Raw genomic sequence first — 57,671 nt, 5'->3', positions numbered from 1 at the left:
ACCAACAAAAATACCGTGAAGTTCGTATCCGCTTAAAAATAAATATTCAGCTACAATAATTATAGCAATGCATAAAACTAGCATTAAGAGATTTGGAATTCCTAACTTTTTTAAAAAATTCATTGAGGGTTGATTTGTTTATTCAACAATTTACTAAAATTAGATGAATATAAAATCGAATCCTTTATCTATTATTTTTTATAGTGAATCCTATACTTCCTATAAGCAAAGAATGCTATAATAGCAATTGCTCCTAACGTTATAGCTATAAATTGAAAACTCAATATCTGATCTCCACTGGCGTAAGAGTGTAATCCTGATAAGTAAAAATTTACACCAAAATACGTCATTAAAATACTTGCAAATGCTAATACGGACATCAAATTATATAGCCACTTTCCTCTAAGTCCTGGTACCAAACGCATGTGGATAACAAAAGCATAAATCATAATACTAATTAGTGCCCAAGTTTCTTTTGGATCCCAACCCCAATAACGTCCCCAACTTTCATTGGCCCACATACCACCAAGGAAGTTTCCTATGGTAAGCATAACAAGACCTACTGTCAATGCCATCTCGTTTACGATAGTTAGCTCCTTAATACTAATATCCATTAATGCTTTATTCTTTTCTGTAGTAAAAATCATGAGCAATAAACTCACTAAACCTAATATCATTCCCAATGTAAAAGGTCCATAACTAGCTACAATTACAGAAACATGTATCATTAACCAGTAGCCTTGTAATACAGGTTGAAGGTTTGCGATAGCAGGATCCATCCAGTTCCAATGTGCTACCATAAGAATCATTGAGGTTACAAAAGCTCCTGCTGCCACAGTTAAACTAGATATACTGCCTTTATTAGAAATAATTGATAAGATTATTCCTGAATAATCTTTTTTATGAATTTTGTTGTCTTTTGTAGTTATGCTAGTTATAAAACTAAACAACATTGTTGACCATGCTACATAAATCATAGACTCATAAGCATCGCTCCAAGGTGCATGTCCAGATAAATACCATCTCCATATCAAACCTAGAGTATGTAACACAAATAAAAGAGCAACAACACCAATAAGAGTGTTTATGGCATATTTAAGAGGTTTGCTTTTATATTTAAATATCTGTGCGATTACTAAAATAAACAGCACTGTTGAAGCATACATATACCAACTAAACAGTTTTTTAAAGATATCGTACTTATTATAAAGAATTTCTGATTTTATCTTATCCTCAGAAAGCATAACATCACCACCTAACTGTTGCTGAGTTTTTTTAATGCCTTGAAGTAATTCTTCAGCCTTTGAATAATCACCTACTTGTTTTGCATTATTTAAGGTTACCAAATAAGCATTGAATCCATTATTTATGAAGTTACCATAAAGACTATCTTTGATTTTATCCTTATAACCTTCTTCTCTATATTCTTTAGGTGAAATCCACTTATTATTTTCATCATTAGGAACAGGAAATATTTTAATAGATAAACCTTCAATATCGTTGTATAATAAATTAACTCTAGAATCAGCTTCCTTAACTTCCTTTTGAAAACCATTTGGTACCTGAGCTTTGTAAGCCTCTTCAAGATAAGGTGCTAATTTATAACGACCTTGTGGCGTGAAGAAATCAACCAAACTTGCATATTTTTCCTCATAACCTAAACCGATAATATTTCGGATGGAATCTGCTTTTCTAGGTTTTAAATAAATTACAGGAACATTATACCACAACAACGGACTTTCTTGAATAGAAAGAAAAACTTGAGTAGCATTAAAACCCTCATAGGTATCTTGTTTACTCAATTTTCGAAGCGTTTCAGAAGCGTAAGTATGCATTGGCATCATACGTCCACTATAATCCTGAATCACCATCTCAGCAAACTTTTCGGCATGCGCTTTTGGGGTTATGTTCGCTCTTAAAATAGAGTCTATTTGCGCTTTTGATGTCTTCTTTATATGATCGTGACCATCGTTATCTGAATGTTGCTGTGCAAAACCAGATAAACTTAATAGCAGCACTATAACGGTCATCATTTTAGCTTTTTTCTCTTTTAGCTTAGATAAACGTTTTCTTATATCATCAAAACGCGTATTCTTCGCAAACAAAATCGCCATTAAACCTAGGTAAAGCATAAAGTAACCGAAATAGGTAATGTAGGTTCCCCAACGATCGTGATTTACCGAAAGTACCGTTCCTTTTTCATCCGGATCGAAACTTGCTTGGAAAAATCTATAACCTTTATGATCCAAAATATGGTTCATGTAAATGTGATAATCAAAATCACCTTGTTCCTCATCTATGATTGTCACTTTACTTTCGTAAGAAGAGTAAGCATTCTCAGTTCCTGGATATTTTTCAGCAATAAAATCATTCAGTTTTACCTTAAATGGCAATTGCTCCATTCGAGATCCAAAACGTAAAGCCACATCAAGTCCACCTACTTTAATTTCTTCCATAGGTGCATAAGTACCTGGTCCGCCTAAAAGATTGATACTTTTTGTTTCTCCATTTGCTGTAACATCTAGAACAACTCCACTTTCGTCATTCTTTAGAATTCTTGGTTTCTGAACAATATCAAAAACACCTTTAACTACAGGCTTAGGAAATACCAATTGCATATTTCCAATCACATATCTAGAACGTAAGATTAATGGCTGAAGACTATCTTTTTCTAACTTACCAGTGGCCATAGTTGCCATGGTCATGTACTCACCTTCGTAAGGCGATTTTATAAATAAACCTTCATCTGTATCAAAGATTTGTATAGCTCCTTCCTGTTCCTTATTCAAGGAAATAAGTACATTGTGCATATTGGCAACCTCACCTACTTTAAGATAGTGATTATGAGGCATACCATCCGCAGCTTCAACTATTTTTAGGTAAGATTCACCATTCTCATCCGGAACAACATCCTTCTCTGCACCTTTTATAAATTTCTTTAGCTTAAATGTAATTTCCTTATCGCCATAATCGTAGGTTCTTTCAAAATCGTTGTCTAGTCTTGGTGAGAAGTCTACTTCTTCCATCACATTACGCTGTTGTAGCTGACCGTTGATTTCGTATTGTCCAAGGATTCGTCCACTGATATAGGTTTTTTGAGAACGGAACTGACTTTCAGTAGCTCCTTCTCTAATAGACATCATGCCTTCATAACCAATATAACGCGTTACAAATGCACCTACTAGAATGAAAATAAAAGCTAAGTGCAAAATTAAAGTTGCCCACTTTTCCTTTTTATGAAGTTTGTATCTAACAATATTCCCAACAAAGTTGATGACAAAAAATACCATTATGGTCTCAAACCACCACGCATTATAAATTAATATTCTTGTGTAAGGTGTTGGTGACGTATCCATGTTTCGGTCTAGAATAGTACCAGTTGCCATGGCTGCCGCAAAAACGATAAATAATACAGCAGTAAGTTTTGTTGAGAAAAAGAAACTAGCGATTTTTTTTTGCATAAGAAGTGCTCATTTTAAGCTCGCGCAAAGATAAGGCTTTTTGTGTACTTAGATAAGTGTTTTCACCTTTCAAAAGATGTTAAAGTTTATTGAAAACTATCTATTTAGATCCATTAGATTTTAGTAGTTTATTTTGCTCTTCCATTAGCTCTTTTAAATGTGTCAACAACTCAATATCCTTAGGAGTTGTGACGGTTGCATCTTTCGGATCTTGTGCTTTATTACGCAGTCTGTTCATAAACTTTACAACAATAAACACGGTAAAACCAATAATTAGGAAATCTAAAAACACTTCAAAAAGTTCTCCGTAAGCTATAGCAACTTCACTAATAGTAACTTCACCTGAAACATTAGTTACCTCATCTCTAAGTATTATTTTTTTATCACTAAATCCAACACCATCAGTCATTAAAGATAATGGCGGCAACAATACTTGTTTTGCCAGTACATCTATAACTTTATTGAATGCCGCACCAATGATAATACCAATAGCCATATCCATCATATTCCCCTTAACAGCAAACTCTTTGAATTCGTTTAATAACTTCATAAACTTATGTAATTTAGATTTAAGCCTACAAAGTTAATGAGAAGTAAGATTTTAATTACGACCTTCTGGCTTCAAAAATTTTGAGATATAGAAAAGTGCCCATTTTCCTTGCGCGTCGCTTGGCATTATTGGCATATTCACCTTCAAAAAGTTCATCTATGGTTTGGTGCCAAAGATTTAACCAGAGTCCAAAATGTAATTCGGTTATAGTATTATTATTGGCTTTATCTACGTTTACGTGAACTTCCAACGGATTACCATAATAGCGCGTTTTTAGAAATAAACTAGATTCCCAAAAGGTTGTAAGGTGTTGTAGATGGGCATCCCAGTCTTTAATGCTATTGTTAAAGAAGGGACCCAAAACGGTATCTTTCCTAACTTTTTCATAAAACTTAGAAACCAATAGGAATATATCTTCTCGAGATGTAATGTCTTTTTTATGCATTGCAATCAAAGTTATGATTTTAATTGGTGACAGATTATAACAAGCGAGCAAAACTTACTATTTTTACGGCATGAAATCCGTAATTTTACTTGGTGCTGGTAATGTAGCCACACATTTATATAAAGCATTTTCAAAAGCTGAAAATGTATTAGTGAAACAATGGTACAACAGAACGCGTTCGTCCATTTCGTCGTATGCCAACGAAGTTGAAATCATTGATGACCTAAATCAACTAAAGGAGGCTGACCTCTACATTTTAGCTGTTAGCGATGACAGCATTGCAGAATTATCTAAAGCTTTACCTTTTGAAAACCGATTGGTTGCTCATACCTCTGGCAGTGTTTCTATTCATGATCTGGACAAAAAAAATGAGCGTGCTGTATTTTACCCTTTACAAACATTTTCTAAGAATGCTGAACTAGATTTTAGTGAAATTCCTATTTGTATAGAAGTCACCGAAAAGCACAATTTTCAGTTTCTGAAAGACTTAGCAGAAGACCTTGGTTGTATTAGCTATAAGATTAGTACAGAGCAACGACAGACGTTACATTTATCTGCTGTTTTTGTGAATAATTTCACCAATCAACTCTACAGAATTGCACACGAAATCAGTGATGCAAAAAGTATTAATTTTGATATTCTGAAACCGTTGATAATGGAAACTACCAGAAAAGTCCAAGATATGTCACCTTACATGGCTCAAACCGGACCAGCAAAACGAAACGATAAGAAGACCATAAAACGTCAGTTAAAACAATTAGAAAACGAAGACCATAAAGCTATTTATGAGCTTTTAACAGCTTCAATTAAAAAAACGCATGGACAACGATAAAAGTTACAAAGAATACTTAGCAGATATCACCACTTTTATATTTGATGTTGATGGTGTACTTACCGATGGCACCATAACAGTTACAACTGATGGCGAAATGCTTAGAACAATGAATATTAAAGATGGATTTGCCTTAAAAACAGCTGTTATGGCAGGTTTTAATGTATGTATTATTTCAGGTGGTACTAATGAAGGTGTTCGTAAGCGTTTAGAAGGTTTAGGCATTAAAGACATTTATCTTGGCGCACATAATAAAATAGAGCAACTTAACGATTATCTTAACAAGCATAACATTACTAAATCACAAACGTTGTATATGGGAGATGATATCCCAGATTTTCCAGTTATGAAACTCGTTGGATTACCTTGTTGCCCACAAGATGCTGTTGCTGAAATTAAAGGTATTTCAAAGTATGTATCCCATAAAAATGGTGGAAAAGGTGCTGTAAGAGATGTGATTGAGCAAGTCCTGAAAGTACAGCAAAAATGGAACGGTAATTTTGATGCTAAATACGATTAAAATAAATTAAAATGTCACGTAAAGGCAGACGACATAGTACAGGTTTTGGATATATTGGTTTTGGTAACAATCAGTCTACGTTTAACCAAAAAACGAGCACACCATTTTCTGTTTACAAAGAAAAACTAGATTTAGAAGCGCATTTGCATTATGAAATGCATTTTTTGCATAAAGATCTCAGCAAATCCGATAAGCAAAAAATAAAGGATAAAATCAGGGAACAAGAGCGAAAAGACTTTATAAAAACCGCTATTGTCAGTATTGTAATATTTCTTGGTGTAGCTTACTTGGCTTACTATTTAATCAATCAAATTCTTTCGCATTAATATTTTAAAATGACGGACTTTTTTAAACTCATACGTTGGAAAAATCTTTTAATGATTGCCTTGGTGCAATATTTAATTAAGTATGCCCTACTCAATCCTTTTACAGTATCTCATGGAGTTGCAACAACACTAGATCATTTTCATTTCGCACTGTTAGTGTTAGCTACACTTTGTATTGCTGCTGGTGGTTATATTATCAATGACATCTATGATGTAGAAACTGATAAAGTTAATAAACCCGATAACGTAATTATAGACAAAACTATTTCCGAAAAAAATGGCTATACCTATTTTATGGCTTTGAATATTGCTGGTGTAGGTCTTGGGTTTTACTTATCAAACCATGTAGGTGTTTCTGCTCTATTTGTAGCGTTTTTTGTTAGCTCAGCTTTACTTTACATCTATTCTTCAGCTTTAAAACAAATGTTTCTCATAGGAAATATTATAGTTTCACTAGTGGTGGCCTTAAGTATTTTAATCATTGGTGCGTTTGAATTATTACCATCAATGACCTCAAATAATAGTGTGGCTCAAATGACTTTTTTAGACATTATAAAAGACTATGCCATCTTCGCTTTTATGATTAATTTGGTTAGAGAAATTGTAAAAGATATAGAAGATATTGATGGAGATTATAAAGTAGGAATGCGTACAATGCCTATTGTTTTAGGAAGAACCAGAGCAAACAACATCGCTTTTGCTTTGTCTTTAATTCCTGTATTTGCTGTAATATATTACGTCATCACTTTTTTATTTAAACAGGAATTGGTTGTCGGCTACTTTTTAATTTTTGTTATCGCACCTTTAATTTACATTAGCATCAAACTATTTAGTGCAAAACAAAAATCGCATTATAAACGCATTAGTTTAATATTGAAACTAACGATGTTTACAGGTATGCTATCCTTGGTGCTTTATAATTTCATATTAAAGTAAAATGCTAAACGAAAAGCTAAAAGACTTCAATATTATTCTGGCTTCTGGCTCACCAAGAAGGCATCAGTTTTTAAAAGATTTAAATATTGATTTTGAGGTAAAACTAAAGCCTGTTGAAGAAATCTATCCAGAGCATTTAAAACGAGAAGAAATCACAGATTACTTAGCTAAATTAAAGGCTGAGGCTTTTCAAAACGATTTAAAACCTAATGATATTCTTATCACTAGCGACACTATTGTTTGGCTACATGAAAACGCTATTGGTAAACCCAAAGATGAGGATGATGCTTTTGAAATGATTTCCTCTTTAAGTAATCAAACCCATGATGTAATCACTTCTATTTGCTTCACTCAGCAACAGCAACAAAAAGTTGTGAATACTATTACTTCTGTTACGTTTAAAGCACTTACAGAAGAAGAAATCAGATATTACATTAATACCTACAAACCCTTTGATAAAGCTGGTGCTTACGGTATTCAAGAATGGATTGGTGCCATTGGTATTACCAAAATTGAAGGTTCTTACAATAATGTCGTTGGGCTACCAACACATTTGCTTTACGAAACGTTAAATAGTATTGCTGAAGGTTAATCGAATCGTAATTTTGTAAGAAACTGTGTCTTATGAAAGCTTTTATTTACGTCGTTATATCCTCTTTTTTAGTCACAACTTTTTCTTCATGTAAAGAAAACAATTCCAACACAACAAGCGATTCAAAAACCGTAATAACAACTACCAAGAAAACCGAACCAGAGCAACCGAAAGCCAAACTTTCTGAAGAATTTAAAGCATTTTGGTATAAAGGCGAAGCAGAAATTACGTCTTACAAACTAGAACAAGCACGTTATGGAGAAATGCGAGAAGGCAATGCGGTTTTGGTTTTTGTTACAGAAGATTTTCTACCGGACGAGCAGGTAAAAGCAGATATGTATGACACATCTAATATTCCAGTTTTAAAGTTGAATGCTACAAAGACATTCAACACGGGAATTTATCCATATTCCATAATGCAAAGCACTTTCTACCCTGTAGCTAACAATAAGCATGCTATAAAAATATCGGCTTCTGTACAAGAATGGTGTGGCCATGTGTATACCCAACTTAATAATCGGGATGATTTTGAAATCACCTCACACTCCTACTTTCAAAATGAAGCTGATCAAAAATTTAATTTAGAAAAAACATGGACTGAAAACGAGTTGTGGACAAAGCTTCGAATAGATCCTAATTCACTACCTATAGGTGATATAAGCATAATTCCATCTTTAGAATTCATTCGTTTAAAACACGTTGAACTTAAAGCTTACGAAGCAAGAGCCACTTTAGATGATGATAATTACACACTTACCTACTCTGAATTGAATAGAGTTTTAAAAATTAATTTTAATCCTAATTTTCCTTACGACATCAATGGTTGGGAAGAAACTATAGATAGTGGTTTTGGTGAAGATTCAAAAACATTAACCACAAAAGCCACAAAATTAGAAACTATAAAATCTGACTACTGGAACAAAAATCATAATTCGGATTTAGAACTAAGGGAAACCTTAAAACTTCAATAATTATAAATTATTCTAAACTATATTTGTTTTAGACAACTAACTCATCATGCTTAATTTTTACAATACATTCCGTTCAGAAATTATATACTCTATTATACTTTTAGTAGTACTCTTTATTATAAGAGCCATAATTGTGGTCACAGTAAAAAAAATAGGAAAGCAAAGTGGTACTACAGAGGCACGTGCTAATTTAATTGGTCGTTACGTTACCGTTACCTTGGTACTGGTAGCTATTTTAATAGAGGCTTTCATACTTGGTGCACAGACTAGAGATGTTACCCTTGTGTTCTCATCTGTATTTGCCGTCATTGGTATTGGGCTTTTTGCCATTTGGTCTATATTGAGCAATATCACCTCTGGTGTAATCATGTTCTTTTCATTTCCTTATAAAGTCGGGGACAAAATAAAAATACACGATAAGGACTATCCTGTAGAAGCTATTATTGAGGATATCAGAGCATTTCAATTGATTTTAAGGGAAGATAACGGAGATTTAGTAACTTACCCTAACAATTTAATTCTTCAAAAAGCTGTAACTTTAATGGAGAAGGATGCCTTAGACGATAGTAGTATTTTATGATGATAAAGTTTAGAAAAAAGAAAAAAAGACGTACCCAAAATTACAAAAAGCATATTGGGCAAGTTCCTGGAACCTTAGTTTATACGGGTGAAAAGTCTGGCAAACTCATCATAGAATCTTTTGATTACAACAAAGATAATGTTGAAGAAACAGTACTCCTAAATATTCAAGATGCAGTACCTTTTAAAGATACCGACTCGGTAACCTGGATTAACATTAACGGACTTCATTATGTAGAGGATATTCAAAGTATTGGTGAGCAATACGACCTTCATCCTTTAGTCCTTGAAGATATTGTAAACACAAGTCAACGACCAAAAATAGACGAATACGAAGATTATATTTTTGCTGTTTTAAAAATGCTTTACTATGATGACAATGAAAATTTAGTCATAGAGCAAGTGAGTTTTGTTCTGGGTAAAAATTACGTATTGACATTCCAAGAATCTGAAGGTGACGTTTTTGATACTATTCGGGATCGTTTAAGACACAGTAAAGGCCGTATTAGAACTTTAAAATCTGATTACTTACTTTATGCTCTAATCGATGCTGTTGTCGATAATTATTTCAGCATTATAGAAACCTTAGGCAATAAAGTTGAAGATTTAGAAACTGAATTGTTTGGTGGTCAAGCTGAAGAAAGTATCAGTTCAGAGATTCAGCAACTAAAACGTGAAATTCTAAAAGTGCGTCGCGCCATTTTTCCACTTCGTGAAGTGATTAATCGCATCGAAAAAATCGAGCATCCATTGATATACAAACGTACCATTACCTACTTTAGGGATGTTTACGACCACATCATACAAGTATCAGAAAATATAGACATATACCGCGAAATGATTTGGAGTTTGATGGACATGTACATGACCACCATTAGCAATAAAATGAACGAGGTTATGAAAGTGCTTACCATTATTGCTACCATCTTTATTCCGCTGACTTTTATAGCAGGAATTTATGGCATGAATTTCGACTACATCCCAGAACTGCATTACAAATACAGCTATTTTATACTTTGGGGTATAATGATTCTGCTATTTATTGCCATGATTATCTATTTTAAACGAAAAAAGTGGTTGTAATATAACTTAATGGAGTTAGCAGATAAACTTTTTGAAATCCCAATATTCATAAGTAGATATATCATTTCCTATATTTATCTACCTGTATTACTTCTTATCATCCTAAAATTATCTATTAATACAAATAGTATAGCTATACCTTTAAAATTTATTAAGTGGGTAATGATAAGCTATTGTATAATAACCATATTATGCTGGCTACTCATACTTATCATACCTAACTCTGGCAATTATGAATTTAAAAGAAGAGCTACAGGGTCATATGCTTGGGCTTATTGGCTGATGTTGTTTTTCAATTGCCTTCTTCCGTTAGTTCTGTTATTCAAAAAATTTGGAAAGAATGTTTATATCGTATTTACCATTTCATTTTTAATGAACATTGGTTCCTTGTTTGAAAAATTTGTTATTATAATTACAAGTTTTCACAGAGATTATTTACCATGATAGTCCGCTAAAAACCATACACCAAACACTAATTACTTTTTGTAACAGTTAAACAAAACCAAAAAACATAGAAAAAGTTAGCATCTTTTTTATATTTGAAAGCAACTAACTAATAACCTCATGTTCCAGATTAGAATCTGTACCCTACTATTTTTAAGCAGTTTACTTGTATTACCTGCTCAACAACCCAAAAAACTTAATTCCTCAGAAATCTACGAAGCCGTTCAAAAACTGAATGTTTTAGCTTCTGTATTATATATCGCAGCGCATCCTGACGACGAAAACACACGCTTAATTTCGTACATGTCTAACGAAGTTAAAGCGCGTACTGCTTACCTTTCTCTAACGCGCGGAGATGGTGGACAAAACCTTATTGGTCCTGAAATCAGAGAACTTTTAGGTGTCATTAGAACTCAAGAATTATTGGCTGCCAGACGTGTTGATGGTGGCAAACAACGCTTCTCTAGAGCCAATGATTTTGGTTACTCTAAACATCCTGACGAAACTTTAGAAATTTGGAATAAAAACAAAGTCCTCTCAGACATAGTTTGGACCATTAGAAATTTTAAGCCAGACATTATCATTAACCGATTCGATCATAGATCTCCAGGTACAACACATGGTCATCATACCAGTTCTGCCATGCTAAGCGTAGAAGCTTTTGATCTGGCTAATGATGCTTCAAAATATAATACGCAATTACAATTAACCGAAACTTGGCAACCAAAACGCTTATTTTTTAATACCAGTTGGTGGTTTTACGGTAGTGAAGAAAATTTTGAAAAAGCAGATAAAAGCAACATGCTAAATTTTGATATTGGTGTATACTACCCAACTAAAGGCCTTTCTAATAATGAAGTAGCTGCTTTAGCAAGTAGTCAACACTTATGTCAAGGATTTGGACGTTTATCTCAACGTGGCACACAGCAAGAATATATAGAGTTTCTCAAAGGCGACCCTTTAGATAATAACAATAATATTTTTGCTGGTATTGACACCTCTTGGAATCGCATTAAAGGCGGAAAAGCCATAGGTGATATTCTGAACAAAGTTGAGTCAGAGTTTAATTTTGTTAATCCTGCGTCCCATTTACCGCAACTTCTCAAAGCTTATAAGCTTATTCAAACTGTAGAAAACAAACATTGGAAAGCTGTAAAAACCAAAGAACTAAAAGCTATTATTGAAGCTTGTGCTGGTCTGTATTTAGAGGCTTCATCAAACACGCCAAATGCTACACCTAATTCTAATATTACGCTCAATTTAGAAGTATTAAACCGTAGTAGTGCTAATATTAGTCTAGCTTCTTACAAACTTTCCACACTTTCTAACGGTATTTCTAAAAACATGGAAATGTCAGAGAATCAAAAGTTGAATTTTGAAGAAGGCATTGCGATTCCAGCAAATACAAACTACACTACTCCATATTGGTTAAATAAAAAGAGTACACTCGGTATGTACCATGTGGAAGAGCAGGAATTAATAGGTCTTCCTGAAACTCCAAGAGCTATTTTTGTAGATTTCAATTTAAATATTGAAGGGACACCAATTACAATTAGCAAGCCTGTTGTGTACCGTTATTCGCAACCAGATAAAGGAGAACTTTACAGACCTTTTGAAATCATTCCGGAAGTTTCCGCTAGTATTGCTGATAAGGTTTTCATTTTTGAAAACGATCAGCAAAAAGAAATAGAAGTAACGGTAAAAGCTGGTAGAGATGCTATTGAAGGTTTTGTACAAATGGCATATCCTAACGATTGGAATGTTTACCCTTCAAAACAAAAAGTAGAAATTGCGAATAAAGGTGATATTCAAAAAGTAGTTTTTACCGTTATTCCACCAAAAAATCAAAGCGAAGGACTTATTACTCCGATGGTAAATATCAATGGTGAATTTTACACGGATGAATTAATTGAAATCGACTACGTACATATTCCATATCAAACTGTTTTGATGCCAAGTGAAAGTAAAGTGGTGCGCTTAAATATTGAAAAAAGAGGTAATAACATTGGCTACATTGAAGGTGCTGGAGATGTTGTCCCTGAAAGTTTAAGACAAATTGGCTACAATGTTACTATCATAAAACCTGAACAAATTTCACCTGAAAACCTAACAAATTTTGATGCCATTGTTGTTGGAATCAGAGCTTATAATGTTGTTGAGGAATTAAAATTCAAGCAAAGATATTTATTAGATTATGTTGAAAATGGAGGTAACCTCGTAGTACAATATAACACCAATAGAGGTTTAAAGGTAGATGATTTAGCTCCTTACGATTTAAAATTATCTAGAGATCGTGTTACTGACGAAAATGCTTTAGTAAGAATTTTAGAACCTAACCATCCTATTCTTAATTTCCCAAACAAAATAACGATTAGAGATTTTGAAGGTTGGGTACAAGAACGAGGACTGTATTTCCCTAATGAATGGTCTCAAGAATTCACACCATTATTGGCTTCTAATGATAAAGGTGAGTCTTCTAAAGAAGGTAGTTTACTTGTCGCTAAATACGGAAAAGGAAACTATATTTATACAGGGTTAAGTTTTTTTAGAGAATTTCCTGCAGGTGTTTCTGGAGCTTACAGGTTATTTGCTAACTTGCTCTCAGCAGGTAAGGAAGATAATTCAAACCTAAAAGACTAACAACTAACAACTAAACTAATGGAAAACCAACCACAACCAAAAAACAAATGGGACAAAATGTACACTATTGTGCTTATTGCTAACGCCTTATACATTGTTCTATTCTATTTTATAACAGCTTCATTCGCATAAAACTAGTATGCCACAAACATTAGATTGGATAGACTGGATTGTACTAATTGCAACATTAGCCATTATTGTTGGTTATGGCACTTGGAAAACCAGAGGAAGTAAAAATGTTCAGGATTATGTAAGAGGTGGCAACACATCCAAGTGGTGGACTATAGGCTTGTCTGTTATGGCAACGCAAGCCAGTGCCATTACGTTTCTATCTACAACAGGTCAGGCATTTTCTGACGGTATGGGATTCGTTCAATTTTATTTTGGACTACCAATCGCCATGGTTATTATCTGTCTGGTATTTATTCCGATTTATCATCGGCTTAAAGTCTATACTGCCTACGAGTTTTTAGAAAATCGATTTGATTTAAAAACTAGAAGTCTAACAGCCATTCTATTCCTCATCCAGCGTGGTTTAGCAGCTGGAATAACCATTTTTGCTCCAGCCATTATCCTCTCTGTTGTTCTTGGTTGGAATATTATAACGCTCAACATCATTATAGGTGTTTTAGTAATTATCTACACTGTTTCTGGTGGTACAAAAGCAGTAACCGTAACTCAAAAACAACAAATGTTTGTGATTTTTGCAGGTATGGTAACAGCATTAATCATCATAGTCAACTTAATTCCTAATGAAGTTTCGTTTGTAGATGCTATTGATATTGCTGGTGCTACTGGCAAAATGCAAGTTCTGGATTTTTCATTCGATTTGGAAAATAGATACACCGTTTGGACAGGACTTCTTGGTGGTACTTTCTTAATGTTGTCTTACTTCGGAACAGACCAAAGTCAGGTACAGCGCTACCTATCTGGTAAAAGCATGAAAGAAATGCAAATGGGTTTATTATTCAACGGTTTACTTAAAGTACCAATGCAATTCTTTATTCTTTTGGTCGGAGTCATGGTATTTGTGTTTTATCAATTCAATCCTTCACCGTTGAATTTTATAGATCGATCAACCGAAACCGTGTTAGCTTCAGAATATGGTGATGATTACAGAGCACTTCAGGCAAAACAAGATTCTATATTTCAAATAAAAAAAACAGTAGCACTTCAGGTTTCTAGCAATTCAGATAATCAATTGAATAAACAATTGTTTATGCTAGATAGTCTTGAAAAAAATCTTAGAACTAAATCAAAGTTTTTAATAAAAAAAGCAGTTGACAAAGACTATGCTACCCAATATGAAAACCTTGAAAGTGAAATTAAATCACTAAACTCAGAAGATGAAACGTATGCCGATAAAACGCAAGCTTTAGAGGCTATGTATGAAACTGCTGGAAAAGACACCAAAACTAATGACAGGGATTACATGTTCATTAGTTTTATCCTAAACAATCTACCAAAAGGTTTAATCGGTTTGCTATTGGCTGTCATACTTTCTGCCGCGATGTCTTCTACAGCATCAGAAATAAATGCGCTTGCTACCATTACGTCCATCGACTTATACGGAAGAAATTTAAGCGAAGATAAAGGTGATGATCATATGGTAAAAATGACCAAATGGTTCACACTAGGTTGGGGAGTTATTGCCATACTTATTGCTTGTTTTGCCAATTTAGCCGAGAATTTAATTCAGTTGGTAAATATCATTGGATCCATCTTCTATGGGAATGTTTTAGGAATATTCTTGTTAGCGTTTTTCTTTAAGCATATTAAAGGGAATGCTGTTTTTTCAGCGGCTTTAATCACGCAAGTCATTGTAATAATTGGTTGGTGGTTTGAGTGGATGCCTTATTTATGGTTAAATTTATTCGGTTGTATATTGGTGATTTTCATAGCACATTTGCTTCAACCAATATTTAAAATGTCTACTCATGGAAACTAAAGCAATACGTTGGGGAATTATTGGAGCAGGAAAAATTGCTACAAAATTTGCTAAAGATTTAAGCACTGTTCCTAATACTAAACTATACGCTATTGCATCAAGAAATCTTGAAAAAGCTAAAGTTTTTGGACAAGAATTTGAAGCTGACGTTGCTTATGGTAATTATAAAGAACTGACTTTAGATCCTAATGTTGATGCTGTTTATATCGCAACACCTCATAGCTTTCACAAAGAACATACGATACTTTGTCTGAATCAGAATATTCCTGTTTTGTGTGAAAAGCCTTTTGCGATGAATTTGCAAGAAGTTAAAGACATGATTCAGCTATCGAAAGAAAAGAACACCCTTCTTATGGAAGCCTTATGGACAATTTTTCTTCCGCATTTTCAATACGTTATTGAACTATTGAATAAAAAACATTTTGGTACTGTTGTAAAACTTGAAGCTGATTTTGGATTTAAACCAGAATATGATGAAACGTCTAGGGTGTTTGATAAATCGGTTGGTGGTGGAAGCCTTTTAGATATTGGCATCTATCCTATTTTTGCAGCGCTTTCTACACTAGGAAATCCAAATAAAATTGATGCCAAGGCTAACTTTTTTGAAAGCGGAGCAGATGCGGAATGCAAAATGATATTCAGTTATAATGAAGCCGAAGCTCATTTAAAAAGTACTCTAACCGAAAATACTCCCACAGAAGCTATTTTCACATGCTCAGAAGGTACCATAAAGATTAACACCAAATTTCATCAACCTTCTACAGTTACTCTAATAGATAAGTTTAATAATTTTGAACTTGTAACATTCAATTATAACACCATTGGTTATAGTTACGAAATAGAACATTTTAATCAACTAATAAGAGATGGTAAAACCGAAAGCGATATAATGACTTTTGAAAAAAGCATCGCATTGATTTCTACACTAGATAAGGTAAGAAATAGTATTGGGCTGCAATACCAATAAAAAACGCAACTCATTATGAGTTGCGTTTTTTTAAATTATATACGATAATAGCTTAATATCTAACTATTATTTTGCTCCCCATTCTTTTAATGAATCTTCATTCATTTTTACATAATCATCATTTCCAGCCTTTTTAGCAGCCTCTAAAGATTTTTTCGCAGCAGCTATAGCACCTTTCTTATCACCATTAGCAGCATGGATTAAAGATTGTTGTCTAAAATACCAGAAGCGAGGCTCGTCTTTAGACATTTCAACCGCTTTGTCAATCCATTCCATAGCTTGTTCTAAATCTTCTTTTTCAGATAATTTGTACACAGCAGCCGAATAATAATCGTTTGCAGATGGACCAGACATCGCCTTTTCAATTGAAGCAGCTACTTTAGTTTGTGTTGGAACTTCAAATTTTACCGCTACATAAGCTTTCTCCCACATGATACCAAGGTTTGCAGAATTATTTGTTAAGTCATCAAATGTAATGGTGTATGTTTCTATATCTACAGGTAATTCATAAACTTGTGCTGTAGCTTTTACCGCTACTTTAGAATCATCCCATTCTTGTGGATTTCCCCAGTTATTTGTATCTGTATAAAAGATAACTTCCCAGGATTTCTCAGAAGGAATAATATAAATAGCATAAGAACCTGCCTTTAACGTAGTACCATCAATAGTTACATCATCACTAAAAGTGATAACAGTATTCCTATTTGCTCCTGCTCTCCAAACTTTTCCGTAAGGCACAAGGTCGCCAAAAATAACTCTACCTCTCATGTTTGGTCTAGAGTATTCTAATGTGACATCTGTAAGTCCAACTTTCTGTTCTACAGTACTAAAAGGACTCGGTTGTGGTGTTTCAATTTGTGCATTTACAGACACTGTGAGCGCTAGTGCAAATACAAAAAGTATTAGTTTTTTCATCTTTGTTTGTGTTGATTATTAATAACTCAAAATTACAATATAAGCTTCCCTGAGAATGTTAACGAATACTTAAAATGAAATTTAACACAAAAAATAACACGAAAATAACATTGAATAGCTTATTTAATCGTAATATTGCAATATAATAATTAAGTGAATTTATGGGACTAACGAAATCTGAGATTTTTACAGAAGAACAAAACCAAATTGCTACCATAGCTAAGGCTTTTGCGCATCCAGCAAGAGTGGCTATACTGCAATATATTTTCAATTCTAGCACTTGTATTTGTGGTGATTTGGTGGACGAAATTGGCTTGGCACAAGCTACAATATCCCAACACCTTCGAGAACTAAAAAACATAGGTTTAATTAAGGGAAATATAGAAGGTACAAGCGTTTGCTATTGTATAGATGAAGATAATTGGGCTAATGCAAAAGATCTTATTTCTCAATTTTTAGATTATGAATCTAAAAAAACTAATTGTTGTTAAATCATATTGATTTTATATCAATACAAAACATATAATTATGAAAACTGAACAAGAACTTAAAGACATCGTAAAAGAACGATACGCAAAAATTGCAGAACAAGGCAAAGCAGAAAATGCTTCATCTTGTTGTGGTGCTACTACTCCATCCAACAAAGTTTATAACATTATGATGGATGATTACTCAGAAACTGACGGCTATGTTAGTGATGCCGATTTAGGCTTAGGCTGTGGATTGCCAACACAATTCGCTTTAATCCAAAAAGGAGATACTGTTATAGATTTAGGCTCTGGTGCTGGTAACGATTGTTTTGTGGCGAGACATGAAACAGGTAGCAGAGGTAAAGTTATTGGTATTGACTTTACACCTATTATGATACAAAAAGCACGTATCAATGCTGAAAAACTAGGCTACAACAATGTTGAGTTTAGAGAAGGTGATATAGACAATATGCCTGTTTCAGATAATATTGCCGATGTCATTGTGAGTAATTGTGTACTTAATTTAGTGCCTAACAAACAAAAAGTTATCAGTGAAATTTTTAGGGTTTTGAAACCTGGTGGTCATTTTAGTATTTCAGATATCGTCTTAGTTGGTGACCTACCTAAAGCTTTAAAAGAAGATGCCGAGATGTATGCTGGTTGTGTGGCTGGTGCTATTCAAAAAGAGAATTATTTAAAACACATTTCTGATCAAGGCTTTATAAACATCAATATTCAAAAAGAAAAGCCTATTACTATTCCTGATGATATCTTAAGCAAGTATTTAGATGAAGAGTTGATTAAACAGTTTAACTCTGATAATGTAGGTATTTTCAGTATTACAGTTTATGCTGAAAAACCAGGAAAAAAGGAAACTAAACCAAAACTTCAATTAGCAGACATTACAAATGATGAGCCTTGTTGCTCACCTGATGGTAATTGTTGTTAAATCATATAAAATCACCAACCAAGTATGTTATTTTCAAAATTATCAGAAAAAATAGATAGTCTTAACACATCTATAATTTCAGAAGAAAGAAAAGCTGTTTTACAACCTTTAATTGACTTCGTTCAGTCTAAAGTTGATGTAAAACAAATTATCAATCTCAATTTTATTTGTACACACAATTCCAGAAGAAGTCATCTATCCCAAGCTTGGGCTCAAGTGACAGGCTCTTATTTTGGGATAGAAAACTTGTTTTGTTATTCTGCAGGTACCGAAGCTACAGCTTTGTTTCCTGTAGCTGCAAAAACCTTAGAAAATTCAGGATTTAAAGTAGAAACACTATCTCAAGGAGAAAATCCTATTTACAGTATAAAATACAGCGAGAACCAACATCCTATTATTGGATTTTCAAAAACCATAGCTTCAGATTTTAATCCAGAAAGTGGTTTTGCTGCTATTATGACCTGCTCTTCTGCTGATCAAGGCTGTCCGTTTATTGTAGGTGCAGAAAAACGTATTCCTATTACATATGAAGATCCAAAAGTCTCAGATGGCAAACCGCAACAAGCTGAAAAATATGAAGAACGTAGCATTCAAATCGCTACTGAAATGAAGTTTATTTTCTCACAAATAAAGCTATAACAAATGAAAAAGAAACTTAGCTTTTTAGATAGTTACCTAACACTTTGGATATTTTTAGCAATGATTATTGGTGTTGGAATTGGTTATTTTGCTCCTTCTTTTCCTGAGTTAATCAATAGCTACAGTAGTGGTTCTACAAACATTCCCATAGCAATCGGACTGATTTTAATGATGTATCCTCCATTAGCAAAAGTGAATTATGCCTTATTACCAAAAGTGTTTAAGGATGTAAAAATACTTTCAATTTCATTGATTCTCAATTGGATTATTGGCCCAATTTTAATGTTTGTTTTAGCTATTATCTTTTTACAAGATTATCCAGAATATATGGTTGGACTCATTCTTATTGGCTTGGCACGTTGTATTGCGATGGTTTTAGTTTGGAATGATTTAGCAGAAGGTAGTAGTGAGTATGGAGCTGGCTTAGTGGCGTTGAATAGTATTTTTCAAGTTTTTGGCTATAGCTTTTATGCCTATTTATTTATTACAGTATTGCCTCCATATTTTGGCTTTGAAGGTGCCATTGTAGATATTTCAATTGCAACTATCGCTGAAAGTGTTGCCATATACTTAGGCATTCCTTTTCTACTAGGCATTTTATCACGACTTATGCTTGTAAAACTGAAAGGAGAAGAATGGTACACTAAGAAGTTTATCCCAACTATCTCTCCATTGACTTTAATAGCATTGCTTTTCACCATCGTGGTAATGTTTTCTCTTAAAGGTGAGCTTATTGTAGAGATTCCAATGGATGTGCTAATAATAGCTATACCATTGCTAATATATTTTGCCCTTATGTTTATTATAGGCTTCTTTACTAGTAAAGCCATGGGTGCCGATTATGATAAAAATGCAGCCATTGCCTTTACAGCAGCTGGTAATAATTTTGAATTGGCTATTGCTGTAGCTATTGCTGTATTTGGATTAAATTCAGGACAAGCATTTGCAGGAGTTGTTGGCCCTTTAGTAGAAGTTCCTGCTTTAATTTTATTAGTTAGAGTGGCTTTTTGGTTACGAAAAAAATACTATTTGCCTCAAAAAGCCTAATTTTTAAATCTGCTTGTTTTATAGTTTAGTTAAATTTTGTTTAACTTTTAAAATAAATAGTTAAACATTTAATATCTTTACGTTGTAAATCAATTACCATGGCAAAGAAAAAAAACATAAAACAAGCAGATTTGATGTCGCTATATATGGATTATGTATTAACGCATAACCAACAACCTAAATCTGTATACTCCTTTTCAAAAGACAACAATTTTGAAGAACAAAAATTCTACGAACATTTCAATTCTTTTGATGCTTTAGAAAAAAGTATTTTCAAAGCGTTTTTTGATAATACTCATGACGTTTTACAAAAAAGTGAAGACTATCAATCTTTTGATGCTCGCAATAAACTTTTAAGTTTTTACTATACATTTTTTGAAGTGCTTACGGCCAATAGAAGTTATGTCATTTATGCACTAGAAAATGAAAAAAACAAGTTAAAAACACTTAAGACACTTTCAAGCTTGAAATCTAGCTTCACCAAATATGTTTCTACTTTAGATATTAAGACGCTAGACTTAAAAGAAGAAAAGTTAGAGAAACTTCAAAAAAGAAGTATAGAAGAATCTGCTTGGATTCAATTATTGATGACCATAAAGTTTTGGATAGATGATACTTCTAAAGCATTTGAAAAAACAGATGTGTTTATTGAAAAATCAGTCAATACTAGTTTTGATCTCATCGATACAACTCCATTAAAAAGTCTTATCGACTTCGGAAAGTTTATTTACAAAGAAAAATTTAAAATGAACGCATGAAGACGATAGACAAAATACCTGTTTCTAAAATATCAAGAGCTACCAAATTAGTCTCTACTGGAGCAAAGGTTGGCGTAAACTACTTAAAATATTACGGAGATAAAATCACCAAAACAGAAGATGAGGCTAAGTCTAGATTAGACAAAAATAATGCTGAAGATATATATGATAGCCTAAAGCAACTTAAAGGTAGCGCACTAAAAGTCGCGCAAATGCTAAGTATGGAAAAAAGCATTTTGCCACAGGCTTATGTAGAAAAATTTTCGTTATCTCAATTTTCTGTACCTCCATTGTCTGCGCCTTTGGTAATCAAGACTTTTAAAAAATATTTTGGGAAACACCCAGAAGAATTATTCGATACTTTCAATGCAACTTCAGTAAATGCTGCAAGCATTGGCCAAGTTCACTTGGCCGAAAAGGATGGGAAAAAATTTGCTGTGAAAATCCAATACCCTGGAGTTGCAGAGAGTATTGCTTCAGATTTAGCTTTGGTAAAACCCATTGCTATTAAGATGTTCAATATTAAAGGGAAAGATTCGGATAAATACTTCAAAGAAGTTGAAAATAAACTTATTGAAGAAACCAATTACATTCTAGAGTTACAACAAAGCAAAGCAGTTGTAGAAGCTTGTAATCATATTCCAAATCTTAAATTCCCGAACTATTATGAAGAATTTTCGTCGGAACGCATTATCACCATGGATTACATGAAAGGCGAGCACCTTTCTGAATTCGTGCAACACAATACAGATCAGGAATTATCCAATCAATTGGGACAAGCACTATGGGACTTTTATATGTTTCAAATACATAAGTTGAAAAAAGTTCATGCCGATCCACATCCTGGTAATTTTTTGATTTCTGAAGACGGAAATTTAATCGCGTTAGATTTTGGCTGTATGAAAAGCATTCCAGAGCAATTCTATACACCATATTTTGAGTTAGCCGACAAAAAAGTGATTAGTAATCCTGAAGAATTTAAAGCCAAACTTTACGAATTAGAAATCTTAAGAAAAGATGATTCTGAAGAAGAAATTATCTTTTTCACCGATATGTTTCATGAATTGCTGAGCTTATTTACCCAGCCTTTTCATGCAGAAAATTTCGATTTTTCGGATGCTCAATTTTTCGGAAAAATTACTGAAATGGGACAGAAATATTCTAAGAGTACAGAATTGAGAAACATGAACGGTAATCGTGGTTCTAAACATTTTATTTATATCAACAGAACCTTCTTTGGACTTTACAATCTAATGTTCGACCTTAAAGCAAAAGACATCAAAATCAACAACTTTAATACACTATAAATGATAGAATTTGATAACGATGATATTAACCAAATGCATCATTTATACCGAATAAACCTTATAAACAGTTGTTCTGGCTACAAATCTGCAAACCTTATTAGCACAAAAAGTAAGGATGGTATAAGCAACGTAGCTGTGTTTAGTTCTGTGACGCATTTAGGATCTGATCCTGCATTGCTCGGCTTTTTCCTCAGACCGACTACAGTTATCAGAAATACGTATGATAATATAAAAGAAACTGGTTTTTTCACATTAAATCATATTCATCAAAATATTCTTGAAGATGCACATCACACCTCCGCAAAATACGATGCTTCTATTTCTGAGTTCGATGTTACTAGTCTCGATGAAGAATATAAGGATAATTTTTCAGCACCATTTGTAAAAAACTGTCCATTGCAATTGGCTTTGGAATATGTTGAAGAGTATCCAATTAAAGCTAATAATACCATTCTATTGATTGGAAAAATCAAGAAACTGTATGTGAAAGATGGCTTATTAGAAAAAGACGGTTTCATCAATTTATCAAAAGGAAAAGTTGCCGCAATTAATGGTTTAGATGCTTATGCTGTCCCAAATTCCAACACACGTCTAGAATACCAAAGACCTAAACCTGAATTTGAAAACATAAATGATTAATGCGAATTCTACTCACAGGTACAACGGGCTATATTGCCAAAAGATTAGCACTTCAGCTTTTAGAAGATGAGCATGAGCTAGTTTGTTGTGTCCGTGATTTAAACCGTATTCCTGATGAAATTGAAAATCATCCCTCTTGCTCTTTTATTAAGCTAGATTTTTTAGATCCAGAGCCAAATAAGATTCCTGAAGATATAGATGCAGCTTATTATCTGATACATTCTATGTCCACAAGCTCTAACGACTTTGCGGATTTAGAGCGTCAATGCGCTCAGAATTTTAAGAATTTAGTAAATGCTACACGTTGCAAACAAGTGATTTATCTCAGTGGTATTGTTAATGATAATTCACTTTCAAAACATTTAAAATCACGCTTACAAGTTGAAAACACATTAAAATCAGACCACTATGCACTTACTACATTTAGAGCCGGAATTATAGTCGGTAGTGGAAGTGCTTCTTTTGAAATTATAAGAGATATTGTAGAAAAATTACCGTTTATGATTACTCCGAGATGGCTAAAAACAAAAACGCAACCTATTGCCATTCGTGATGTATTAGGTTTTCTGTCTGGCGGATTGGGCAAAGAAGAATTGTACAATAAATCCTTCGATATTTTCGGTCCAGAAGTGCTCACCTATAAAGAAATGTTATTACAATTTGCTGACGTCCGTAACCTCAAACGCCATATTGTCACACTTCCTGTTTTAACACCAAAATTATCATCTTACTGGCTGTATTTTGTAACCTCAACGTCGTTTAAATTGGCTGCTGCTTTGGTGGATAGCATGAAAGTTGAAGTGATTGGAAAACCTAGTGACATCAATGAAATTATTGGTATAGAACCTGTAGATTACAAAACAGCTGTAAATCTTGCTTTTCAAAAAATTGAACAAAATGCTGTAGTCTCTAGTTGGAAAGATGCCATTAGCAGTGGCAGATTTAACGTGCAGCTCTCTAAATATATTGAGTTACCACATTTTGGTTGTTATAAAGATATACGACATAGAACGGTAAAAGATGAAACGTTTACCCTTAATAAAATCTGGAGTATTGGAGGCCGAAATGGTTGGTACAGTTTTAACTGGCTTTGGAAAATTAGAGGCTATGTTGATAAACTTTTTGGTGGTGTTGGATTACGTCGTGGAAGAACGCATGACACCTATTTAGAACCAGGTGATGCGCTCGATTTTTGGCGTGTACTATTTGCCGATAAAGACGAAAAACGTTTACTACTATTTGCTGAAATGCGTCTACCAGGTGAAGCTTGGTTGGAATTCAAAATTGTAAAAGATCAGCTCTACCAACGTGCAGTTTTTAGACCAAGAGGTATTTGGGGACGATTATATTGGTACGCGGTCCTACCCTTTCACGCTTTTGTTTTTAATGGAATGATTAACGCCTTGATTAACAAAAAATGAAAGGTGTAAAAAAACAACATTTGCCCTCAAAAACATGTCTTGTTTGTGAACGACCATTTACATGGCGCAAAAAATGGGCAGAAGACTGGGACAACGTTAAATATTGTAGCGAAAAATGCAGAAGGACAAAATAGACAACTTAGTTTGGTTCAGAAATTATCTTAGAACCATAGATAATGCAGTATTAAGTGAAGCTACAAAAAATGGTAGTAAAGTTTTTGGTGTGTATTGTTTTGATCCAAAACAGTTTGAAGTCGATGCTTTTGGTTTTAAAAAAACTGAAAAATTCAGAGCTAAGTTTTTAATTGAAACTGTAGAAAATCTAAAAGCGCAACTCAGTAGCCTTAATATAGATCTCTTAGTTTACCAAAAACATCCTGAAGAAATCATTCCTTCAATTTGTGAGACTTACGATGTTAGTAATATTTATCTTCAAACGGAATGGACACAGGAAGAAGTTGATGTTGAAAACGCCGTAAAAGAAAAGATAAACAACGTGTCTTGGCATCATATTTACAATCAGTTTCTATATCATCCTGAAGATATCAATTTTGAGATTCACCAAACACCTCCAATATTTACAGTATTCCGAAAAAAACTTGAAAAGTACATCGCTATTCGACATGAGTCGATAATCAAAAAACAACCTGAAAGTAATAGAATTGAAAACGAAACTAAGATTCCAACATTAAAAGATTTAGGTTTTGAAGATTTTGAAACGCATACCAATTCCGCGTTTCCATTTAAAGGAGGTGAAACCAAAGCTTTACAACGACTGGAAGACTATTTCTTCAACACTAAGAAACTTGGTTTTTATAAGAAAACCAGAAATGGTTTAATTGGTAAGAACTACAGCTCAAAATTTTCACCTTGGTTGGCTAACGGAAGTATTTCCGCTAGAACGATTTATTGGAACGTCAAGCAATTTGAAAATGAACACTACAATAATGAGTCTACCTATTGGCTCATTTTTGAATTGATTTGGCGAGACTATTTCAAATACATTTCCCTGAAGCATGGTAATTCAATTTTTAAGTTAGATGGTATTCTAAATAAAATTTATGAGTGGAAAACAGACCAAAAATTAATTGACAATTGGATTAATGGCGAAACAGCGTCTGATTTTGTAAATGCCAACATGATAGAACTCAAAGAAACAGGCTGGATGAGCAATAGAGGTCGCCAAAATATTGCATCCTATTTTGCAAAAGAGTTACAACTAGATTGGCGTATTGGTGCTGCTTATTTTGAGTCGCTCCTACTCGACTACGATGTTCACAGCAACTATGGCAATTGGATGTATGTAGCAGGAGTTGGTAACGATCCAAGAGATAGAAAATTTAATGTACAGCTTCAAGCTGAACGCTACGACAGTAAAGGAAGTTACAGAAATTTATGGTTACAACCGAGTTTGTTTTAAAATGAAAAAGAAAGAACACATATTACTCTTCCCTCATCAATTATTTCAGAATTCTCCAATTCTAAATATTAATGCAGAAATCTATATTATTGAAGAGTATTTATTTTTTAAACAATATAAATTTCATAAACAAAAAATAGCGTTTCACCGAGCTTCTATGAAGGCTTATGCCGATTTTTTAAAGTCTAAAGGTAAAACTGTTCATTATATTGAAGCAACTTCAGACGATAGTGACATCAGAACATTGATACCCAAACTGATTGACAATGGTGCAGAAACGCTTCATATTATTGACCCAACAGACAATTGGTTAGAAAAACGTATTAAATCAAATGCAAAAGACTTAACAATTGAATGGTATAAAAGTCCACTGTTTATCAATACAAAAAAAGATCTCAGCTCATTTTTTAAACCTTCAAAAAAGAAATTTTTTCAAACTTCATTTTATAAAGAACAACGAAAAAAACGAGATGTTTTAATGGTTTCCAAAGAACCAGAAGGTGGCAAATGGACTTACGATTCTGAAAACCGAAAGAAATACCCAAAAGATAAAACACCTCCAAATATTCAATTTCCTGATAAATCAAAATATCACAAAGAAGCCGAAAACTATGTAGAGGAACACTTTGGTAATCATTACGGAGAACTGAATGACTTCTTGACTTACCCAATCGATTTTGAATCTGCAGAGCAATGGCTACAACAATTTTTCGACTATCGCTTTCATGAATTTGGAGTTTATGAAGATGCCATTGTAAAAGAAGAACATTTTTTAAATCATAGTTTGTTGTCACCATTAATTAATATTGGTTTGCTGAAGCCTTCCGAGGTGATTGAAAATGCCATAGATTATGCTAAATCTAATGATGTGCCAATAAATTCTACAGAAGGATTCGTACGACAAATTTTGGGTTGGCGAGAATTTATCAGAGGTGTTTATGAAGCAAAAGGCACCGAAGAGCGTACCAAGAACTTCTGGAATTTTAAACGAAAAATACCAAAATCATTTTATGATGGTTCCACTGGCATAAAACCTGTTGATGATGTAATTAAGAAAGTTAACAAAACTGCTTATGCACATCATATAGAACGTCTGATGATTCTGGGAAATTTTATGGTGCTTTGCGAATTTGATCCAGATGATGTTTATCAATGGTTTATGGAATTATTCATTGATGCCTATGATTGGGTTATGGTACCCAATGTATATGGCATGAGTCTGTTTGCCGATGGTGGTTTAATGTCTACCAAACCTTACATAAGTAGTAGCAACTACATCATGAAAATGAGTAATTATTCCAAAGGTGATTGGCAAGACGTATGGGATGGATTATTCTGGACATTTATGGATAAACATAGAAACTTTTTTGAAAGCAATCCTAGATTAGGTATGCTCTTAGGTAATCTCGATCGCATGAAAAAAGAGACTTTAGAAAACCATTTTAATAACGCTGAAAAATTCCTCAAGACTCTAAAGTGACACCTAAACCACATATCAACGTCGTCTGGTTAAAACGAGACTTAAGGCTTCAGGATAATGAAGCTATTAGTAATGCACTTAATACTGATAAACCTACCCTACTGCTCTATGTGTTTGAACATATTTTACTCAACGATAACCATTACAGCGAACGTCATTTTAATTTTATTAAAGAATCCATTAGAGATCTCAATGAGCAATTAAAACCTTTTGACTCTAAAGTTCTTGCGGTAACAAGTGATGTTCAAACTGTATTTAATATAATTCAAGAATTCTATAAAATTGACGCCATTTACTCTCATGTAGAAACTGGCATTTTGGTGACATACAACAGAGATAAAGAATTTACACGTTACTGTAGAAACAATTTTATTCAATGGAATGAAAGTAAAAACAATGGCGTAGAACGTGGACTCATAAACAGAGATAACTGGTTAGAAAAGTGGGAGGACTATATGAGTCAACCTCTCGACGTATTTCAACCTACACAAAATCAACTAATAGATATAAACACCATATCAAAATTAGAAAATGTTCTAACTGTTGCAGATTTAGACACACCTAAAGATTCGTTATTTCAAAAAGGAGGAAGTACTACTGCTTGGAAATATGCTTATTCATTTTTTGAAAATCGTCATAAAGACTATATGTTCAACATATCAAAACCTGAAGCATCACGCACAAGTTGTAGTAGACTTTCACCTTATATTGCTTGGGGCAATATATCTATAAGGCAGATTTTCAAAAAAGCACAAAAAGTCAAGGAACAAAGTAAAGATAAAAGACATATTGGTGGCTTTTTATCGCGCTTACGTTGGCAAGCACATTTTATTCAAAAGTTTGAAATGGAACATACCATGGAAAACGAAAGCGTTAACAAAGGGTATCACAAATTAAAAAAGAGCATCTCTCTAAAATACCAACAAGCTTGGCAAGAAGGTCAAACAGGTTTTCCGCTTGTAGATGCAAGTATGCGTTGTTTAATAGAAACAGGTTATGTAAACTTTAGAATGCGGGCGATGCTAGTTTCGTTCTTTACTCACATTTTATGGCAACCTTGGCAAAATGCTTCTGAACATTTATCGCAACAGTTTTTAGATTTTGAACCTGGTATTCATTTTCCGCAATTGCAAATGCAAGCTGGTGAAACAGGAATAAATAACTTAAGAATTTACAATCCAACCTTAAATGGACTTAAACACGATCCTGATGCTGAATTTATAAAAAAATGGGTACCAGAACTTGCTCACCTAGATATTCCTTTTATTCACGAACCTTATTTAATGACCGAATTAGAGCAAGGCTTGTACGAATTTAAACTTGGCAAAGACTATCCAGAACCCATCGTAGACATTAAAGAAAACAGAAAGCGTGCTAGCGATATACTTTGGAATATGAAAAAAAATCCAGAGGTTGTAAAAGAAAGTTTTCGCATTTTAAAACGACACACTTTACAAGACAGAAATAGCCTTTTGAGAAACAACTAAGCTGTTTTGCTTTACTATAAAAATATTACCATCATAATTCTCTGTTAATTTTGTTTAACTTTTTAAAATAAAAGTTAAACATTTAGTATATTTGAATATGCTAATAGATACTACACATCATAATTCTGAACACAAACAAATCATTTCTGATTTAGTTGGTAAACCATATAGTTTGGTACAGAAATTGAAACTAAGAGGTGTAGGCTCTAAGCGCATGATTATTGACGAAGTTAGCCCTAATTTACAACAAGTTTTAAATACAGTATCGGACATAAATTACGGTAATATTGAATTGCGACCAAAAGGCATTTTGGTTCATATTACAAAAGGCTTAAAAAACTTTACTTGGATTATACCTTATTACCATTTGGTTATTTATAAAATCAATGGTTCTAGCATACATGCACAAGGAAAATTTGTGCACTTTAGAGCTAACAAAACTTTTAGAGAAAATAAGAAATTTTTCGACAAGTTAGTCGACCAAAAAACAAAGCATGATATGCTTTACAAGATACCTCAGTCTTTATGGATTTAACCCAAAGACATATAGATCGAGTTATTGAAATGGCTTGGGAAGATCGAACACCTTTTGAAGCTATAAAATTTCAATTCGATTTAAAAGAACAAGAGGTTATCACTTTAATGCGCAAGGAATTAAAGCCTAGTAGCTTTAGATTATGGCGAAAACGCGTTCAAGGAAGAGCTACTAAACACATAAAAAAAAGAACGTTCGACAAAGGCAGATTTAAATGCTCACGTCAAAAAACAATAACGCACAACTCTATTTCAAAACGCTAACACGTGCTTTGATTTAAGCTTGGAGTACTTAAAGACAGCACATTAAAAAGATGCTATGAATACAAAAGCAATTTCCAAAAAAAATGGTCACAACCTCAACGGTTTTAGTACAGAAGCTATTGGTGACGACCATCTATTTACAAGCTTAGAAACACCAATGAAAGCAAACGCTTTCGACATGTCTAATGAAGAAAAGAAAAACAGAATTTCCATTTTATTTTCTGAAATTATGGACGTTTTAGGTTTAGATCTTACAGACGATTCACTTAGTGGCACACCAGACCGCGTTGCCAAAATGTATGTTGAAGAAATATTTTCGGGTTTAGACCCTCAAAATAAACCTAAGGTTGCATTGTTTGATAATAAATATCAATACAACCAAATGTTGGTAGAAAAGAATATTACGTTTTATTCCAATTGTGAACATCACTTTGTTCCAATTATAGGAAAAGCACATATTGCTTACAAATCCTCAGGTAAAGTTATTGGGCTTTCAAAACTTAACAGAATCGTTCAATATTACGCTAAAAGACCTCAGGTACAAGAACGTTTAACTCAACAAATCGCCAACGAGCTAAAAACGATTTTAGACACTGAGGATATTGCTGTAATTATTGATGCTAAGCACCTTTGTGTATCTTCAAGAGGAGTTCAAGATGATACCTCTACTACAGTTACGACCTACTATGGTGGCATTTTTAATACGCCAGAAAAAATCAATGAAATTCAGAATTACATAAATAATTAAGTCATGGATATAATAGATCAAGCCAAAGAATTCGAAAACAGAAAGTTTTCATTCAAAACAACAAGCGACAGAATTTTAGCTGCTAGAGAAGCAAAAGACATCATTCTTGGTGTTAATGAGATCTATAAAAAGAAGAAAGATCAAAAACTCATGGACCTTATGAAGCGCCTTACAGTTATAAAACAAAAGATTGAAAAGCGTCTAAAAGGTAAGCCATTAACTGCAGCATAATGAAGAGTATAATTGTTATAGGAGGAAGCAAAGGCATTGGTAAAGCCTTAATTTCGTCTTTGCTTTCTTCTTACGATAACATTATTAATATCAGTAGAACTGAACCAGAAATTTCTAGCGGTAACGTAACGCATTATGCATGTGATATTCTCACAGATGATTTACCTGATATTGAAAGTGTAGACGGACTAGTTTATTGTCCTGGAAGTATTAATCTTAAACCTATTAATCGTTTAAGCATTGAAGATTTTAAAGATGATTTTAATATCAATGTTATTGGAGCGGTAAAGGCCGTTCAAAAATATTTACCAGCATTGAAAAAAGGAAATAATCCATCAATTGTAATGTTTAGTACCGTTGCGGCAAAATTAGGAATGCCTTTTCATGCGAGTGTTGCGGCTTCAAAATCTGCTATTGAAGGTTTAACAAAGTCTTTAGGAGCAGAATTGGCACCAACGGTTCGAGTTAATGCTATTGCTCCAACAGTAACTGATACAGAGTTAGCTTCAAAACTTTTGAGGAATGATAGTATGATTGAAAAAATGAACGAACGTCATCCTCTTAAAAAATTTCTTCAACCTGAAGAAGTTGCTGACATGGCTTCGTTCTTATTATCTGATAAAGCTGCATCATTATCAGGACAGATTTTTGAAATGGATTGTGGAATCGTAAGCTTTAAACTTTAGTGTTTGATGAAAAAAATCCAATATCTCATACTATTTTTAGTCATTAACTTTGGTGGTTTAGCTTTAGGAAGCTGGCTGATGGATAATGGACCAACCTCTGATTGGTATTTAAGTTTAAGTAAAGCTCCTTGGACTCCGCCTGGTTGGTTATTTGGTGTGGCTTGGGGCACAATTATGGCTTGTTTCTCTTGGTATTTAGTAGAGCTGTTTATACTGAGAGCTTCAAAATATTTATGGATGATATATGTGTTTCAGGTCATTTTGAATGTTGGCTGGAACTATGTATTTTTCAATCAACATTTAACCACTGTCGGGCTTGGAGTTATTATCCTACTAACCTTAGTCATTCTTTATTTATTCATAACATTTAGAAGTGATCGATTGAAATATGCCAAATATCTACTTCTACCCTATATCATTTGGTTGTGTATTGCTACATCACTAAATGCTTACATCGTTTTAAATAACTAAACATGAAAATTTATACCTTACATAAAAAGCAGAATTTACCAATTTCTGTAGATGAAGCATGGGATTTTTTATCCGACCCAAAAAATTTAAAAACCATTACTCCAGATTATATGGGTTTTCATATACTCTCTGGTTCCGATAGACCAATGTTTCCCGGACAAATTATTCAATATATTGTCACACCTGTTTTAGGAATTAAAACAAAATGGGTTACAGAAATCACACACGTTAAGGATAAAGAATATTTTGTAGATGAACAACGTTTTGGACCTTATTCCCTTTGGCATCATAAGCATTTCATAAAACCTATTGAAGGAGGTATAGAGATGGAAGATATTATAGATTATAAAGTTCCTATGGGTATTTTGGGTCAAATGGTACATCCTATTTTGGTAAAGCCAAAACTTGAAGAAATTTTTAATTACAGAACAACAAAGCTTGAAGCGCTTTTCGGAAAATATTAATATGAGCAAGACAGTAAACATATTTTGGTTTCGTAGAGACCTTAGACTAGATGATAATGTAGGGTTTTATGAAGCCTTAAAAGGTGAACATCCTGTTTTACCAATTTTTATTTTCGATTCTGAAATATTAGACAAATTACCTGAAGACGATGCTCGTGTTACTTTTATACACGAAACCTTGCAAAACATGCGACAAACTTTGCAGGATGAACATAGCAGCAGCATTGCCATATATCATGGTAAACCGATTGAAATCTACAAACAACTTAAAGAAGACTTTAAGATTGATACTGTTTACACCAATCATGATTATGAACCTTATGCCAAGGAACGTGACGAAGAAATTCAATCCTTTTTAAAAACACAAAACATTGAATTTAAAACGTTCAAAGATCAAGTGATTTTTGAAAAGGACGAAGTAGTGAAGAATGATGGTGATCCTTATGTCGTTTACACTCCTTATATGAAAACTTGGAAGGAGAAATTCAAAACCATTGATTTAGAAATTTTTTATACCAATGAATATCTAAACAATTTAATAGAGCATACACGCTTACCTAATCTGAGTTTATCTGATATCGATTTTACAAAGTCAAAACAAGAGATTGCGAATTATGATGTTACACCAACGCTGATTCAAGACTACGAAGACACTCGAAATTTCCCAGCTAAAGACAGCACCTCTCGTTTAGGACCTCACCTTCGTTTTGGAACAGTAAGTGTTCGAAAAATGGTAAAAAAAGCTATAGCTGAAAAAAATGAAGTCTTTTGGCAAGAACTTATTTGGCGTGAGTTCTTTATGCAAATCCTATGGCATTTTCCACATACGGTAGATAAGGCTTTTAAAGCTAAATATGACAGAATTGAATGGAGGAATAACGAGGAAGAATTCAAAACGTGGTGTGAAGGAAAAACTGGTTATCCTTTAGTTGATGCAGGAATGCGTGAATTAAACGAAACAGGTTTTATGCACAACAGAGTACGCATGTTAGTTGGTAGCTTTTTGTGCAAACACTTACTTATAGATTGGCGTTGGGGAGAAGCGTATTTTGCAGAAAAATTACACGATTACGAAATGGCAAGCAATGTTGGTAATTGGCAATGGGTTGCTGGTTCTGGTGTAGATGCTGCGCCTTATTTCAGAATTTTTAATCCAACAACTCAAATTCAGAAATTTGACAAAGAACATCACTACATAAAAAAGTGGGTTCCAGAATATCAAGAACTCACATATCCTAAACCTATGGTAGACCATAAAAAGGCTAGAGAACGTTGTTTAGAAACTTACAAAACAGCCTTAAATTAAAAAAAGCTTCAAGTTGATTCTTGAAGCTTTTCGTTTATAAAATATTTTTCAATTCTAATTTCCTTCTACACGCTCAATTTTAGCTCCAATAGCTCTTAAACGTTCATCAATATTTTCGTAACCTCTATCAATTTGTTCAATATTATGAATTGTAGACGTTCCTTTTGCAGATAAAGCTGCAATTAATAATGATATACCAGCTCTAATATCTGGTGAGGTCATTGTTGTAGCTTTTAGTGTAGATTTAAAGTCATGTCCGATTACAGTTGCTCTATGCGGATCACAAAGTATAATTTTTGCTCCCATATCAATTAACTTATCTACAAAGAATAAGCGACTTTCAAACATCTTTTGGTGAATCAGAACTTCACCTCTGGCTTGCGTTGCTATTACTAAAACAATACTTAGCAAATCTGGCGTAAATCCTGGCCAAGGTGCATCTGCTATTGTTAGAATAGAGCCATCAATATAATTCTGAATTTGGTACCCATCTGTATGTGCAGGAATATGAATATCATCTCCTTGTTGCTCTACCGTAATTCCTAATTTTCTAAATACTGATGGAATTTGTCCTAAATCGTCCCAGCTTACATCTTCAATCGTCAATTCACTTTTGGTCATAGCAGCTAAGCCAATCCAACTACCAATTTCAATCATATCTGGTAGCATTTTGTGTTCGGTACCACCTAAACTTTCAACACCATCTATAATGAGCATATTAGAACCAATACCTGAGATTTTGGCACCCATTCTATTTAGCATTTTACACAACTGCTGTAAATAAGGTTCACAAGCCGCATTGTAAATTGTTGTTTTACCTTTAGCTAAAACGGCAGCCATAACAATGTTTGCTGTACCTGTCACAGAAGCTTCGTCTAAAAGCATGTATGTACCTTTAAGCTCGTCTGCTTCTACTCCGTAAAAATAGTCTTCTCTATTGTATCTGAATTTTGCGCCAAGATTTATAAAACCTTCAAAGTGCGTATCTAAACGACGACGACCAATTTTATCACCACCTGGTTTTGGGATATACCCTTTACCAAAACGCCCTAATAAAGGCCCAACAATCATTATAGAACCGCGTAACCCCTTTCCATCTTCCTTAAATTCTGCCGATTCCAAATATTTTAGGTTGACTTCGTCTGCTTTAAAAGTGTAAGATCCTTTACCTAACTTTTCGATTTTTACTCCAAGCTTTCCTAATAAAGCAATGAGTTTATTAACATCAATAATATCTGGAATATTATTTATCGTAACCGTTTCTGGAGTTAATAAAACTGCACAAAGTATTTGTAAAGCTTCATTTTTAGCGCCTTGAGGTTTAATAGATCCTTTAAGTTGGTGTCCGCCTTCTATTTTAAATGTACTCATTCGCTATTAGTAACGTTTACGGTTGTTAGAATATTTTTTCTTTCCTTTTTTATTGGAATTATTCTTACTATACTTTGATTTTGAACGCATTAAACTATTAGCATCACTTAAATCTTCATCAACATTCTTTAGGTTTATTTTTCCTCCAGAAAGCTCATAAAGATGATCGAAAATCACATCATCTTCCACTGTATCTTTGTTCCAATTAAGGAAACACTTTTTCATATGATTGGCAATAGTAAAGGTCAAAGCTTCCTTTAAATCACCATCCTCCCAACTTACAGCAACATCAATCATCGTTTTGATATTATTACCATAAAAACGGTATTTCGGATGGTTTTGAGGATATTTTAAAGGCTCTGGCCTTGCTTGAATATCTTCTTTTGAAGGTTTGCCGTATGGTGAGTCTACATCAATATCAAAATCTGCCATTATAAAAAGCTGATCCCATAATTTATGTTGAAAATCTGGCACATCTCTTAAATGTGGTTGTAGATTTCCCATCACCGAAATTATAGCTTTTGCTACTTTGTTACGTTCTTCTTTAGTCTCACGCGACCTCGCATAATTAATCATCTTTTGCAGATGACGTCCATACTCGGGAATAATAAGATGTTCGCGCTCTGTATTGTATTCTAAATTGTCGATCAAAATTATAAAATGTGTAGTAAATAATTATTAAAACCTGAAGTCTCTAGGTTTTGTTGCAAAGTACAAAAAATTATGATGCTTAAAAGAAATTTAAAGAGAAATTACTCCTTCCACATTTTCTGCAACCTCCTTGTATTTGGCAATTACAGCTTCAGGATTTTTCATTCTAACATTGATGGATACACTGGTATATTTACCATTTTTAGATTCGTTGGTATTAATTACCGCACCCAAATTATCAAAAAGGTCTTCTATATCTTTAATTCCACTCCCCTTAGAAACCACAATAAATTTATACAAATACTCTGAAGGCCAGAGTGCTGTATCGTAGAGTTGTGACTTAAGTTTATCGTAAAATTCTTCTGTTTTTTTAGAACTATCCATATCAAAATTTTTCAGTTGCAAAGATACATTTAACTTTACACTTTTATCTTTTTATTTTTGTCACGAATTATACTTCAAAAACATTGCCAATATTGAATCCTAAAAAAATTGTTATCGCTGGTGGTCCAGGCACAGGAAAAACGTCCATTATCAATCATTTAATAGCTGATGGTTATTTATGTTATGAAGAAATTTCTAGACAAGTAACGCTACAAGCTAGAGCTGAAGGCATAGATCAGCTTTTTTTAACCGAGCCGCTACGCTTTAGTGAAAAATTATTAGAGGGCAGAATTAAGCAGTTTAATGATGCCGAAAAAGAATCTTCGGAAGTTGTTTTTATAGACAGAGGTTTACCTGACGTTTTGGCTTATATGGATTATATAGGTGACACCTATCCTGATCATTTTGTAAATGCTTGTGAAACCTATAAATACGATGCTATTTATATTTTGGCACCTTGGCAAGACATATTTACAAGTGATAGCGAACGCTATGAAAACTTTGAAGAAGCCATAGAAATACACCATCATTTGCTTGAAGCCTACAAGCGATTTGGGTATCATTTAATCGATGTTCCTTTTGATAGTGTTGAGAATAGAAGTAAATTTATTCTAGACTCATTAAATTTGCAGTAATGCATCCTATAGAAGTTTTAGAACGCTATTGGAATCATAGTTCCTTTAGGCCATATCAAGAAGAGATTATAACTTCGGTTTTAGAGCACGAAGACACTTTTGCCTTGCTACCAACTGGTGGTGGAAAATCAATTTGTTTTCAAATTCCGGCTTTAATTCAAGATGGGATTTGTATTGTAGTCTCACCTTTAATTGCTTTAATGAAAGACCAGGTAAATACTTTAAAGCAAAAAGGTATAAAAGCTATTGCATTAACTTCAGGATTATCTTATGCTGAATTAGATACCAAGTTAGACAATTGTATTTACGGTAACTATAAATTTCTATACCTCTCACCAGAACGTCTACAACAACCTATTGTACAAGAACGTATTCAGCAAATGCGTGTGAATTTAATCGCTGTAGATGAAGCTCATTGTATTAGCCAATGGGGAAATGATTTTAGACCAGCTTACAAAAATATTAGTATGTTGAGGCAAATACATCCGCATGTGAATTGTATTGCACTAACCGCTACAGCAAAACGAGACGTCGTTGAGGATATCATTGATAATTTAGACTTTATTAATCCGAAGATTTATAAGGCATCATTTTCTAGACCGAACATTGCTTATGGTGTTATTAAAACTGACGATAAGCTTTTTCAGCTTCAACATATTTTAAAAACCAATCAAGGAGCTTCAATTGTCTATGTAAGAAATAGACGAAGTACCATTGAAATCAGTAATTATTTAAATGCTAAAGGTTTTGCTTCCACATTTTATCATGGTGGCATAACTAATAAAGAAAAGCAAGAGCGACTTTACCAATGGACCAATGAGCAAAAGCAAATCATGGTAGCAACTACGGCTTTTGGAATGGGTATTGACAAAGCTAACGTACGCAATGTTATTCATTTTAATTTACCCGAAAGTCTCGAAAATTATTACCAAGAAGCCGGAAGAGCTGGAAGAGACGGAAAACCAGCAAAAGCCATTATTTTAAAACAAGCGATAGATGAAGATCATTTACGAAATCAGTTTCTGAGTACATTGGCTTCCGTTGAGTTTGTTAAGACCGTTTTTAATAAACTTTGTAACTACTTTCAAATCCCTTATGGTGAAGGCGAAAATAGTCTACATCAGTTCGATTTTAAAACCTTTTGTTCTACTTACAAATTACATCCAGGTATTACTTACAATGCCTTATTGTTATTAGATAGAAATGCTGTTATTTCACTCAATCAGCATTTTAACTTTAGAACTAAAATTCAATTTGTAATAACAAATGCGGCTTTATTTCAATATTTAGAAAGGCATTTACAGCTCAATACTATTGTAAAAGTATTGCTAAGAACGTACGGAGGTATTTTTGATTATGAAACCAAAGTGAACCTGAATCTTATTGTTCAGAAAACGGAGCTTTCAGAAAAAGATGTTATTGCTCAGCTAAAACAATTAGAAAAGGATGAGATTATAAAACTTCAGATTGCCAATACCGATTCTGAAATCACTTTTTTAAAACCTCGTGAAGACGACATCACTATTAACCCAATTGCCAAAACCATTAAACAACAGCATACACTAAAACATCAGCAAATTGCTTCGGTTTTAAGCTATGTTAATAATGATACCAAATGTAGAAATCAACAGCTCTTGGCCTATTTTGGTGAAAGTTCTAATGAAGAATGTGGTATTTGTTCCGTTTGCAGAAAAAATACTAAAGGATATAAGCCCTCAAAAACTAAGGTTTCAGATCAAATTCTAAAAGCTTTACAGAATGAAGCTTTATCTTCGCGGCAATTACTTTATAAACTTGAATGTTCAGAAAAAGAATTACTAGAAAGCCTTTCTGAACTCATTGAAATTAGAAAAATTAAAATCACAAACGCTAACACCTATTCTATTATATGACGGACAAACGCAACTTACGAATTGTTTTTATGGGTACACCAGATTTTGCAGTAGCAACCTTAAAAACCTTAATTGATAACAATTATAATGTTGTTGGTGTCATCACCGCACCAGACCGACCAGCTGGTCGTGGTCAAAAGTTAAAAGCATCTGCTGTAAAAGAGTTTGCGCTAAAGCATGATTTAAATGTTTTACAGCCTAAAAACTTAAAAGCAGAAGATTTTGTTAACGAACTAAAAGCCTTAAATGCCAATCTACAGATTGTAGTGGCTTTTAGAATGCTACCAGAAGTTGTTTGGCAAATGCCAGAATACGGTACTTTTAACCTTCATGCTTCGTTATTACCACAATACAGAGGTGCTGCTCCGATACATTGGGCTATTATAAATGGTGAAACTAAAACGGGAGTTACCACATTCTTTATAGATGAAAAAATTGATACTGGTGCTATTATAGCCAGTAAAGAAACAGAAATTAAAGATGACACTACTGTTGGTGAGCTTCATGATGAACTTATGGAAGTTGGTAGCCAACTCGTTATAGAAACCGTAAAGCAAATTGAAGAAAACTCAGTTAGAACTACAATACAGACTCAAGAAGACGATTTAAAAACAGCTTACAAGCTCAATCGTGATAATTGTAAAATAGATTGGTCTTTACCTTTAGATACTATATATAATAAAATAAGAGGCTTAAATCCTTTTCCAACGGCTTGGTGTTATCTTAATAACGGGGAAGAAACATCTTTAACGGTTAAAATTTATGGTGTAGAAAAAGTTAAAGACGAGCATAATCTTGACAATGGTTTTATCATCTCAGATAAAAATGAATTAAAGGTAGCTTGCTCAGGAGGTTATATAAATATTAAAGAAATGCAACTTCCTGGAAAACGAAAAATGGATGTAAAATCACTTTTAAATGGATATAATTTTTCCGAATCAGCAAAACTGCTGTAAACCCCTGTTATCATTGGTTTTATAAAAAATCCGACGAAATGCATGGTCTTTATTAACAAATGCCCTAAGTTATCAACAATATCCCGTATTTCCCTTGCTATTACTTGCGTAGCTTAATTTTCCTAATAATTTTGTCTGACGGATTTTAAGAACTAATATTTAAAAACCGATTTTTTAACAATTTAAATTTAATATTTATGAACAAAACAGATTTAATCAATGGTATGGCAGAGAATGCTGGAATTACAAAAGCAGCTGCAAAAAAAGCATTAGATTCTTTATTAATTGATATCGAAGGATCTCTACAAAAAGGAAACAGAGTTTCTTTAGTAGGTTTTGGTTCTTGGTCAGTTTCTAAAAGAGCTGCAAGAGAAGGAAGAAACCCTCAAACTGGTAAAACTATCAAGATTAAAGCTAAAAATGTAGTAAAGTTTAAGGCAGGTTCTGACTTAAGCAATGCTGTTAACTAAGACATTTTTTGTTTAAAATATCAAGTCCGCTCGTTGAGCGGACTTTTTTTATTCCAATTTTTAAAGCCATTATTTTGCATTTTTGATAAAAAAAATTTAGATTTAGTTGTCCTAAAAGCAAAAAAGTGATGAATAAACCCGAAAAAGGCAACCTATTAATTGCTGAACCATCCATAATCGGTGACTTATCATTCAACCGTGCCGTTATTCTTTTGGCAGATCATAATGCTTTAGGATCAGTAGGCTTTATCCTGAACAAACCTTTAAACTATAACCTTAAAGATCTTATTGAAGGTACCGATTCGGAATTCACTATCTATAATGGTGGTCCTGTAGAGCAAGACAATCTTTATTTTATTCATAAATCACCGGAGCTTATACCAAATAGTATAGAAATTTCTAATGGTATATTTTGGGGAGGCGACTTTAATGTTGTCCTAGACCTTATCAATAAAAATATGATATCTAAAGAAGACATTAAATTCTTTTTAGGATATTCGGGTTGGGATGAGCAACAACTAGATAACGAACTTCAATCTAATGCTTGGCTTGTTTCAGAAAACATTCACAACAACGAAATCATTGCCAAAAGCTGTTCTACATTTTGGCGCGAAAAAATGTTAGAATTGGGTGGTGACTACAGTATTTGGTCTAATGCACCAGAAAATCCAAGTTATAACTGAGCCAAACGCAGTTTAGCATTCAATTTACCTACCAAACCTTTAGAAAACTGTGTCGAAAATTTCTTTTTACGATATTGAGTTATTGGTACAATACCTTTTATAACATTGGTTACAAATAATTCATCTGCTTTTTGAAGTTCAAAAGGACTTATAGAAGCTTCTTCAACATATAGATTAACATTTTTTGAAAGGATTTCGAGAATCTGTTTCCTCATTACTCCTTTTAGACAACCATCTTCAAGAGGTGGTGTTTTTATCTTATCGCCTTTTACCAAAAAAAGGTTTCCGTTTAGGGCTTCAATAACGCTTTTATTAGTGTTTAATACTAAACAATTATCAAAATCATTTTCATTGGCATAAATACTTCCCAAAACCTGAATAGCTTTATTGTTAGATTTTAGACCAGAAAGTAATCCTGGAGCCATGAAATAATCTTTATACAGATCTACAATATAATTAGAGTCTTCGTCTATAGAATAGAAAGGTTCTGAATGTACTTCCGCAGTAATATTATAATTTACTTCAGCTTCAGTGGATGGTAAATATAAACCTCCTTCACCTCTATCAACATTAAAACGGACTCTTGCAGCTGTATTGAGCAAGTCATTGGCTTCAACAGTTTTTAATATTTCGGCTTCCAGAAATTCCATTGTAAAATTCATAGGAATATCCATTCTAAGAATACGCATAGAAGCCATTAACCTAAAGTAATGATCTTCCCAAAAAAATATTTTGCCATTTACAACTTTTAGGGTTTCAAATAAAGCATCTCCATACTTATAACCTCTATTGTTTGTAGATAATTTTGAATCTGTTTTTGGAAGTATTGTTCCGTTAAAATTTACCATAAAAAAAGTCTCGATTTATATAAAATATGAAATCGAGACAAAGATATAATAGAATAGTTAGTTACACCTTATGCTGAGCCTAAAACTTGTTTTAGACCAGAAATTTGGTTTTCCCAAAGCATTTTAGCTTCTTCTACTTCATCATCTTCTGCATAATCCGTAATCATCAAGGAAACATCTTTTGTTATCTCATCGACTTGGATACGCATTTCAAAATAGTAAGAAGCACCATCTTCATCATCACTTAGCCATCTAAATTTTATTCTTTCACCACTTTTTTTACTTAATAATTTGGCCTGTTCCTCGGAACCATCCCAAATAAAAGTAAACATTTCACCACGAGAATTTACGTTATCAGCAAACCACTCTGATAAACCCGAAGGTGTTGATATATACTGGTACAGAAGCGATGGTGATGCATGTACCACAAACTCCATTTCAAATTTTTCTTTATCGTCCATATATGCGTTGTATTATGTGCTCAATATATGCAATTATGGTTCAATTCAAAACTTTATATGAAAAATAATTTTTTTAGAATGTATTGTTTGTGGTACTAGATTTTGTTTATATATTTGCAACCGCAAAAATGGCGAGGTAGCTCAGTTGGTTAGAGCGTCGGATTCATAACCCGGAGGTCTCGAGTTCAAATCTCGATCTCGCTACGAAACATAAAAGTCAGAATTTAAACGGTTTAGGTTTTCTCTAAACCGTTTTTTTATGCTTTCAATTAAAGAAATCATTACTTTTGCATACGATAGTGCATACGATTTGTCTGAAAAACAACTTTTTACAACACCTAAAATCTACACTGCTAAGGGAGACCTGAACAAACGTTGGTATGTCTATTTTTCCTTTAGAAACCCTAATACTGGTAAACTTAAGCGACTTACCCCTTTTTATGGTGAGGCAAATAAATACAAAACCAAAGAGGAACGTCTAGAGGTTCTTACAGTATACAGAAAAACATTACTGAAGTTACTTAAACTAGGTTACAATCCTTTTGAGGATAATACAGAACTTTTTAACAAGCTAAACAATAAAAGTAAACGATCTGAAAAAAAGAATAACACTAATAGTGAAATAGAACAAGAAAAGAAAAAGCTCTCTGAACAGGAAAGTCTTGAGAATAAAATGATGATTGAGGAGGCTTTTCAACTAGGCTTAAAACTCAAAGAAAATACGGTAAGTGACCGAACACTAAAGGATTATGAGAATAAGGTATATTTGTTTTTAAATTGGTCAAAAATTAATCATGCTGAAATTAAAACGGTTGACCAATTGAATAAAGCCGTCTTTCAAAACTATTTGAATTACGTCTTAGCAAAGTCATCACCTCGTAACAGGAATAATTACAGAACAGATTTAAGTAGCGTTGTACAAGTATTGGTCGATAATGAAATATTAAAGGACAATTATCTCAAGAAAATCAAAAAATTGAATGCCAAACCTCAAAGACATAAAACCTATTCGAGCGAGATAGAAAATGAGATTTTTAATTATCTAGAGGAAAATGATCCTATTTTGTTATTATTTATTAAGTTTTACGCTTATGCTTTTATGAGACCTATTGAAGTCTGTAGAATAAGGGTAATGGATATAAACATTAAGGACAAGACCATAGTATTCAGGGCAAAAAACAGTACGCTAAAGACCAAAATACTTCCACAAATACTTTTGGATGATCTACCTGACCTATCTAGTTTAGAATCAAATTCTTTACTTTTCAGTCCCAATAAGATAGGTGCGCAATGGGACGCTAATGAAAACAGTAGAAGGGATCATTTTACAAAAAGGTTTAAGAAAGTTGTGAAAGACCATTTTAAACTTGGAACGGACTACGGACTTTACAGTTTTAGACACACTTTTGTTACCAAACTTTATAGAGAACTTATTAAAGAATCATCTCCAAATGAGGCAAAAAGTAGATTAATGCAGATTACCGGTCATACTACAATGGCAGCAGTAGAAAAATATCTTCGTGATATTGACGCTGAATTACCAAAGGATTATTCTGAAATGCTAAAACAAAGCAAATGAAAGAAGAATCTTTATATGATTTTCACTTAGGGTTAATTCCTAATTTGGTAACTGAACTATACTTCTATTTACCTAAAGATAGAATAAATCAAAACATAGTAGAAAAAATAGATCTTTTAAAAGATTCAAGCGTTTATAATAAAGTTTTAGTATTAGATTATCATAAGGGGCCTATCTACTATAATAAAGACAGAAGTCTTAAAGAAATTGTATTGGTAGAAGGAAGAATTGAAAAGAACATTTTTCAATTGCTAGAAAAGAAAAGTGAAATTTCTGAAGACCAGTTTAAATATATTCTAGATAAATACTTTGAATATGTAGACAGCATGCTTTATTGTGCCGAATGGATGTATAAAAATCTAAATAATTTTATTTCATGTGATGTAAAATTAAAAAATATCTTCTTCATTCAATTTAGGCGATTTGAAAAGCATTTTAACGCATTAGTCCAAACTTTCTACATAAACAAAACTATTCCAAAGGCTAATTACAACACAAGTAGGATATGGGAAATTTTTATTCCTAAATCAAAGTCTTCTTTATTGGAGAAGCATCATAAAATTGAGAATAAAGCAAATGAAAAAACATCTGGATTCAACAAAAACCAGCAAGATGTTGTAAAGTATGAATTCGAGAATCCAAAGAAAAAACCTTTGATAAGCGAACAAGAAGCTAAGAAAATTTTATTAAAAAAGTTTTTTGGAATAAATATTAAAGACTAATTTAAGCGTAAATTAAACGTTTAATTTACGCTTATTTATGAAATTTACAAACTTTTGCAACTACTGCGGTAAAGAATATATTCCTAAGCGACGTGGTGTACAACAGTTTTGCAGTAACTCCTGTAGAAGCAGGAATTGGCAAGTCAAACAAAAGAGAAATAAATTGACTACCACTAAAGAGAATAGTGTTATACCTGAAATAGTTAAACCGTCTGAAAACAATAAAATTACAACTGCGGGAATAGCAAATGCTGCACTTGGATTTGGAGCTGCAACTTTAACCCAACATTTATTCACCCCAAAACATCAAAAGAACGCAACGAAAGAAGATATTCAAAAGTTATCGTCACTTATAAAAGGGCAACGTTATTTTCTTGTAAATAACTTACCAATTGATCAATTTAGAAGGAAACCATTTTACGATATTGAAACAGGAAATGTTATATATCTATAAATATAGATTCATATTCTTACCTCATATAATTTTGCCATTTAATAAGTAAATACTTATTGCTATCTTTTTCTTTCTTACTCAAAAAACCATACTCATAAACAAACAGATAGACATCGCCTTTTGCATTCTTCCAGTAATGAGTAAAAAATTTGGGATTAAATCCCTCTGTTTTCAAAACTGATTGCCTTACAATTGCCTTACCTGCTTTATTATATTCTTTTAGTATTTTTCTGTTTAACCGTAATTGATTATCTACTTTGTGGTAAAAACCTTGTGGATTTTCCCTTTTCATCTTATACTGATATGCACTCTTACATTGAGGGTCGCAGTATTTTTTATCAACCCTTCCTTTAAGTTTCCTACCACAGTTTAGGCAATTACTCTGAAATCCGCTCATTATCTAAACTTAAATGTATATTATACGTAAGCTATTCGTATAATATACAGCTTTTATTTTTACTAGCCCTATTTTTGATTAAAGTAAATATGAAAGATAGAATCCAAATAACATTAAAACCTTTATGGTATAATAACCGTAAACTTGTAGCCATTGATTTTCATAATAATGAAAGCGTAAAAGAATATATTAATTCTTTGGAAGGTGTTCGCTACAGTAATATATATAAAACACATTACGTAATTTACCGAAGTAACATAATTAATGAGCTCTTTAACTATTTTAGAGCTAAGAAATGGTTCGTAGATTATTCTGCCTTTAAAGAAAACAACTCAAAACCCAAGAGAGAAGTAAACTATAGAGAAAACTATAAACTACCTCCGCTAAAAGATGAAAGCCTCAAGGAGCTCAAAAGTTTTGGAAAATGGCTTTTACAAAAACGTTTTAGCAAGAATACCGTACATACCTATGTGGAAGTTACTGGTCTTTTTATACGTTATATGGAACTTAAACAAATCAGCACAATATCTTCTCGGAGTGTAGAACAGTTCAACTATGATTTTATATTCAGCACAAAAAAATCCGTGTCCTATCAGAACCAATGTATTAGCGGTATAAAGCAGTTTATAGCTTTTAAGAAACTAACCATTGAAAATATTGATATTAAAAGACCGAACAAGGATAAAAAGTTACCAACTGTTTTGAGCAAACTTGAAGTAAAATCTATATTGGATGCTACCAAAAACCTAAAGCACAAAACGCTTTTGAGCTTAGTTTACTCTGCTGGACTTAGAATTGGTGAAGCCCTTAACATAAGACCGGATGACATAGATACCGAGAGGGGACTTATTCATATTAGGTCGGCAAAAGGAAGAAAAGACCGCTACACCCTACTTGCTCCTAGCTTGGTTCCCTTACTTCAAGCTTATTTAAATCATTATACTCCAAAACACTTTCTTTTCGAAGGACGTAATGGTGAAACCTACACTCAAGTAAGCGCAAGACAGGTTTTGAAAAAGGCTCTAAGGCTTGCAGGTATAAAAAAATATGCAACTTTGCATACGCTTAGGCACAGTTTTGCTACTCATTTGTTAGAAGGCGGAACCGATATTAGGTACATCCAAGAACTATTGGGGCATAACAGTCCAAAAACTACTATGATCTATACTCATGTTTCATCGACTAATTTAAGTAAAATTAAAAACCCTTTCGACAATTTGTAAAAAGTGATTATATTAGAAATCAAAATATTAAAAGTTGTATATCGATGAAAAAAAATCAAAAAATCATCGTTATACCTCCATAATGGAACATTATGGAACTTTTAATAACTCATATAAACAAGTTAGGGCACATTTGAAAAAAATCCGTTCTTCTTAAAAAAAGTCCGTTCAATTTCGTTAATTTGTAGATCTTGACAAAACAACCGAATGAAAAAAAATAAATTAATAGCACCATTTCTAAAATGGGTTGGCGGAAAAAGACAATTAATGCCAGCTATTAATGAGTTGTTGCCAAAAAAATATTCGACTTATTATGAGCCTTTTGTTGGCGGAGGAGCAGTATTATTTGAAATTCAGCCAAAAAAAGCAATTATAAATGACTTCAACTCTGAACTTGTAAATACTTACAATGTTATCAAAAATCAACCAGAAGAATTAATTGAAGATTTAAAAACTCACGTTAACGAATCTGAATATTTTTACAATATCAGAGCATTAGATCGTCAAGAAGATTTTGACGAACTTTCAGACGTAAAAAAAGCTTCAAGAGTTATTTATTTAAACAAAACTTGTTACAATGGTTTATATAGAGTTAATAATTCCGGAGAATTTAACTCGCCATTTGGAAAATATAAAAATCCCAATATTGTTAATGACGTAACAATCAGAGCAGTTAGCAAATATTTTAACGCAAACGACATTACGATTATTAATGGAGACTTTGAAAATGCAGTAAAAAATATTAGAAAAGGAGCATTTGTATATTTTGATCCACCTTATGACCCAGTTTCAAAAAGTTCAAACTTTACAGGTTACGTACAAGGTGGTTTTAATATGTTTGACCAAGTCAGATTAAGAGATTTATGTGATAAACTCGACAAACAAGGAGTTAAATTTTTAGTTTCAAATTCTGCAACTCAACTAATTTTAGACCTTTATTCTAAATACAACATAACTTTTGTAAAAGCGAACAGAGCAATTAATTCAGATGCTTCAAAACGTGGAGAAGTTGACGAAGTACTTATTAGAAATTATGAGTGATACAAAAAACGACATTGCTTGGAATAAGCTATTTTCAAAATATAAAATCTCGGAAAATGTTTTAAAAAATGGTGCTTTCGAGATTAATTCTACACAAATTAATGAGTTTAGAGAAGCTCGTTTAATGACAAAATTTGATTTCCGATCACAATTACCAGAAATTTTTGCAGAAAATAAACTTTCAATATTACCAATTTCAAGAGGTGGCTATATAATTTCAGACTTTGAGACTTTCAAAGATTTTGAGACCAATGATCCTACACTAATTAAAATTGACTTCCCAAATTATTTAGAAAGTATTAAACACGACAATATTACAAGCGAATCGACAGCTTTAAACTGTGCTTTTGTTACGGGAATTATAGAAGATTTTGTGCAAGACGAAGAAATAAAACCAACGGTTAGTGGTCGAATGAGTTCATCAAGTTTTGATTTTAATATCAAGACACTAAAATCTAATTTAAACATTGTTGTAAATAACAGTCAAATAGAAATAGATGGTGGTTATGAAGGAGTTAATTCATTAAGTTTAATTGAGGCAAAAAACTCAATTTCAAAAGACTTTTTGATTAGGCAAATGTATTATCCATACAAATTGTGGAATAACAAAATAACCAAAGAAATAAAACCAATTTTTCTAACTTATTCTAACGGTATTTTCCACTTTCGAGAATACGTGTTTGAAGATCCAAATCACTATAATTCACTTAAATTAAAAAGTGAGAAAAGATATGTAATTCGTGATGGAGCAATAAATTTGGAATTAATTCAAAAAATTGCAAACGAAATACCAATAACAGCGGAATTAGAAGTTCCTTTTCCACAAGCTGACTCGTTTGACAGAGTAATTAACCTTTGTGAATTGCTAAACGAAAATGGATCTTTAACACGTGAATACATAACTGTAAACTATGATTTTGACGTTAGACAAACGAATTATTACACAGACGCAGGTAGATATTTAGGACTGATCGACAAATCAAGAGAAAACGGAGAAGTAAATTACTTTTTAACTGATTTAGGTAAACGGATTTTTAGTTTAAACATTACCGACAGACAAATAGAGTTTTTTAAATTAATCCTATCTCACAGAGTTTTTAATCGAGTAATCAAATCATATTTTGAAAATTCAGAACAACCAAGTAGAAACGAAATTGTCGAAATAATGAAGACATCTGACTTACACAATATCAATTCTGATGTTACATTTCACAGAAGAGCATCTACAATTTCGAGTTGGATAAATTGGATTATCGACCAAATTGAGGAATAAAAACGTGCCCTAACAACGTATATAAAAAATAGCGGTTTTAGTGCTTAACACAAAGATAATCAATTAATTAAAAGTCTGTTATAAACCGAAAAGTCCGTGTGTAAAATCCGCTACTTTTCATATACAAGACCGTTGGCATTCATTGAGCAGAACAGTTAAAAATAAAATTTATGAGTAATTTAAAAGACATTAAATCAAAAATTGAATAATATGCGAATGACTCAAATCTGACTGAATTACAAATTGTTGCGAAACTCGAAAAACACTGCTTTAACAAAAAAGTAAATAAAAATTTAAAGTTGTATAAAGAGAAAAGTGAGTGAAATAACAAAAGTCCTAAAAATCTCGCCACAAAAATTTTATGGAATTTTGGAAAAGAAAAATATTGAACATAAGAAATATAAAAAAGAATAATTTAAAACAAAACGTTTGACTTTTAGCTCGTTTGCGGAATCGGAAACTCAACTGAAAAGCAAAATCCGAATTGATTACGGAATTTAGCCAGTTGCAGAATTATTCACTCAATCGGAATTAATAAAGTTTGCGGAATAAATCATCAACCAAATTTAATAGTAAAATGAACAAAAAAACTAAAACAATAATAATTGGAGGCTTAATTGGAGGAATAGCTTATGCCAGTATTATGGCTGGATTTGATTATTCTGACGGACAAGATTTTAGAGTTTGGAGATTTTTATTAAATGCAATAATCTTTGGAACATTTATGGCAATAATGAATATATACAACATTAAAAAACAAACGGAAGAAAATAAAAATAACGAATAGTAAAAACAACGAAATGCCAACACCGTGTATAATTAATTGCTATGTTCGTCCCTACTTGCGAATATTCCTGCGGAATATTCACGGGTTCGTAAAAGTTTGCTAACTTAGTTGCTGAACCACGCAACTAACCATACACAAACACGTTGTGAGTAATTAATTTGACTCTAGTTTAGCAAAACCAACGGTCTTACGATAAGTATCAGGTGATACTCCTACCTTCTTTTTAAAAAAACGACTGAAATAGAATTCATCGTCATAACCTAAAAAAGCAGCAACTTGTTTCACTGTTTTAGAAGTTAGATAAAGTTCTCGTTTCGCCTCAATAATGATCCTATTTGAAATTAAGGATGAAGTCGTTTGATTGAGGTATTTCTTAACGATACTGGCTAAAGTTTTAGGACTTACACATAGTTCATCTGCGTATTCTTGGGGAGAATGGAATTTGCAATAATTACTCTCAATTGCATCGACTAAATTTTGTAAAATTTCTGTTTTTGAATCTGACGATCTGGGAGTTAATTGTTGATCAAATTGTTTCTTATGTCTGACCGCTTCTATTAAAAACACTTTTAAAAATGCCACAAGAACTTCATGCTGAGCGATTGAGTCTTTGTCCATCTCTTTCGAAATTTGATCAATCAAATTAAGAAATAGGCTTTGCTCGTTTACAGTAAAATAGGGTAAACCATGGAAATTATTAAAAAGGAATCCCTCGGTCTCTATTTCGTTTTGATGTCTATATGTACAAAAAAAATCGGGATGAAAATTCAATAAATAACCCTGGCACTTTTCTTCAGAACGTATCATAAAAGGTTGATACGGAGCCAAACAAATCATTTGATTTCCTTGCAATTCAAAACTTTGAAAATCAACGCTTAGTTCATAGCTAATTCCACATAACAAAACGATAGAATAATAATTTCTTCTTTGTAAATGATCAAACTGGCTTAGATCGTTTAACTCTTCTAATCTAAACGCTAGTTCCCCGTTTTGTTTGTCTATAATTATTTGGGCCATACTAAATTTATTTTTTAGCTCATTCAAATTTAAAAAAAAGGAGTGCCAAAAGCACTCCTTTCTTAAATCAAATATTTATTTTGAAGCTAGAATGTTAATTTTTTGAATTGCTGAAGCATCAAAGCCTTCCAAAATTACAGGCGCATTCTCCATCAACGCTGCTGCTACTTTCCCTGTCAAATGAGCATCTCTGCCAGCGTCATCTGCAAACGTATCGAAAATGGCATAGGTTTCTTCATTGATTTTAAAAGCATACCATGATAAAGTTGCAGGCTCAGAACTTACCAATGACTTGCCCGCTTGTAAGAAATCCTCCACTTCAGATGTCTTTCCTTCTTTGGCTTTCATAATCACCAACAATCCCTTATTCTGATTACCCACTTTATGATTACTTGCTTGAACATCAACAGCCTTAATGTCTCTGCTAGCATCAAAACCTTCTAAAAGATCTCCAGCATTGGCCAATAAGGCTTTTGCCACTTCTCCTTTTAAGTGTGCCTGTCTGCCTTCTTCATCTTCAAATGTGTCATAAATTCCGAAAGTTTGTTCATCTATTTGAAATGCAAACCAAGATTCAGTTTTTGGTTCTGCATTTACCAATGATAAACCACCTAGAAGAAACTCTTTCACTTCTTGCTCCTTACCTTCTTTCGCTTTCATGATTACTAATAATCCAATGTTTTCATTTTTTGTGTTGTCCATAATATTACTTTTTTTAGATTGAGAAAATGTTTGAATTGTTATCCCTAGCATTAGAACTAGGCTACTTAATTTGATTAAACTTTTAAATTTCATTTTGACTTATTTTTGTTACACTGCAAATGTGGAACTAAATAAGGAGCCTTGGAATGGAGATAAGAGACTTAAGCATGGACAATTTTCCAGTGACAATGAAGAATGTAAAAAAGCTCATAATCGAGTAGACGGCTCCGTTAGTAAGAAAATAATTAACTTTACCAACAAACCATACTAAGCTGACAAATCCGCGTCTCTTGCTCCGCCAAATGGCTATAAACGATACCGTTGCGAGTAATTTAAATGAACATCGAAAATTCAATAATATTAGAAATTTTTAAAGGCATTTCTTTTTCAAAAAAAGAAATGAATCTTATTGAAAGTAAACTTAAAAAACTCAAGTTTAAAAAAGGGACTACAATATTAAAAGCAGATGATAAAGTGAACAATCAATATTATGTTTACAATGGATGTTTAAGAACTTACTTTATTGACAAATCTGGTAAAGAACATACTTTGCAATTCGCCATTAATGATTGGTGGATAAGCGATTATACGGCTTTCTTCACGGCATCCAAAGCGATTATGTATATTGAAACTATTCAGGAAGCTACTTTATATGAAATTTCCAAAAAAAGTATGGAAGAATTATTTGTAGAGATTCCACAATTAGAAACTTTTTTCAGAAAAAAAATGGAAAGAGCTTTTGCTAGCTTTCAAAAAAGAATATTAGCAAGTTTAGCCCAATCAGCTAAAGAAAGATACGTTTCTTTTATTAGCACTTACCCAAAAATTGAACAGACTGTAAAAAATTACCATATCGCTTCTTATCTTGGAATTACTACCGAAAGCTTAAGTAGAATTAGAAAAGAAATATCTGATAATTGATTTTATTACCATACATCAATTTTCAGTACTTAATTTGACAGTAATTTTGTCTCTAATCAAAAGAATAACAACAATTATAATCGCTTTAGCTTTATTTTCCTCTTGTGGTAAAAACACAAAAGAAAATAATTCTAATGAAAAAAAATTAAGTATTAACACAAAAAAAGCAAAACAATGAAAAAAGTATTATTTGTATTAACTAATCACGAAGATTTAGGAGATACTGGAATGAAAACTGGTTTTTGGATTGAAGAATTTGCAGCACCTTATTACTTATTAAAAGATAAAGGAATTGAAATTACTTTGGCATCTCCAAAAGGTGGACAACCACCAATTGACCCAAAAAGTAATGAACCAGATTTCCAAACTCCAGCAACCATAAGATTTAATGATGATAAAGAAACTCAAGAGATCTTATCTAAAACAATAAAATTGGAAACTGTCAATCAAGCAGATTATGACGCAGTATTTTATCCTGGTGGACACGGTCCTTTATGGGATTTAGCTGAAGATGAAAACTCAATTGCTTTAATAGAAGATTTTTATAACAACAATAAACCTATTGCTGCTGTTTGTCACGCTCCTGCAGTTTTTAAAAACACAAAAAATACGGATGGGACATCTTTGGTTAATGGAAAAAAAGTAACTGGATTTACAAACGGAGAAGAAGAAGCTGTTCAACTAACTTCTGTTGTTCCATTTTTGGTTGAAGAAATGTTAAAGAGTAATGGTGGAATTTACACTAAAAAAGCAGACTGGAGTCCTTATGCGGTCGAAGATGGTTTATTAATAACTGGACAAAATCCTGCATCTTCAGAACCAGTTGCCGAACTATTACTAGAAAAGTTAAAGTAAAAACTACTCACAACAACGTGTATAAGTAATAGCGACTTGGTTTTTTAATTCAAGTCGCTATTCTTTTTTATTTTGTAAATTACTTTCCAAAAGTGATCGCAAAAATTTCGCTAATACTCATACACAAATACGTTGGCAATAATTGACGAAAACTTCCCGAAGTTAATAGAATTAATCAAAAAATTATAAAAACTAATATTATGAAAATACTAATTAACTGTTTTTTAATTTGCATTACCTATACTAGCTTTTCCCAGTCGAAAGAATTAGTTATTCTGGATAATAACTCTAAAAAACCAATTGATTTAGTCCAAGTTTTTTATCCAAGTTTAGAAATCGGAAGTATCTCTAATGCAGATGGTAAAGTCAAAATACCTCTATTAGAAAACGAAATAATTGTGTCACATATAAATTATATTGAAAAGAAATTCTCTTTTGAGTTTTTCAAGCAAAAAGATACTTTATTTCTTATTCCAAAAACAAATCAATTAGATGAAGTTGTAATTTATAATCTTGATTTAAAACAGAAGTTTAAGGAGATTTTAGAAAATAGCTATTTAAAGAAATATTCAACAAAAAAAATAATACATAATTGTACCTACAAGGAAACTTTTAGTGTTAATGACTCTTTATCAAGATTATTTCAGGCACAATTAGAATGGTTTAGTAAAAATTCACTTTTCAAATCTAATATTGCAATAGATAAACAAAACATTATTAATCTACAATCGGTTGATTATTCCAAAATAATAGAATTAGATAATTCTTTAGCTAGCTCAAAGGCTGCGTATATTGAAAATAAATTATTTTTTCAATTCACGCACTTAAATTTATTATTAGAATTACTCATTAATTTAACGGATGACTATGAAATAAAATCAATAAAAAAGAATGAAAATACCAATACTGTTTTCTTTAATGCAACCTTGAGACAAAATGGGGAAGTAATTTACAATCATAAAAATAGTTTAATTGTATTTGATAAAGATTATAAGGCTATAAAACAACTAAAATTCAATATGATTTATGATACAGATTTTGAAGACGATATTTCAAAAATTTATAATATCCCTTACAAAAAGAAGACTGAAAGTCATATTACTGAACTTTCGTTTAATAAACTAAAAAATGGTAAATATTCGATAAGTTATTATATTTCAAAACTTAAAGGAATAATTAAAACTGAAAATAATACTGACAAAATTACCTCTGAACAAAGTTTATTTGTTACTCAAAGTAGATTAGGTGAAAAATTATCAAAAGGGAATATTGACTTTGATAAACCTTTTTACAAAAATTTACCTAATAGTCTGAAAAATGAAAATATTAAAATACTACTAACTGAAAATGAAAAAGAATTTTTAGAGAAATAAATTGAATTGAAAACAACTATTGCCAACAATGGCTATAAGTAATTGCTTGTTCTCGCCTACTTCTGAAAATCCTCACGGATTTTCAGTTTGGTGTGTACTTGCTAAGTTAAGTGCTAACCCACGCAACTACTCATAGCCGAGACCGTTGTGCACAAGCTGAAAAACTAAATGGATAATGAAAATTTAATTAGCGGACTTATTGGAGCTCTCATTGGAGTTTCAATTTCTGGAATTTACAGTCGACTAACTACTGCGATTAAATTAAATCGTATTAGAAAAGTAATTTTAGACTACAGTAAATTTATCGGACTTGATAAATCTGCTACTTATCTGCGAGATATGGAATTTATTAAAGGCTATATCAAAGCGGAAACAGAAGAAGAAATTTTAAAACATCAAAACGCGAACTACGCTGTAGATGCTATGCCAATGTTTTCGAGTGATATTTTTAAAAGCTTCACACAGGATGAATTAAGAAGAGTTGCTTATAAAACCAATGAATACATTAGAATAATTGACATTTCTTATAGTACTGACTTTTTAAAAGAATATTTACCTCTTGAACTTTATGAAAAATATAATCAAAAAGTGAGAGAACATATGGAAGATAAGAAAATTAAACCCGAAGATGAAATAAAACATTTTGAGGAGTGTGGATATTTAAAATCCCTTGCAGATACTGCAATTAATGAAATTGAAATGAAATCAACTCGTGCGGTAGAAACTCATAAACAGTTTCACGATTTAATTAAAAACCTAAATGGATGGAGTTTGTGGTGGATTATAAAATATATAGTAAAACAATAAAAAGCCAGTGCACAACAATGTATAACCGCAATTACGGCGGATTCGACTACGTCCGAATCCACTCGGAATTGCTAACATCTGTACTAAACCGAAAATTATCGTATATTTAGTCCGTAACTGACGGCTATACCAACACGTTAGCTGTTATTTTGACAACCAACGACCGTACATCATATTATTAACTTAAAACAAAATGATAAAATGAAACAACATTCTTATTACAACCAAGAAATCCACGGTAATTACGAGTTGATTTCTATCGGTGATTTTGAACTTGCAGAAGGTGGCAAAATTCCTAATCTCGAATTAGCGGTTCGCACATTGGGAACGCTAAATGCAGAAAAATCGAACGCCATTTTGATAACGACTTGGTTTTCGGGAACAAGTAAAATAATGGAAGACGTTTACGTTGGTAAAGGTCGTGCCATTGACCCTGACAAATATTTTGTTGTCATCGTCAATCAAATTGGCAACGGATTATCCACTTCACCTTGGAACGCAGATGAATCCATCATCAGAAGTAAATTCCCGTTTGTACGAATTGAAGACGATGTAAAAGCTCAATATAAATTACTCACCGAACATTTTGGAATCAACAAATTGGAATTGGTTGTAGGCGGTTCTATGGGTGCACAACAAACGTATGAATGGGCTGTGCGTTTTCCCGATTTTATGAAACGTGCCGCACCCATTGCCGGTTATGCCAAAAACACCGACCACGACTTTTTCTTAGCCCGAACTTTGATGGATACGCTAACTTTTGACCCTGCATTTAAAGATGGCGAATACAACTCTATTGAAAGTATGAAATCTGCTTTATCAAGACACGGAGATATATGGAATGTAATAGGTTATAGCACCGAAATGTGGCGTAAAGAATTGTATAAAAACCTGCAATTTCCTGATGCCAATACGTTCAGCGAAACTTTTACCCAGGCGTATTTTCAGCCAATGGACCCAAATACACTGCTACGCTGTGCCTGGAAGTGGCAACGTGGAGATGTAAGCCGAAACACCAACGGAGACCTAAGAGCTGCTTTGGGCAAAATAAAATGCAAATTGTATTGTATGCCTATTGACGAAGATATGTTTTTCCGCCTTGCAGATTGCAAAGCAGAGCAAGAAATGATACCAAACAGCGAATGGAAGCCGATAAAAGACGATTGGGGACATTTGGGTTTATTCGGTTTAAATCCTGAATATGTAAAGCAAGTGGACGAAATACTTGGCGAACTTTTATCGTTGGATTTATAAATACTTGAAAAAACAACAGCTAACAACGGCTATACGTAATGCGGGCGAGAGTGCCAACCGAAAGGGCGGTGCTTCTATTCCGCCAAAGCTACGCTTTGACGTTTTATGGAAAAGTAAGTTAAAACACAAAGCGTAGCTTTGGCTACCGTCAGTGCTAGACCGAAAGTGAAGTGCCTTTTAATCCCGCACTACGCATAGCCGCGACCGTTGGCAGTAATGTTAATCCGAATCCATACTACACACGAATTGAATTATTTTTTCGGACTTATTGCCAAAGATTTTCTTTCTATGATTGATACCCCAATTCTGCAATTCTAAAATAACTTTTTTTAACGTTTTAGAATGTTCTGTTGGCGTATATTTTGTTCGGACAGGAAAGCCATTTAAAACAGTTCTAATAATCAACTGATTTTCTTCCATATCTTTCAATTCCTTTGACAAAACTTTGGTACTTAACTTTGGAATACTTCGTTCTATTTCTCTAAAGTGTTTGTTTCCTTCCCAAATTGAAATTAGGATTAAAAGTTTCCATTTCCCACCTATTACATCTAAAGTGTCCCTTACAGGTAACAAAGCGGACATACACTCTTTGTGTTCTTTTTTTTTCATCTTATTTAATTTAATGATTACCTTAAGGTAACTGGTTACTAAAAGGTAACTGATTACAAACGGTAATCAAAAATAATTAAATTTGATGTACTATTAACCAAAACTATCGAAAAATGAAAAACAAGATTCTTACAGTATTATGTATCCTATTCGGATTAATGATGATTAATTCAGGGTTAAATAATTTCTTCAACTATATGCCTATGCCTGAAATGTCTGAAGAAATGATGCAAATTATAGGAGCATTTATGACAATAAAATGGATTTTTCCACTTGTGGCTATTGTTGAAATAATTGGTGGCTTTCTAATTGCAATTCCAAAAACAAGAGCGTTGGGTGCAATCATAATTCTTCCAGTTATGGTAGGAATTTTTGTGCATCATCTCGTCCTTGATATGTCAACTATTGGAATAGTACTAGTATTATTAACGATTAATATATGGGCAATTGTAGATAATTGGAATAAATACAAACCAATGATAGAAAATTAGCAAAGAAAATTTAAATATAGGTAGTAGTAAACTATCAACTTCATAGATTGTTGAAAAAACACTACTGCCAACAATGTATATAAGCCATAGCGGAATTAGTGCTTCGTCTGTGGCTTTTTTGTATATTTAAGGTCTGTGCTAATCCGAAAAATTAGTGTATTTAAATCCGCTACGGCTCATATACGAGACCGTTGGCAGTAAGTTGAACAAAGGCATCGTCCTGAAATAGGTTGACTAAAAAATCATTTAAAATTAGTCAACATATGGAACAACAATCAAAATCAT

At 32.8% G+C, this 57,671-nt stretch carries 63 protein-coding genes and 1 tRNA gene (1 of these 64 running past the window's edge); 50 read left to right on the top strand and 14 right to left on the bottom strand.

Annotation, left to right across the window (positions count from 1 at the left end):
* From QGM60_RS16255 to QGM60_RS16240, 4 genes are all read right to left on the bottom strand, one after another.
* A protein-coding gene (locus tag QGM60_RS16255) for a hypothetical protein (protein ID WP_281141313.1) crosses the window boundary here: on the bottom strand, positions 1-84 show its 5' portion. The gene continues 66 nt to the left of window position 1, outside the view; 84 of the gene's 150 nt are visible here — the first part of the coding sequence; it begins with the start codon at positions 82-84; its stop codon lies off the left edge, out of view.
* Between the two features lie 107 nt (positions 85-191).
* Complete coding sequence (gene ccsA / locus QGM60_RS16250) at positions 192-3,461, bottom strand: cytochrome c biogenesis protein CcsA (RefSeq protein WP_281141312.1); 3,270 nt, start codon at positions 3,459-3,461, stop codon at positions 192-194.
* Between the two features lie 100 nt (positions 3,462-3,561).
* On the bottom strand, positions 3,562-4,011 hold the full coding sequence (mscL, locus tag QGM60_RS16245; protein ID WP_281141311.1) for a large conductance mechanosensitive channel protein MscL: 450 nt from the start codon (positions 4,009-4,011) through the stop codon (positions 3,562-3,564).
* 55 nt (positions 4,012-4,066) lie between these two features.
* Complete coding sequence (locus tag QGM60_RS16240; RefSeq protein WP_281141310.1) at positions 4,067-4,456, bottom strand: group III truncated hemoglobin; 390 nt, start codon at positions 4,454-4,456, stop codon at positions 4,067-4,069.
* Positions 4,457-4,526: 70 nt separating this feature from the next.
* Between QGM60_RS16240 and QGM60_RS16235 the strand changes: the two genes are divergently transcribed.
* The 11 genes from QGM60_RS16235 (at position 4,527) to QGM60_RS16185 (ending at position 16,294) form a co-directional block, all read left to right on the top strand.
* Positions 4,527-5,288: a Rossmann-like and DUF2520 domain-containing protein gene (locus tag QGM60_RS16235; protein WP_281141309.1), complete on the top strand. Its 762-nt coding sequence runs from the start codon at positions 4,527-4,529 to the stop codon at positions 5,286-5,288.
* Positions 5,275-5,808, top strand: a complete 534-nt coding sequence (locus QGM60_RS16230; RefSeq protein WP_281141308.1) for an HAD-IIIA family hydrolase — start codon at positions 5,275-5,277, stop codon at positions 5,806-5,808. The genes QGM60_RS16235 and QGM60_RS16230 overlap by 14 nt, the downstream gene beginning before the upstream one ends.
* Before the next feature lie 11 nt (positions 5,809-5,819).
* Complete coding sequence (locus tag QGM60_RS16225) at positions 5,820-6,134, top strand: hypothetical protein (RefSeq protein ID WP_281141307.1); 315 nt, start codon at positions 5,820-5,822, stop codon at positions 6,132-6,134.
* Between the two features lie 9 nt (positions 6,135-6,143).
* Positions 6,144-7,070, top strand: coding sequence for a geranylgeranylglycerol-phosphate geranylgeranyltransferase (locus QGM60_RS16220; protein ID WP_281141306.1), 927 nt, complete (start codon positions 6,144-6,146; stop codon positions 7,068-7,070).
* A 1-nt stretch (position 7,071) separates the two neighbouring features.
* Positions 7,072-7,662 carry a Maf-like protein gene (locus QGM60_RS16215; protein ID WP_281141305.1) on the top strand — a complete coding sequence of 197 codons (591 nt, stop codon included), beginning with the start codon at positions 7,072-7,074 and terminating at the stop codon, positions 7,660-7,662.
* A 32-nt stretch (positions 7,663-7,694) separates the two neighbouring features.
* A complete protein-coding gene (locus QGM60_RS16210) occupies positions 7,695-8,633 on the top strand; it encodes a septum formation inhibitor Maf (RefSeq protein ID WP_281141304.1) in 939 nt (312 codons plus the stop codon).
* A gap of 46 nt (positions 8,634-8,679) precedes the next feature.
* Positions 8,680-9,213 carry a mechanosensitive ion channel domain-containing protein gene (locus QGM60_RS16205; RefSeq protein WP_281141303.1) on the top strand — a complete coding sequence of 178 codons (534 nt, stop codon included), beginning with the start codon at positions 8,680-8,682 and terminating at the stop codon, positions 9,211-9,213.
* A complete protein-coding gene (gene corA, locus QGM60_RS16200) occupies positions 9,213-10,295 on the top strand; it encodes a magnesium/cobalt transporter CorA (RefSeq protein ID WP_281141423.1) in 1,083 nt (360 codons plus the stop codon). Before QGM60_RS16205 ends, corA begins: the two co-directional genes overlap by 1 nt.
* Before the next feature lie 564 nt (positions 10,296-10,859).
* The gene (locus QGM60_RS16195; RefSeq protein WP_281141302.1) at positions 10,860-13,379 is read left to right on the top strand and encodes a PIG-L family deacetylase; all 2,520 of its coding nucleotides are present in this window, start codon (positions 10,860-10,862) and stop codon (positions 13,377-13,379) included.
* Between the two features lie 139 nt (positions 13,380-13,518).
* Positions 13,519-15,327 carry a sodium:solute symporter gene (locus QGM60_RS16190; protein WP_281141301.1) on the top strand — a complete coding sequence of 603 codons (1,809 nt, stop codon included), beginning with the start codon at positions 13,519-13,521 and terminating at the stop codon, positions 15,325-15,327.
* On the top strand, positions 15,317-16,294 hold the full coding sequence (locus QGM60_RS16185; RefSeq protein WP_281141300.1) for a Gfo/Idh/MocA family oxidoreductase: 978 nt from the start codon (positions 15,317-15,319) through the stop codon (positions 16,292-16,294). Before QGM60_RS16190 ends, QGM60_RS16185 begins: the two co-directional genes overlap by 11 nt.
* 66 nt (positions 16,295-16,360) lie before the next feature.
* Here the strand turns inward: QGM60_RS16185 and QGM60_RS16180 are convergent, their stop codons facing one another.
* Positions 16,361-17,209, bottom strand: a complete 849-nt coding sequence (locus tag QGM60_RS16180) for a DUF2911 domain-containing protein (RefSeq protein WP_281141299.1) — start codon at positions 17,207-17,209, stop codon at positions 16,361-16,363.
* Positions 17,210-17,370: 161 nt separating this feature from the next.
* Between QGM60_RS16180 and QGM60_RS16175 the strand changes: the two genes are divergently transcribed.
* The 20 genes from QGM60_RS16175 to QGM60_RS16080 all read left to right on the top strand — a co-directional run bounded on the left by QGM60_RS16175 (position 17,371) and on the right by QGM60_RS16080 (position 33,530).
* Complete coding sequence (locus tag QGM60_RS16175) at positions 17,371-17,700, top strand: metalloregulator ArsR/SmtB family transcription factor (RefSeq protein ID WP_281141298.1); 330 nt, start codon at positions 17,371-17,373, stop codon at positions 17,698-17,700.
* Positions 17,701-17,737: 37 nt separating this feature from the next.
* On the top strand, positions 17,738-18,628 hold the full coding sequence (locus QGM60_RS16170; RefSeq protein WP_281141297.1) for an arsenite methyltransferase: 891 nt from the start codon (positions 17,738-17,740) through the stop codon (positions 18,626-18,628).
* A 24-nt stretch (positions 18,629-18,652) separates the two neighbouring features.
* Positions 18,653-19,267, top strand: coding sequence for a protein-tyrosine-phosphatase (locus QGM60_RS16165; protein ID WP_281141296.1), 615 nt, complete (start codon positions 18,653-18,655; stop codon positions 19,265-19,267).
* 3 nt (positions 19,268-19,270) lie between these two features.
* Positions 19,271-20,314, top strand: a complete 1,044-nt coding sequence (gene arsB, locus QGM60_RS16160) for an ACR3 family arsenite efflux transporter (protein WP_281141295.1) — start codon at positions 19,271-19,273, stop codon at positions 20,312-20,314.
* A gap of 98 nt (positions 20,315-20,412) precedes the next feature.
* On the top strand, positions 20,413-21,072 hold the full coding sequence (locus QGM60_RS16155; RefSeq protein ID WP_281141294.1) for a TetR family transcriptional regulator C-terminal domain-containing protein: 660 nt from the start codon (positions 20,413-20,415) through the stop codon (positions 21,070-21,072).
* Positions 21,069-22,379 (top strand): AarF/UbiB family protein, encoded by a 1,311-nt coding sequence (locus QGM60_RS16150; protein ID WP_281141293.1) that lies wholly within the window; start codon positions 21,069-21,071, stop codon positions 22,377-22,379. Before QGM60_RS16155 ends, QGM60_RS16150 begins: the two co-directional genes overlap by 4 nt.
* Complete coding sequence (locus QGM60_RS16145; protein WP_281141292.1) at positions 22,380-23,018, top strand: flavin reductase; 639 nt, start codon at positions 22,380-22,382, stop codon at positions 23,016-23,018.
* A complete protein-coding gene (locus QGM60_RS16140; RefSeq protein WP_281141291.1) occupies positions 23,018-24,439 on the top strand; it encodes an SDR family oxidoreductase in 1,422 nt (473 codons plus the stop codon). The genes QGM60_RS16145 and QGM60_RS16140 overlap by 1 nt, the downstream gene beginning before the upstream one ends.
* On the top strand, positions 24,436-24,573 hold the full coding sequence (locus QGM60_RS16135; RefSeq protein ID WP_281141290.1) for a DUF2256 domain-containing protein: 138 nt from the start codon (positions 24,436-24,438) through the stop codon (positions 24,571-24,573). The genes QGM60_RS16140 and QGM60_RS16135 overlap by 4 nt, the downstream gene beginning before the upstream one ends.
* Positions 24,555-25,859: a DASH family cryptochrome gene (locus tag QGM60_RS16130; RefSeq protein WP_281141289.1), complete on the top strand. Its 1,305-nt coding sequence runs from the start codon at positions 24,555-24,557 to the stop codon at positions 25,857-25,859. The genes QGM60_RS16135 and QGM60_RS16130 overlap by 19 nt, the downstream gene beginning before the upstream one ends.
* A 1-nt stretch (position 25,860) precedes the next feature.
* The gene (locus tag QGM60_RS16125) at positions 25,861-27,339 is read left to right on the top strand and encodes a cryptochrome/photolyase family protein (RefSeq protein ID WP_281141288.1); all 1,479 of its coding nucleotides are present in this window, start codon (positions 25,861-25,863) and stop codon (positions 27,337-27,339) included.
* On the top strand, positions 27,336-28,826 hold the full coding sequence (locus QGM60_RS16120; protein WP_281141287.1) for an FAD-binding domain-containing protein: 1,491 nt from the start codon (positions 27,336-27,338) through the stop codon (positions 28,824-28,826). The genes QGM60_RS16125 and QGM60_RS16120 overlap by 4 nt, the downstream gene beginning before the upstream one ends.
* Positions 28,827-28,923: 97 nt before the next feature.
* Positions 28,924-29,361 carry a hypothetical protein gene (locus QGM60_RS16115; RefSeq protein WP_281141422.1) on the top strand — a complete coding sequence of 146 codons (438 nt, stop codon included), beginning with the start codon at positions 28,924-28,926 and terminating at the stop codon, positions 29,359-29,361.
* The gene (locus QGM60_RS16110) at positions 29,352-29,624 is read left to right on the top strand and encodes a TIGR03643 family protein (RefSeq protein ID WP_281141286.1); all 273 of its coding nucleotides are present in this window, start codon (positions 29,352-29,354) and stop codon (positions 29,622-29,624) included. Before QGM60_RS16115 ends, QGM60_RS16110 begins: the two co-directional genes overlap by 10 nt.
* 55 nt (positions 29,625-29,679) lie before the next feature.
* On the top strand, positions 29,680-30,372 hold the full coding sequence (gene folE / locus QGM60_RS16105; RefSeq protein WP_243471579.1) for a GTP cyclohydrolase I FolE: 693 nt from the start codon (positions 29,680-29,682) through the stop codon (positions 30,370-30,372).
* 3 nt (positions 30,373-30,375) lie between these two features.
* Positions 30,376-30,603, top strand: a complete 228-nt coding sequence (locus tag QGM60_RS16100; RefSeq protein ID WP_281141285.1) for a hypothetical protein — start codon at positions 30,376-30,378, stop codon at positions 30,601-30,603.
* A complete protein-coding gene (locus QGM60_RS16095) occupies positions 30,603-31,289 on the top strand; it encodes an SDR family oxidoreductase (protein WP_281141284.1) in 687 nt (228 codons plus the stop codon). Before QGM60_RS16100 ends, QGM60_RS16095 begins: the two co-directional genes overlap by 1 nt.
* 6 nt (positions 31,290-31,295) lie before the next feature.
* A complete protein-coding gene (locus tag QGM60_RS16090; RefSeq protein ID WP_281141283.1) occupies positions 31,296-31,760 on the top strand; it encodes a TspO/MBR family protein in 465 nt (154 codons plus the stop codon).
* A gap of 2 nt (positions 31,761-31,762) precedes the next feature.
* On the top strand, positions 31,763-32,224 hold the full coding sequence (locus QGM60_RS16085; protein WP_281141282.1) for an SRPBCC family protein: 462 nt from the start codon (positions 31,763-31,765) through the stop codon (positions 32,222-32,224).
* Position 32,225: 1 nt separating this feature from the next.
* On the top strand, positions 32,226-33,530 hold the full coding sequence (locus QGM60_RS16080; RefSeq protein WP_281141281.1) for a deoxyribodipyrimidine photo-lyase: 1,305 nt from the start codon (positions 32,226-32,228) through the stop codon (positions 33,528-33,530).
* 54 nt (positions 33,531-33,584) lie between these two features.
* Here the strand turns inward: QGM60_RS16080 and murA are convergent, their stop codons facing one another.
* The 3 genes from murA to QGM60_RS16065 all read right to left on the bottom strand — a co-directional run bounded on the left by murA (position 33,585) and on the right by QGM60_RS16065 (position 35,936).
* Positions 33,585-34,901 carry a UDP-N-acetylglucosamine 1-carboxyvinyltransferase gene (gene murA, locus QGM60_RS16075; RefSeq protein ID WP_281141280.1) on the bottom strand — a complete coding sequence of 439 codons (1,317 nt, stop codon included), beginning with the start codon at positions 34,899-34,901 and terminating at the stop codon, positions 33,585-33,587.
* A 6-nt stretch (positions 34,902-34,907) separates the two neighbouring features.
* Entirely contained in the window at positions 34,908-35,552 is a 645-nt protein-coding gene (locus tag QGM60_RS16070; protein ID WP_281141279.1) for a DUF4290 domain-containing protein, read from the bottom strand.
* Between the two features lie 90 nt (positions 35,553-35,642).
* On the bottom strand, positions 35,643-35,936 hold the full coding sequence (locus QGM60_RS16065) for a DUF493 family protein (RefSeq protein WP_281141278.1): 294 nt from the start codon (positions 35,934-35,936) through the stop codon (positions 35,643-35,645).
* Between the two features lie 92 nt (positions 35,937-36,028).
* Between QGM60_RS16065 and QGM60_RS16060 the strand changes: the two genes are divergently transcribed.
* The 5 genes from QGM60_RS16060 (at position 36,029) to QGM60_RS16040 (ending at position 40,572) form a co-directional block, all read left to right on the top strand.
* Positions 36,029-36,571 carry an ATP-binding protein gene (locus QGM60_RS16060; RefSeq protein WP_281141277.1) on the top strand — a complete coding sequence of 181 codons (543 nt, stop codon included), beginning with the start codon at positions 36,029-36,031 and terminating at the stop codon, positions 36,569-36,571.
* Positions 36,571-38,463, top strand: a complete 1,893-nt coding sequence (locus QGM60_RS16055) for an ATP-dependent DNA helicase RecQ (protein WP_281141276.1) — start codon at positions 36,571-36,573, stop codon at positions 38,461-38,463. The genes QGM60_RS16060 and QGM60_RS16055 overlap by 1 nt, the downstream gene beginning before the upstream one ends.
* Entirely contained in the window at positions 38,460-39,419 is a 960-nt protein-coding gene (fmt, locus tag QGM60_RS16050) for a methionyl-tRNA formyltransferase (RefSeq protein ID WP_281141275.1), read from the top strand. Before QGM60_RS16055 ends, fmt begins: the two co-directional genes overlap by 4 nt.
* Positions 39,420-39,616: 197 nt before the next feature.
* Complete coding sequence (locus QGM60_RS16045; RefSeq protein ID WP_281141274.1) at positions 39,617-39,889, top strand: HU family DNA-binding protein; 273 nt, start codon at positions 39,617-39,619, stop codon at positions 39,887-39,889.
* 128 nt (positions 39,890-40,017) lie between these two features.
* Positions 40,018-40,572, top strand: a complete 555-nt coding sequence (locus QGM60_RS16040; protein ID WP_281141273.1) for a YqgE/AlgH family protein — start codon at positions 40,018-40,020, stop codon at positions 40,570-40,572.
* Here the strand turns inward: QGM60_RS16040 and QGM60_RS16035 are convergent.
* Both QGM60_RS16035 and QGM60_RS16030 read right to left on the bottom strand, forming a co-directional pair.
* Positions 40,563-41,420: an aminotransferase class IV gene (locus QGM60_RS16035; protein WP_281141272.1), complete on the bottom strand. Its 858-nt coding sequence runs from the start codon at positions 41,418-41,420 to the stop codon at positions 40,563-40,565. The two genes, QGM60_RS16040 and QGM60_RS16035, sit on opposite strands and share 10 nt — an antisense overlap.
* Before the next feature lie 68 nt (positions 41,421-41,488).
* Positions 41,489-41,881, bottom strand: a complete 393-nt coding sequence (locus QGM60_RS16030) for an START-like domain-containing protein (RefSeq protein ID WP_281141271.1) — start codon at positions 41,879-41,881, stop codon at positions 41,489-41,491.
* Positions 41,882-42,011: 130 nt separating this feature from the next.
* On the opposite strand from QGM60_RS16030, the gene QGM60_RS16025 reads away from it, so the two are divergent.
* The 4 genes from QGM60_RS16025 to QGM60_RS16010 all read left to right on the top strand — a co-directional run bounded on the left by QGM60_RS16025 (position 42,012) and on the right by QGM60_RS16010 (position 44,636).
* Positions 42,012-42,085 (top strand) — tRNA-Met (locus QGM60_RS16025).
* 55 nt (positions 42,086-42,140) lie between these two features.
* Entirely contained in the window at positions 42,141-43,460 is a 1,320-nt protein-coding gene (locus tag QGM60_RS16020; protein ID WP_281141270.1) for a site-specific integrase, read from the top strand.
* The gene (locus tag QGM60_RS16015) at positions 43,457-44,182 is read left to right on the top strand and encodes a hypothetical protein (RefSeq protein ID WP_281141269.1); all 726 of its coding nucleotides are present in this window, start codon (positions 43,457-43,459) and stop codon (positions 44,180-44,182) included. The genes QGM60_RS16020 and QGM60_RS16015 overlap by 4 nt, the downstream gene beginning before the upstream one ends.
* Before the next feature lie 37 nt (positions 44,183-44,219).
* Positions 44,220-44,636, top strand: a complete 417-nt coding sequence (locus QGM60_RS16010) for a hypothetical protein (protein ID WP_281141268.1) — start codon at positions 44,220-44,222, stop codon at positions 44,634-44,636.
* A 16-nt stretch (positions 44,637-44,652) separates the two neighbouring features.
* On the opposite strand, the gene QGM60_RS16005 is transcribed toward QGM60_RS16010, so the two are convergent.
* Complete coding sequence (locus tag QGM60_RS16005; protein ID WP_348634912.1) at positions 44,653-44,928, bottom strand: hypothetical protein; 276 nt, start codon at positions 44,926-44,928, stop codon at positions 44,653-44,655.
* A 194-nt stretch (positions 44,929-45,122) separates the two neighbouring features.
* Here QGM60_RS16005 and QGM60_RS16000 point away from each other — a divergent pair, with 194 nt between their 5' ends.
* The 4 genes from QGM60_RS16000 (at position 45,123) to QGM60_RS15985 (ending at position 49,357) form a co-directional block, all read left to right on the top strand.
* Entirely contained in the window at positions 45,123-46,256 is a 1,134-nt protein-coding gene (locus tag QGM60_RS16000) for a tyrosine-type recombinase/integrase (protein ID WP_281141266.1), read from the top strand.
* Between the two features lie 207 nt (positions 46,257-46,463).
* The gene (locus QGM60_RS15995; protein WP_281141265.1) at positions 46,464-47,297 is read left to right on the top strand and encodes a DNA adenine methylase; all 834 of its coding nucleotides are present in this window, start codon (positions 46,464-46,466) and stop codon (positions 47,295-47,297) included.
* Positions 47,266-48,570, top strand: coding sequence for a hypothetical protein (locus QGM60_RS15990; RefSeq protein ID WP_281141264.1), 1,305 nt, complete (start codon positions 47,266-47,268; stop codon positions 48,568-48,570). Before QGM60_RS15995 ends, QGM60_RS15990 begins: the two co-directional genes overlap by 32 nt.
* A 577-nt stretch (positions 48,571-49,147) precedes the next feature.
* On the top strand, positions 49,148-49,357 hold the full coding sequence (locus QGM60_RS15985; RefSeq protein WP_281141263.1) for a hypothetical protein: 210 nt from the start codon (positions 49,148-49,150) through the stop codon (positions 49,355-49,357).
* A 153-nt stretch (positions 49,358-49,510) separates the two neighbouring features.
* On the opposite strand, the gene QGM60_RS15980 is transcribed toward QGM60_RS15985, so the two are convergent.
* Together QGM60_RS15980 and QGM60_RS15975 are read right to left on the bottom strand one after the other, a co-directional pair.
* On the bottom strand, positions 49,511-50,374 hold the full coding sequence (locus tag QGM60_RS15980) for a helix-turn-helix domain-containing protein (protein ID WP_281141262.1): 864 nt from the start codon (positions 50,372-50,374) through the stop codon (positions 49,511-49,513).
* A 75-nt stretch (positions 50,375-50,449) separates the two neighbouring features.
* Positions 50,450-51,076 (bottom strand): hypothetical protein, encoded by a 627-nt coding sequence (locus QGM60_RS15975; protein WP_281141261.1) that lies wholly within the window; start codon positions 51,074-51,076, stop codon positions 50,450-50,452.
* 336 nt (positions 51,077-51,412) lie between these two features.
* On the opposite strand from QGM60_RS15975, the gene QGM60_RS15970 reads away from it, so the two are divergent.
* From QGM60_RS15970 to QGM60_RS15950, 5 genes are all read left to right on the top strand, one after another.
* Entirely contained in the window at positions 51,413-51,997 is a 585-nt protein-coding gene (locus QGM60_RS15970) for a Crp/Fnr family transcriptional regulator (RefSeq protein ID WP_281141260.1), read from the top strand.
* 174 nt (positions 51,998-52,171) lie between these two features.
* Entirely contained in the window at positions 52,172-52,852 is a 681-nt protein-coding gene (locus tag QGM60_RS15965) for a type 1 glutamine amidotransferase domain-containing protein (RefSeq protein ID WP_281141259.1), read from the top strand.
* A gap of 200 nt (positions 52,853-53,052) precedes the next feature.
* Positions 53,053-54,225 carry a hypothetical protein gene (locus QGM60_RS15960; RefSeq protein WP_281141258.1) on the top strand — a complete coding sequence of 391 codons (1,173 nt, stop codon included), beginning with the start codon at positions 53,053-53,055 and terminating at the stop codon, positions 54,223-54,225.
* A 168-nt stretch (positions 54,226-54,393) separates the two neighbouring features.
* Positions 54,394-55,032, top strand: a complete 639-nt coding sequence (locus tag QGM60_RS15955) for a hypothetical protein (RefSeq protein ID WP_281141257.1) — start codon at positions 54,394-54,396, stop codon at positions 55,030-55,032.
* 201 nt (positions 55,033-55,233) lie between these two features.
* Positions 55,234-56,286 (top strand): alpha/beta fold hydrolase, encoded by a 1,053-nt coding sequence (locus QGM60_RS15950; RefSeq protein WP_281141256.1) that lies wholly within the window; start codon positions 55,234-55,236, stop codon positions 56,284-56,286.
* Positions 56,287-56,505: 219 nt separating this feature from the next.
* On the opposite strand, the gene QGM60_RS15945 is transcribed toward QGM60_RS15950, so the two are convergent.
* Positions 56,506-56,895, bottom strand: coding sequence for a helix-turn-helix domain-containing protein (locus QGM60_RS15945; RefSeq protein WP_281141255.1), 390 nt, complete (start codon positions 56,893-56,895; stop codon positions 56,506-56,508).
* A 113-nt stretch (positions 56,896-57,008) separates the two neighbouring features.
* Here QGM60_RS15945 and QGM60_RS15940 point away from each other — a divergent pair, with 113 nt between their 5' ends.
* The gene (locus tag QGM60_RS15940) at positions 57,009-57,386 is read left to right on the top strand and encodes a DoxX family membrane protein (RefSeq protein ID WP_281141254.1); all 378 of its coding nucleotides are present in this window, start codon (positions 57,009-57,011) and stop codon (positions 57,384-57,386) included.
* Positions 57,387-57,671: the final 285 nt, after the last annotated feature.

The sequence above is a fragment of the Winogradskyella sp. SYSU M77433 genome (assembly GCF_029911945.1).
GTDB lineage: Bacteria > Bacteroidota > Bacteroidia > Flavobacteriales > Flavobacteriaceae > Winogradskyella.
The sequence above is the reverse complement of the archived record's forward strand: the minus strand, read 5'-3'. Positions and strand labels throughout refer to the sequence as shown.

Excerpts from the sequence above, each read along its gene's own strand:
- ccsA (WP_281141312.1), bottom strand. The coding sequence starts at position 3,461 with ATGCAAAAAAAAATCGCTAGTTTCTTTTTCTCAACAAAACTTACTGCT.
- mscL (WP_281141311.1), bottom strand. The coding sequence starts at position 4,011 with ATGAAGTTATTAAACGAATTCAAAGAGTTTGCTGTTAAGGGGAATATG.
- QGM60_RS16240 (WP_281141310.1), bottom strand. The coding sequence starts at position 4,456 with ATGCATAAAAAAGACATTACATCTCGAGAAGATATATTCCTATTGGTT.
- QGM60_RS16235 (WP_281141309.1), top strand. The coding sequence starts at position 4,527 with ATGAAATCCGTAATTTTACTTGGTGCTGGTAATGTAGCCACACATTTA.
- QGM60_RS16230 (WP_281141308.1), top strand. The coding sequence starts at position 5,275 with ATGGACAACGATAAAAGTTACAAAGAATACTTAGCAGATATCACCACT.
- QGM60_RS16225 (WP_281141307.1), top strand. The coding sequence starts at position 5,820 with ATGTCACGTAAAGGCAGACGACATAGTACAGGTTTTGGATATATTGGT.
- QGM60_RS16220 (WP_281141306.1), top strand. The coding sequence starts at position 6,144 with ATGACGGACTTTTTTAAACTCATACGTTGGAAAAATCTTTTAATGATT.
- QGM60_RS16215 (WP_281141305.1), top strand. The coding sequence starts at position 7,072 with ATGCTAAACGAAAAGCTAAAAGACTTCAATATTATTCTGGCTTCTGGC.
- QGM60_RS16210 (WP_281141304.1), top strand. The coding sequence starts at position 7,695 with ATGAAAGCTTTTATTTACGTCGTTATATCCTCTTTTTTAGTCACAACT.
- QGM60_RS16205 (WP_281141303.1), top strand. The coding sequence starts at position 8,680 with ATGCTTAATTTTTACAATACATTCCGTTCAGAAATTATATACTCTATT.
- corA (WP_281141423.1), top strand. The coding sequence starts at position 9,213 with ATGATAAAGTTTAGAAAAAAGAAAAAAAGACGTACCCAAAATTACAAA.
- QGM60_RS16195 (WP_281141302.1), top strand. The coding sequence starts at position 10,860 with ATGTTCCAGATTAGAATCTGTACCCTACTATTTTTAAGCAGTTTACTT.
- QGM60_RS16190 (WP_281141301.1), top strand. The coding sequence starts at position 13,519 with ATGCCACAAACATTAGATTGGATAGACTGGATTGTACTAATTGCAACA.
- QGM60_RS16185 (WP_281141300.1), top strand. The coding sequence starts at position 15,317 with ATGGAAACTAAAGCAATACGTTGGGGAATTATTGGAGCAGGAAAAATT.
- QGM60_RS16180 (WP_281141299.1), bottom strand. The coding sequence starts at position 17,209 with ATGAAAAAACTAATACTTTTTGTATTTGCACTAGCGCTCACAGTGTCT.
- QGM60_RS16175 (WP_281141298.1), top strand. The coding sequence starts at position 17,371 with ATGGGACTAACGAAATCTGAGATTTTTACAGAAGAACAAAACCAAATT.
- QGM60_RS16170 (WP_281141297.1), top strand. The coding sequence starts at position 17,738 with ATGAAAACTGAACAAGAACTTAAAGACATCGTAAAAGAACGATACGCA.
- QGM60_RS16165 (WP_281141296.1), top strand. The coding sequence starts at position 18,653 with ATGTTATTTTCAAAATTATCAGAAAAAATAGATAGTCTTAACACATCT.
- arsB (WP_281141295.1), top strand. The coding sequence starts at position 19,271 with ATGAAAAAGAAACTTAGCTTTTTAGATAGTTACCTAACACTTTGGATA.
- QGM60_RS16155 (WP_281141294.1), top strand. The coding sequence starts at position 20,413 with ATGGCAAAGAAAAAAAACATAAAACAAGCAGATTTGATGTCGCTATAT.
- QGM60_RS16150 (WP_281141293.1), top strand. The coding sequence starts at position 21,069 with ATGAAGACGATAGACAAAATACCTGTTTCTAAAATATCAAGAGCTACC.
- QGM60_RS16145 (WP_281141292.1), top strand. The coding sequence starts at position 22,380 with ATGATAGAATTTGATAACGATGATATTAACCAAATGCATCATTTATAC.
- QGM60_RS16140 (WP_281141291.1), top strand. The coding sequence starts at position 23,018 with ATGCGAATTCTACTCACAGGTACAACGGGCTATATTGCCAAAAGATTA.
- QGM60_RS16135 (WP_281141290.1), top strand. The coding sequence starts at position 24,436 with ATGAAAGGTGTAAAAAAACAACATTTGCCCTCAAAAACATGTCTTGTT.
- QGM60_RS16130 (WP_281141289.1), top strand. The coding sequence starts at position 24,555 with ATGCAGAAGGACAAAATAGACAACTTAGTTTGGTTCAGAAATTATCTT.
- QGM60_RS16125 (WP_281141288.1), top strand. The coding sequence starts at position 25,861 with ATGAAAAAGAAAGAACACATATTACTCTTCCCTCATCAATTATTTCAG.
- QGM60_RS16115 (WP_281141422.1), top strand. The coding sequence starts at position 28,924 with ATGCTAATAGATACTACACATCATAATTCTGAACACAAACAAATCATT.
- QGM60_RS16110 (WP_281141286.1), top strand. The coding sequence starts at position 29,352 with ATGGATTTAACCCAAAGACATATAGATCGAGTTATTGAAATGGCTTGG.
- folE (WP_243471579.1), top strand. The coding sequence starts at position 29,680 with ATGAATACAAAAGCAATTTCCAAAAAAAATGGTCACAACCTCAACGGT.
- QGM60_RS16100 (WP_281141285.1), top strand. The coding sequence starts at position 30,376 with ATGGATATAATAGATCAAGCCAAAGAATTCGAAAACAGAAAGTTTTCA.
- QGM60_RS16095 (WP_281141284.1), top strand. The coding sequence starts at position 30,603 with ATGAAGAGTATAATTGTTATAGGAGGAAGCAAAGGCATTGGTAAAGCC.
- QGM60_RS16090 (WP_281141283.1), top strand. The coding sequence starts at position 31,296 with ATGAAAAAAATCCAATATCTCATACTATTTTTAGTCATTAACTTTGGT.
- QGM60_RS16085 (WP_281141282.1), top strand. The coding sequence starts at position 31,763 with ATGAAAATTTATACCTTACATAAAAAGCAGAATTTACCAATTTCTGTA.
- QGM60_RS16080 (WP_281141281.1), top strand. The coding sequence starts at position 32,226 with ATGAGCAAGACAGTAAACATATTTTGGTTTCGTAGAGACCTTAGACTA.
- murA (WP_281141280.1), bottom strand. The coding sequence starts at position 34,901 with ATGAGTACATTTAAAATAGAAGGCGGACACCAACTTAAAGGATCTATT.
- QGM60_RS16065 (WP_281141278.1), bottom strand. The coding sequence starts at position 35,936 with ATGGATAGTTCTAAAAAAACAGAAGAATTTTACGATAAACTTAAGTCA.
- QGM60_RS16055 (WP_281141276.1), top strand. The coding sequence starts at position 36,571 with ATGCATCCTATAGAAGTTTTAGAACGCTATTGGAATCATAGTTCCTTT.
- fmt (WP_281141275.1), top strand. The coding sequence starts at position 38,460 with ATGACGGACAAACGCAACTTACGAATTGTTTTTATGGGTACACCAGAT.
- QGM60_RS16045 (WP_281141274.1), top strand. The coding sequence starts at position 39,617 with ATGAACAAAACAGATTTAATCAATGGTATGGCAGAGAATGCTGGAATT.
- QGM60_RS16040 (WP_281141273.1), top strand. The coding sequence starts at position 40,018 with ATGAATAAACCCGAAAAAGGCAACCTATTAATTGCTGAACCATCCATA.
- QGM60_RS16035 (WP_281141272.1), bottom strand. The coding sequence starts at position 41,420 with ATGGTAAATTTTAACGGAACAATACTTCCAAAAACAGATTCAAAATTA.
- QGM60_RS16030 (WP_281141271.1), bottom strand. The coding sequence starts at position 41,881 with ATGGACGATAAAGAAAAATTTGAAATGGAGTTTGTGGTACATGCATCA.
- QGM60_RS16020 (WP_281141270.1), top strand. The coding sequence starts at position 42,141 with ATGCTTTCAATTAAAGAAATCATTACTTTTGCATACGATAGTGCATAC.
- QGM60_RS16015 (WP_281141269.1), top strand. The coding sequence starts at position 43,457 with ATGAAAGAAGAATCTTTATATGATTTTCACTTAGGGTTAATTCCTAAT.
- QGM60_RS16010 (WP_281141268.1), top strand. The coding sequence starts at position 44,220 with ATGAAATTTACAAACTTTTGCAACTACTGCGGTAAAGAATATATTCCT.
- QGM60_RS16005 (WP_348634912.1), bottom strand. The coding sequence starts at position 44,928 with ATGAAAAGGGAAAATCCACAAGGTTTTTACCACAAAGTAGATAATCAA.
- QGM60_RS16000 (WP_281141266.1), top strand. The coding sequence starts at position 45,123 with ATGAAAGATAGAATCCAAATAACATTAAAACCTTTATGGTATAATAAC.
- QGM60_RS15995 (WP_281141265.1), top strand. The coding sequence starts at position 46,464 with ATGAAAAAAAATAAATTAATAGCACCATTTCTAAAATGGGTTGGCGGA.
- QGM60_RS15985 (WP_281141263.1), top strand. The coding sequence starts at position 49,148 with ATGAACAAAAAAACTAAAACAATAATAATTGGAGGCTTAATTGGAGGA.
- QGM60_RS15980 (WP_281141262.1), bottom strand. The coding sequence starts at position 50,374 with ATGGCCCAAATAATTATAGACAAACAAAACGGGGAACTAGCGTTTAGA.
- QGM60_RS15975 (WP_281141261.1), bottom strand. The coding sequence starts at position 51,076 with ATGGACAACACAAAAAATGAAAACATTGGATTATTAGTAATCATGAAA.
- QGM60_RS15970 (WP_281141260.1), top strand. The coding sequence starts at position 51,413 with ATGAACATCGAAAATTCAATAATATTAGAAATTTTTAAAGGCATTTCT.
- QGM60_RS15965 (WP_281141259.1), top strand. The coding sequence starts at position 52,172 with ATGAAAAAAGTATTATTTGTATTAACTAATCACGAAGATTTAGGAGAT.
- QGM60_RS15960 (WP_281141258.1), top strand. The coding sequence starts at position 53,053 with ATGAAAATACTAATTAACTGTTTTTTAATTTGCATTACCTATACTAGC.
- QGM60_RS15955 (WP_281141257.1), top strand. The coding sequence starts at position 54,394 with ATGGATAATGAAAATTTAATTAGCGGACTTATTGGAGCTCTCATTGGA.
- QGM60_RS15950 (WP_281141256.1), top strand. The coding sequence starts at position 55,234 with ATGAAACAACATTCTTATTACAACCAAGAAATCCACGGTAATTACGAG.
- QGM60_RS15945 (WP_281141255.1), bottom strand. The coding sequence starts at position 56,895 with ATGAAAAAAAAAGAACACAAAGAGTGTATGTCCGCTTTGTTACCTGTA.
- QGM60_RS15940 (WP_281141254.1), top strand. The coding sequence starts at position 57,009 with ATGAAAAACAAGATTCTTACAGTATTATGTATCCTATTCGGATTAATG.